This window comes from Rhizobium mayense (assembly GCF_030272705.1).
Classification (GTDB): Bacteria; Pseudomonadota; Alphaproteobacteria; order Rhizobiales; family Rhizobiaceae; genus Rhizobium; species Rhizobium mayense.
This window is the reverse complement of sequence record NZ_JARFYM010000033.1, coordinates 57672-113914: the sequence shown is the minus strand read 5'-3', so window position 1 is coordinate 113914 and position 56243 is coordinate 57672. Positions and strand designations below refer to the sequence as shown.

Genomic DNA, 56243 nt, shown 5'->3' with positions numbered 1-56243 from the left:
TGAAATGTTCTGGCCCATGATGGCCCATGCAGTGCTTGTCTATATTCTCTACGCGCTGTTATGCTTGCGCCGCCGCAGCGCGGTGAAGGCCGGCTTGGTCAAGCAATCGCAGTTTCGCGAGAATTATGTCGCCGATGAGCCGGCGGAAAGCCTGGTGGTGCGCAACAGCCTCGCCAATCAGTTCGAACTCCCGCTTCTTTTTCATGCTTGCTCGATCGCGTTGTTCGTCGCCCAAGCGGATAATCTGCCTGCCGTGATCCTGGCCTGGATATTCGTTGTGTCCCGCTACGCCCATGCCTTCGTGCACGTCACCAGCAACGACCTGCGCTACCGCAGCCCGCTATTCGCCATCGGCTATATTGCCCTTGCCGGCATGTGGGTCTGGCTTGCTGTCTGGATGGCATTTTCCTGATCGCACTTGCGTTTCTGCGGGAAACAACCTGCGGTAACGTATTTGTGTTCTTCCTTTACCGCCCCACTACGGTCCGTTGACCTATCTTGTCATCGGGTGGCTTTGCTTGGGATGCAGGCTGCTGGGGAAGAAGAGGAGGAAACCAGAATGGACGTGGATAAGCCCATCGTGACGCAGGCGATGATCAATGCCTACGACGAATATACGCATCTGACGCTCGATCGGCGCAGCTTCATGGAAAAGCTGACGAAACTCGCGGGCTCGGCGGGGGCCGCCGCCGCGATTGCGCCTTTGCTTGCGGCCAACAAGGCGAGCGCCGAGATCGTTGCCGCCAATGATAGTCGTCTCGAGACGAAGGACGTTACCTATCCCGGCAGCGGCGGTGAGATGAAAGGCTATCTCGCTCAGCCCAAGGGAGCCGGCGGCAAGCTTGGCGGCGTGATCATCATTCATGAAAATCGTGGCCTCAACCCGCATATCCGCGATGTCGCACGCCGTATCGCGCTGGAAGGTTTCATCGCCTTGGCACCGGATTTCTTGTCGCCGCTCGGCGGCACGCCGGAGGATGAGGACCAGGCACGCGATAAGTTCAACAAGCTCGATGCGGCGCTGACAGTTGCCAATGCCGAAGCGAGCCTGGCCTTTCTCTCCAAGCTCGACGGCTCCAACGGCAAGGTCGGCGCAGTCGGCTTCTGCTGGGGAGGCGGCGTCATCAACCGCTTCGCCACAAAGTCGCCGGAGCTGAAGGCCGGCGTCGCCTATTACGGCATGCAGCCCGCCGCTGCCGATGTACCCAACATCAAAGCCGCCCTGATGCTGCATTATGCTGGCCTCGACGACCGCACCAATGCCGGCATCGACGCTTATCGAAAAGAGCTGCAGGCCGGCGGCAAGACCTTCGAAATTTTCGTCTATGATGGTGCCAACCACGCCTTCAACAATGACACTTCGGCCGCCCGCTACGACAAGAAGGCCGCCGATCTCGCCTGGGGCCGGACCGTCGGTTTCCTGAAAAAGTACCTGGCCTAGCGGCTGACGGCGAATGATTGGACGCGACAACGGCGGAAAACTATCCTTCCGCCGTTGTCGCTTATAGCGACCATATATCAATCCGTAACACTTAAAATTGAACTTTTCCCATTTACGCGCATTGAACATGCGTGTGGCATAAACCGGCACACGCCCCGGCGTCGTTCCGAGTGATAATGAAATGGGAAAAGGATGAGCCCGGACACACCCGACCGCATCAAATTCCGCAAGCAGCCCAAACAAGAGCGCAGCATCCACCGCGTCGATGTCATCCTCTCGGCCGCCGCACAGTTGATCGCTGAAAAGGGCGTCAGCGCGATGACAATGACGGAGCTTGCCATTGCAGCCGGCGTGCCTATAGGGTCCGTTTACCAATATTTCCCTGAGAAGGCCGCGATCGTCACGGCGTTGTTCGATCGCCACGCCGTCGTCGTCCAGCAAAAGACGAGGGAAGTCTTCGCCGTCGTGAAGTCCCTCGACCACGCCATCGATCTCGTCTGCGGCATGATCGACTGGTACTATCGCGAGTTCCGCGGCGATCCGACCTATATGGGCGTGTGGCTGGGGACTGAGATGGATCAGGATCTCCTGAGGCTGAACATCGAGCACAGCAACCGCGTCGCCGAAATCTTCCTGGAGGGCATCGAGGCTTATACCCCGGCCGGCAGTCAAATCGACCTGCAAGCCCGCAGCCAGCTCTTCAGCCACCTCATCGGCGCCTCCGTCCGCCTCGCGATCATGAGCGAAAAGAGCCTCGCCGTCCGCATGCTCAACGAATGGAAACAGGTGATACGCGCGACGCTGTTTGCCGAACCAGGCGCGGGTCAGGTAATAGGCAGTAGGCAATCTATTCTCTAGCGCCTACCGCCTCAGCTTCACCAGCCCGGCAGGATATGTCCGGCGCGCAGGCGCGGATAGTAGCGGGTAAAGGTCTTCACATCGCCCTCGAGATCGTCGTCGACCGCCGCCGGTGTGATGTTGTCCAGGCAAGCGGAGATATGGGCGGTGATGGCGTTCATCAGCGATACCGAAAGGCCTGGCCGCTTCATGATGCCGATCTGCACCGGCGGCAGCGGCGGGAAGCCGTCCGCCTGGCTTAGTACTTTCATGCCGGTACGAAGCGCCGATTCCGGCATGACCGATACCGCCATGCCGGCAAGCACCGCAGCGGCAACCACCGTGCAGGACCAGCTGGTGAACAGGATCTGATAGTCGCGGCCGCCGGCATCGAGCGCCGAACATGCAAGCTGCCGCCACTGACAGTCGCGTCGCCCGACGGCGAGCGGGATCGGCGCATCGTCGCGCAGCGGGTGATTCGCCGAGCCGACCCAACAAAGGGGCTCCGTGCGCACGACATCAGACATTCTCTCGCGCGGATTATGGGTGACCAGCGCGATATCGAGCTCACCGCGATGCATGCGTTCGGCCAGATCGACCGAGGGCTCGCAAACGATGTAGAGCTCGACATTCGGATGCGTCTTGGCGAAGCGGCCGATGATCTCGGGCATATAGCGGTCGGCATAATCGTCCGGCGTGCCGATGCGCAGCGTGCCCTCGAGCCGGTTGTCGTCGAAGGCGGCAATCGCCTCGTTGTTCAGGCGGATGATGCGGCGCGCATAGTTGAGCAGCTTCTCGCCCTCAGCCGTCAGCCGGTTGCCGCGGCCGTCCTTGATGAAAAGCTGCTTGCCGACGCGTTCTTCCAGCCGGCGCATCTGCATGGAGACCGCCGATTGCGTCTTGAATACCCGATCGGCCGCTTTGGTGAAGCTGCCTGAATCCACGATGGCGATGAAGGTCTGCAACTGATCGATATCGAGCGGCGCGGCCATGATCTCACCTATAAAGGAGTTTGATAATTATCATTAGAAACATTCGTTGGACTGATCAATAGGGCTTTGGCATCTTCCTACTGCAAATCAGCATACCAACTAACAGACCTCCTACCGAATTCCTCCCAACCACGCTCCTTCTCCGGTTCTCCGGGAAGGGGCTTGGCCAGCGTGTGCCTGAACGAAAGGACCATTGAAATGCGCACGACAGATCGGACACTGCATCTCGGCCACGCAAGGCCGTCGCTGCCTTTGACGGCACGCCTGACGCTTGCTTTCGATAAGATGGCATCCGTCTGGCGCGTAATCCGCAACCGCCGCGAGATCAATTATCTGAGTGAGCTGAACGACTACCAACTGATGGACATCGGTTTGACGCGCCTTGACGTCGAATCGGCGCTCAACACCTCGACCTTCTTCGAGGATCCGTCCAGCCATCTAACCAACTCCGCGCGTCGTCGCACGCGCTTCCTCGGCCTCAACAACTTCCGTCGTTGAAGCCAATTAAACGTTTCCCCGCAGGGTGATAGCCAATAAGCCCTGCCTCTTACCCGGTGTTCGGCTCAGTACCGACACCGGGTTTTTTCTTTTGGGAGAGCGGAAAGACGACCGGGGAAATTGCCATGTCTTTCGAATGCCTTATGTTACGAGCGAGCTAAATCTGGAGGCTGTGATAATGGCGACAGTGGTCCTCTTCCATTCCGTCTACGGGCTGCGCCCCCTTGAACTGGACGCCGTCGAGCGCCTGCAGGCGGCCGGGCACAAGGCGTCCGCGCCCGATCTATATGACGGCTGGGTCGCCAGCTCGATCGACGAAGGTTTCGAATTGAAGGATGAGACCGGCTGGCCGACCATTTGCGAACGGGCGGAATGGGCGATGGCGGGCCTGCCGCCATCAACGGTTCTGGGCGGATTTTCCATGGGCGCGGCGGTTGCGGCGAGTCTTTGGCCGAAGCGGCCCCAGACCGCCGGCGTGCTCTTCCTTCACAGCATCGCCCAAATCTCGGAAAATGCGCGCAAGGGCTTGCCGGTGCAGGTCCATCTTGCCGATCCGGATCCTTTCGAGCCTGCGGAAGATGTTGCCCGCTGGCGCTCTTTAGCCGAACGATCACAGATCGCGGCCGATCTCTTCACCTATCCGGGCGCTGGCCATCTCTATACCGATCCCAGCCTGCCCGATTACGATGCCAAGGCGGCCGATCTCACATGGAGCCGCGTCATCGGCTTTCTCGATAGACTCTAAGCCAGCCTTGAACCGAAGGCGGTCGTCACCTAGATTACCCGCCATCAGTCATTCCAACAGGATGTGTGCCACCATGGATTCCAACCCGATCACAACGCCAATTTGCTTTGTCACCGGGGAATACCATATCCATGCCTGCATCCATCATCCTGTCCAATCTCTCGTGGTCCACGCCTGACGGCCGATCGCTTTTCTCGAATCTTGATCTGAGTTTTGGCGCCGAGCGCACCGGCTTCGTCGGCCGCAACGGTGTTGGCAAGACCACGCTTCTCAAACTCATTGCCGGTGAGCTGCAGCCTCAGTCCGGGGTAGTATCTTTCGGAGGCAGTCTCGGCATTCTGCGCCAGGGCGTTCGAGTAGAGCCCGACGAGACTGTCGCCGATCTGTTCCAGGCGAGCGAAGCGCTGGCCATTCTCCGCCGCGCCGAAGCGGGTGAGGCAACAGCCGAAGAGCTCGCTTCAGCGGACTGGACGCTGGAAACGCGCATCGCGTCCGCTCTCGATCGTGCAGGGCTCGATGCCGCACCTGACACGCTTCTCGCCGCCCTATCGGGCGGGCAGCGCACGCGCGCCGGCTTCGCGGCGCTGACCTTCACCGAACCTGATTTCCTCGTACTGGACGAACCGACGAACAATCTGGATCGCGAGGGCCGCGAAGCCGTGATCGAGCTGCTTGCGAGTTGGCGGGCCGGTGCGATTGTCGTCAGCCACGACCGGGAATTACTCGACACGGTGGATGCCATCGTCGAACTGACCTCGCTCGGCGCCACGCGCTATGGCGGCAACTGGAGCCAGTATCGTGAGCGCAAGGCTCTCGAGCTTGCGGCTGCCGAACACGATCTTGCCGATGCCGAGAAGCGTGTGGCCGAGGTTGCGCGCAGCGCACAGGCAACGGTGGAACGGCAAGCGCGACGGGATGGTGAGGGCAAGAGGAAAGCCGCCAAGGGCGGCGCACCGCGGATCATGCTGGGCGGGCTGAAGGAGCGGAGTGAGATGACGGGCGGCGAGAATGCTCGCCTTGCCGAACGCCGGCGCGCGCAGGCGCTTGAAGACGCCGCTGCTGCCCGCGAGCGCATCGAAATCCTCCAGCCCCTGTCGGTCAAGCTTCCGTCGACCGGACTGCCGGCGAACAAGGTCGTTCTGAAGATCGACGGCGCGACGGCAGGCTATCAGCCCGGCCAGCCGATCATCAGCGATCTCTCTTTTGAGATCGTAGGGCCAGAGCGCATTGCCATCGCCGGGCCGAACGGTTCGGGCAAGACGACGTTGCTGGCGCTGATCTCCGGAGCGCTGCAACCGTGGGCCGGGACCATCCGCATCATGACTGCGGTCTCGATGCTCGACCAACAGGTAAGTCTTCTTGATCCATCGCTCTCGATCCGCGACAATTTTCGGCGGATGAACCCGCAAACGGATGAAAATGCCTGCCGCGCAGCGCTTGCCCGGTTCATGTTCAGGGCCGACGCGGCGCTTCAAATCGTGTCCACGCTAAGCGGCGGGCAGTTGCTGCGCGCTGGTCTCGCTTGCGTCCTGGGTGGATCGACACCACCGCCGCTGCTGATCCTGGACGAGCCGACAAATCATCTCGACATCGATTCGATTGCCGCGGTCGAGGCGGGCTTGCGCGCATATGACGGCGCGCTCTTGGTCGTTAGTCACGACGAGGTGTTTCTGGAGGGCATCAGGATATCCCGCCGGATGGAATTGTCTCCGCGGCAGGCTATCGGAGCCACGGAATAAGGAAGACAAGCTGTTTGTAGCAACCGATTTCCGGCTTCGGCTTTCGGCTGCAACCACCGCCTCCCAGCGGAATGCCGCCACACTTGTTACTCCCACCTGTTCGATTCCCGATGCCAGACTATTTCGTGACCAATAGCGAGCAATGAGCAGCCATTGGAACCGCGCTTCGGCGACGAGACGCGAAAATTCGTCCAAAATAGGAGGTTTCAAAGTCATGACTATATCAGCTCAGAACGGACGGAAGGAAGGACAGCCTACCATGCACACACCACCGGTCGTGTCGCCGCAGGCGTGGGAGGCGGCCCGCAAGGGTTTACTCGTGAAGGAAAAGGCTCAGTCCCGCGCCCGTGACGCCTTGGCCGCCGAGCGCCGGCGGATGCCGTGGATGGCCGTCGAGAAGGCCTACGCGTTCGAAGGCCCCGCCGGCAAGGTAAGTCTGCTCGACCTCTTCGAAAGCCGGCGTCAGCTCATCGTCTACCGCGCCTTCTTCGAGCCTGGAGTATTCGGCTGGCCCGACCATGCCTGCCGGGGATGCTCCATGGTGGCCGACCAAGTCGCTCACGTCTCTCACCTGAATGCCCGTGACACAACGCTCGTTTTCGTCTCCCGTGCGCCGCAGGCGGACATTGCCCGACTGAAGGCTAAGATGGGTTGGGAAGGGATACCGTGGTTCACTATCACGGATAGCTTCGACGCCGATTTCGGCGTGGACGAGTGGCACGGCACGAACGTGTTCTACCGCGACGGTGATCGTGTGTTCCGCACCTACTTCATCAACAACCGCGGCGACGAGCAGATGGGGGGTACCTGGAACTACCTCGACATCACGCCGCTGGGCCGGCAGGAGGTCTGGGAGGAATCGCCCGAGGGCTATCCTCAGACCGCGACCTACAAGTGGTGGAATTGGCACGACAGTTACGTCGCAGACGCCGCGCCCGATAAGAAGTGGGTAGAGGTGTCGGACGCCGGGGAGGCGGCGTTCCGAAACCAGGACGCGGGCACGAGGCCCTGAGCCAGGCCAGATCCAACGGATTCGTTGGCCGGAGACGGCCGGCCTGAGTTGCCCGGTTCCCATATCTGGGAATTGCGCAACAACCCAGATGTCCGAGTCGATGGAAAGGGGCCGCCCCCTAGGACACCGGCTCGGAAGTACGCCGATCCAGTAAAGCCGCGTAAAACGCCGCAAACAACGCAAGCGAAGCCGATACGAGCATCATCCCGAACAACGCATAAGCTGTACTGGAGCGGGCAAGAAACAGGCCGGCGATAGCGCCTATGAGCGCTCCCCCAGCGAGTCTCATTGCTGCAGACAGCCCCGCGGCGGTGCCAGCGAGAATGGGGCGCACGGACAGCACGCCGGTATTGGCGGCAGGCATGGTCAACCCGTTGCCTATGCCGATGAACATGCAAGGTCCAAAGAACGCAAGAACGTGAGCGGCGCCCGACATAGAGAGCGCCAGGCCGGCCAACAGCCCCGCGCATGTGAAAAGGCGCGCGATGATCAGTATGGTGCCTAGTGTATTTCGCGAGGCAAAGCGACCGGCCAGATAGCTGCCCAGGATGAAGCCGGCGGGAACCATTCCCATGTAGAAACCCAGTGTCGCACTTGATCCGCCGAGCGATCGGCCAAATACCAAAGGTGCGCCTCCCAGGAAGATATAAAGCGTTCCCATGGAGCAGGCCATGCACAGTGTATAGGCCCAGAATCGCACCGAACTCAGGAGTTGCGCATAGGAGGTGAGGTAGTTCCTATCCGATCTTGATGCGGCGGTAGAGGTTTCCCTTAGTTCGCGCATGGACAAGGCGAGGGCAGCCGCACCGAGAATAGCCAAGACAACGAACATCGCCCGCCATCCGAACAGCTCGTCCAGCAAGCCGCCAAACAGAGGGCCGACCATGGGGGCAATCGCCCATCCCATGGAGACGTAGCCAATTCTGCTTGCCGCTCCGCGTTCGCCCGATGTTTCCTTGACGACGACGAGAGCCACGGAAAAGCAGGCACCGATCGACGCCTGCATCGCTCGAAAAGCGAGGAAAACGCCGATATTGGGAGCAAATGCGCAGCCAACCGACGCGAGGATGAAAATGGAGACAGCGATCAATGCGACCGGCCTGCGCCCATAGCGGTCCGATAGTGTACCAGCGACGATCTCTATCAGGGCTGTAACGATCGTATAGCCGGCAACCGAAAGGTTGACGAGCGCGTAATCGGCGTGGAACGCAGCGGCGATCTTCGGCAGCGACGGCAGGATCATGTTCACCGGCAGCACGGAGAGCGCCGACAGCAAGATAAGGGTTGTCAGTCGGGGCGGAGCACTCGTCGGGGCAGCAACCGCTTTTTCGGTCATTTGCGTGCACGACGTCTGAATGGGATTATCGCTCGTCATGGTCTCGTCCGTTTTGTCAGTGGGATTTGGTGGAAGTCCGACGAGGCGCGGCCCGAAATCCGGGCATAAAAAAAGGCCCCGTCAGGAGCCTGCTTACCGCGCATGGGTGCTTTCGCCGGATAGTTATACCACCCTGCCCATGCGCCCTATCACCACTACGAGAATCGTTGCGATATTCATGCAGCTATAGCTAGACAGGATTTTGCACGCCGTCAATGCGGCGCGATCCCAACTGCACAAGCAGGAACCGTTCGACCTGACGATGCGTCTTTATGGCTTTCTCCTTGTTTGAGCCTACCGTAGCGATCTGAACGCAGCGCGCAGCTCCGCGCTGAAAAGTTCAGGCTGTTCCCACGCCGCGAAGTGGCCGCCTTTGTCGGCTTCATGGAAGTAGATCAGGTTGTGATAGGCGCGGCGGGCCCAGGTCTCCGGAGCCCGATAATATTCGTCGGGAAACACCGTGATGGCGACCGGCAGCTTGATTTCGTCGGTTTTCTGGGCGGCGGAAAATATGACGGCTCGTCCGCCATTCTCCCAGTAGAGCCGCGCTGCCGAGGTCGCGCTATTCGTCAGCCAGTACAGCGAAATGTCGTCGAGCACGTCGTCCTTGCTGAGCAATCGCTCAGGCTCGCCGTCGTTATAGTCATAGATGAAGGCTGCAAGTCCTGCCGGGGAGTCCGTCAGGGCGTAGCCGATCGTCTGCGGGCGCGTGCCCATGATCGCGGCGTAGGCTCTTTTCTTTTTGAACAGATCGTCGAGCGCGTCGAACGCTGCGCGCTCCTTATTGGAAAGGCCCGCTGGCGGCGGCCCACCGCTGGTGAGCAGAGCGGCCACGTCAGGCGGGACTGCCGCCGGCAGATTGATGTGGATGCCGAGCAATCCCTCCGGCGCCTGCAGCGCCATCGCTTCGCTGACGGGCGATCCCCAATCGCCGCCCTGGGCGACATAGCGCGTATAGCCAAGACGCTTCATCAGTTCCGCCCAGGCGCGGGCAATGTGGTCCGGCCCCCAGCCGGTTCCCTTTGGTTTGCCGGAGAACCCAAAGCCGGGCATCGACGGGATGACGACATCGAACGCGTCGTCGGGACTGCCGCCGTGCGCGGTTGGATCGGTGAGCGGCTCGACAACCTTCATCTGCTCGATGATCGAGCCCGGCCATCCATGCGTGATGATGACCGGCAGCGCATTCGGATGCTTCGAACGAGCATGGATGAAATGGATGTCGACGCCGTCGATCGTAGTCACGAACTGCGGCAATGCGTTGAGCTTCGCTTCGACCCTGCGCCAGTCGTAGTCACTGCCCCAGTATTTGACGATCGCCTGCATATTGGCCAACTGACCGCCCTGCGACCGATCCGGCACGGTTTCCTTTTCGGGCCAACGGGTTTCACGAATTCGGCGCCGCAGGTCGGCTATTGCTTTTTCCGGTACATGGATCCGGAACGGCCTGATCGATTTGTCCTCGGTTGCCTGCACAGTCGCCGTCGCGGACATCTGCGCGCCGCCGGGCGCTGCCGTTTCCGCGTGTGCGGCGGCCATGGCCGATAGAGAGAGCGACAGTATCAGGGCATATTTGCTGATCATGGCAATTCTCCTTGTGGCGCACGAGGAGCGGACCATGCCGGAATGATGCGTCCGCTCCCGAGGATTCAACGCAGCGGTATGAATAAGGCCCTTAGCTCTTGGACAAAGAGTTCCGTCTGTTCCCAGGCGGCAGAGTGCCCGCCTTGGTCGAGCCGGTTGTATTGGATGCGCTTTGGAAACACTTTCTCTGCCCAGCTCCGTGGAGCTGCATAAATCTCGTCTGGAAAGACGCTCACAGCAACAGGAATAGCGACGTGCTTCGGGTGGCGGATGGGCCGCGCACATTCTGCAGTGCCGGTATTCCGTTAGCGGCACTTGTCAGCAGGCAGCGGGAAATTCTTGCCAAAGGCGAGATGAGGGCGACTCCACACCCCGAGAACAGTAAACGCCAGGCTTCACTTCTGCGTCGGCGCGGGCTTGTTTTCCGTCTGCATGTAGCTGTCGAAAATCGCTTCCATGTTCTTCTGATAGGTCTTTTGCACTTCCAGGCCGCTGTCGAACATGGCGTTGAACATCTCGGTATAGGCCGCCATGTCGACGCCAGGGATGGCGGGCTTGGCCTTCGGCTCTTCCTTCGGCGGCTCCGCGGGCATCGGGAAGCTGCGCATCATGTCCTGAAACGCTTTGGCGAAGGGATTGTCGAGGAAAGGGTTAGCAGACGAGGCCGGCTTTTCGTGCTCGACCGGTCGGGCGCCGAACATCAGCTCCATCGCTTGGGTGAAAGGATTGTCGAAGATGCTCGCCTGTGGTGTTGGCTGCTGCTTCGGTGCAAAACCGATGGTCTGCAGCCAGTTCTGCATCATTTCACCCATCGCGGTGTTGAGGAACGGATTGGTCATCTGAGGCATCTGGCCGCTGGTTTCCTTGAACAGGCCGCCCATGAGCGTGTTGGCCATAACGGGCAGCATGCGCTTGTAAATCTCCTGGCCGATGCCAGTCATCTGCGCTGCTTGCGCAGCGATGGCGCGCGATACTTCCTTGGAGCCGAACAGCCGTGCCAACACGTTATTCCCGTCGGCAATGCCCTCCGGAGTGAAGGCCTTGCTCATATCCTCGAAATATTTGGCATAGCTGCCGGAGGTGATGTCCTGCATCACGCTCATAAAATTATAGGGGTTCGTCGCGCTGCGTTTGAACCCCGATGAAAAGGCGGGCATCAGCGCCGCCATCGCCTTGGTCGCCTGTTCCTGCGCGAGGTTGAACTGCTTCGCCATGGCCTCGGTGGCGGCGCCGTTCTGTGCCTGCATCATCATGTCGAAGAGTGGCAGCATCGAAGTCCCTTTCCCCGCAATCATGCCGCCCGGAATCAGAAGGCGTGCAATTCAAACAGTATAGCGGGAAAAAAGACGGCGCATACCGCTTTCTGCCTGTCCGCAACCGCGGCAAACGGGGCCGAATCGGCTGTCAGTATTGATATTCCTCGAAGACCGGCTCGACCGACTGGTTCCAGCGGCCGTGATAGAGCATCAGCAGATCGTCGGCGAGCGTGCCCTTCTTGGCGAGCACTTCGTCGAGCGGCGCCAGGAAGACGCTTTCGTCCAGGCCGTCGCCGTTCAGCCGGGCGCGGTTCTTCAAGCCGTTGCGGGAAATGCCGATGACCTCGCGCGCCACATCGAACAGGCCATGGCCCTTGATGCTCGCTTTCAGGCCCTGCACCGGCACGACATCGCGCAGAGCATTGACCTCTTCGAAAGTCCACTCCTTGGTCAGCTCGTCTGCGGATGTCAGCGCCTCGTCGTCATAGAGCAGGCCGACCCAGAAGGCCGGCAACGCGCAGATACGCCGCCAGGGGCCGCCGTCGGCGCCGCGCATTTCCAGGAAGCGCTTCAGGCGTACGTCGGGGAAGAGGGTGGAGAGATGGTTCGTCCAGTCGCCCATCGTCGGCTCCCAGGCGGCGATCTCGCCCTTAAGCGCGCCGTTCATGAACTGGCGGAAGGTGACGTGAGTGCAGTCATGATAATGGCCGTCGCGAACGACGAAATACATGGGAACGTCCAGCGCCCATTCGACATAATCACGGAAGCCGAAGTCGTCGCGGAAGGTGAAGTCAAGCAGACCGCTGCGGCGGTTGTCGGTATCGCGCCAGATGTCGCCGCGCCAGGAGGAAAGGCCGTTCGGCTTGCCTTCGGTAAATGGTGAGGAAGCAAACAGCGCGGTCGCCAGCGATTGCAGCTTCATCGATACACGCATCTTGCGGCGCATGTCCTCTTCCGAAGCGAAGTCGAGGTTCACCTGGATCGTGCACGTGCGATACATCATGTCGAGACCCTTGGTGCCGACCTTCGGCATGTAGCGGGTCATGATGTCGTAACGGGACTTCGGCATGCGCGGCGTTTCGGCCAAGGTCCATTTCGGGCTGCCGCCAATGCCGAGGAAGCGTATGCCCATGGGCTCGGCGATTTCGCGTAATGTCGCCAGGTGCTGGTTCGATTCCTTGCAGGTCTGGTGAAGGTTTTCGAGCGGTGCGCCCGACAGTTCGAATTGGCCGCCGGGCTCGATCGAGATCGCACCCATGCCGGTCGGCTCGCCCAGCCCAATGATGTTGTCGCCATCCATGATGGGATCCCAGCTGCTCTTTTTCTGCAGGCCCTTCAAAAGCGCGGAAATGCTGGCGTCCCCGAAATAAGGCACAGGGCTGTTGTCGGCGCGGAAAAACACGAATTTTTCGTGTTCCGTGCCGATGCGGAATTGCTCCTTCGCCTTGCTCCCGGCGGCCAGATAGGCCGTCATGTCCGAGACCGAAGAGAGCGGAGTCTGGTCGGTGGTGTCGCGCGCCATGGTATTACCTTGATCTCGGAAGGGAGCCAGCGCAAGCCGCAGGCCAATGGGAAGGGTGATTGACGCGGATTGAGGTACGGTGCAAGTGAATTTCTTTCAAGACCCGTTCAAAAAAATAGCATTTTGTGTCTGGAAGCTGCGGTGCGATAGAAGCTGATACCCGCGCGCTTGCACAAGCGTTCAAGACACCCGACCAACGTTCGAAATAGCCTTGCCTTCGATTGACAACGGGAGGGCATATCGATGTTCGAGCTAACCGCACTCTATCCGATCCTGACCCTGCTTCTGGCTTCTCTTGTCATTATGGGCAGCCCGGGTCCGTCCACGATCAGCGCCACGGCGGTTGGGGCCGTCTATGGTTTCCGCCGGTCGATCGGTTATGTCTGCGGTCTCATCGCCGGCACGATGGTCGTGCTGCTGGCCGTGGCGGCCGGCGTCGTCGCGATTTTGCTGTCGGTGCCCCATGGCGCTTCGGCGCTTACGGTCATCTCGGCCGTCTACATCCTCTACCTCGCCCTCAGAATTGCCACTGCTCCGCCGCTCGCATACGGCAGCGATCAAGCCGCCACGCCTGCCTTCGCTGGCGGTTTTCTGCTGGCGGTCGCCAATCCCAAGGCATATCTGGCGATTGCCGCCGTCTTCGCCGGGGTCAACCTTTTCAAGGACCGGGGCACGCTTGACGCGGTGAGCAAGATAGCACTGCTCAGCATGATGATTGTGATCATCCACCTGTGCTGGCTTCTGATCGGAGCCTCGCTATCTCGTTTCCTTCAGAACCCGACCATTTCGCGTGTCGTAAATATTTCGTTGGCAGGCGCGCTGATCATCACGACCGCGTTCGCGCTGGCGCGTTGAAAAGCCGTTGTCGGGCGGAGTAAACTAGTTCCAGTCCCCGATCGCCGCCTGGATGACCGCCATGGCCGCCACGGCTGCCGTGTCGGCGCGCAGGATGCGGGGGCCCAAGGGAATGGCGGTGACGAAATCAAGGCTGCGCAGTAGCGTGCGCTCTTCCTCCGAAAAACCACCCTCCGGGCCGACCAGCAGCGCCAGATGTTTCTCCTTGACGTCTGCCAGAAGCGGCAACGGGTTCTGCCCGGCATCGCCTTCGTCGCAGTAGAGGATGCGGCGTTCCTTCGGCCAGCGCGCCAGGAGATCGGCAAGCTTTACCGGCTCGGCCACATCGGGAACGCCGAGTATGCCGCATTGCTCGGCTGCCTCGATGACATTGGCCTTGAGCTTGTCGAGATTGGTGATCTTCCCCTGTACGTGCTGCGTCATCACTGGCTGCAGCAGACCGGCGCCCATCTCCACCGCCTTCTGCACGAGATAATCGAGCCGCCCGACTTTCAGCGGTGCAAAGAGATAGTGCAGGTCGGAAGGGGCGGGTTGCGGCCGCGTCTCCTCGATTGGCGTCAGCAGGATATGCTTGCGCGAGGGAAAGGAGACGCGGGCCTTCCATTCGCCGTCACGGCCATTGAAGATCAACAGCTCGGCGTCGTCCTCCATGCGCAGCACATTGGCGAGATAGTTGAATTGATCGCGATCAGCTTCGATGCCAGCATTTGCCCTGATATCCGAAACCACGAACAGCCGCTGCATGCGGAAATTGGCGCGCATGGGTAATCCCTTAAATGAAGAGCGCGACCATAGCCCAATATACCGCGGCTGCAAGCATGGCCGATACCGGAACGGTGATGGACCAGGCAGCGATGATGGTCATGAAATGCGAACGGCGCACGAGACGTCGGCGATGGATTTCGTCCGGATTATGCTCGCGGGCTTCTTCCACCTCGCCCCAGGCGATTCCCGAGGCGTCGGCCTTCCGCCGCATATAGGCCAAGCGGCGCTTCGAGTGGGTGGTGGACCATTCACGAAAGAAGCCGACGCCGAAGACCGCGCCGATGGCGATATGGGTGGAGCTGACGGGCAGGCCGAACCAGGAGGCGACGATGACGGTGAGAGCCGCCGACAGCGCCACGCAATAGGCCCGCATCGGGTTAAGCTTGGTGATCTGCTCGCCGACGAGGCGGATCAGGCGCGGACCGTAAAGGAGCACGCCGACAGAGATGCCGCAGCCGCCGATCAGCACGACCCAATAGGGTGCGGCGGATCCGGCCGCGCCTGCGATGACGTCGAGACTGCCGCCGGGGCCGAGGCTGCGCACGATCGCGGCCAGCGGGCCGACAGCGTTGGAGACATCGTTGGCACCATGCGCAAAGGACATCAGCGCCGCCGAACAGATCAGGGGCAGGCGGAAAAGCTTGCGCAGCGAGCTATTCTTGTTTTCGTAGCCGACGGATTGCGCTGCAACCAGCGGTCTCGCACCGCACCACGTTGCCAAGCCGACACCGATGCCGATCGCCATGGTCGAAAAGCCTGCGACCGTGTCGTGAGGCGCGAGTTGCACGACGAGATAAGCGGTGAAGGCGCCGGCCATCAGGCCGATCAGGATGGGAATCCAATATCTGGCGGCCGCGATCTTGTCGTCGCGATAGACGATGAAAGTCTCGATAAAAAACAGAATACCGGCGGCGATCGCACCGCCAAGGAGCGGCGTAACTACCCAGCCGGCGGAGATGACCGCCATCACGCTCCAATTGACCATCTGAGGCCCGACGGCGGCAGCGCCAGCGCCGACGACGGCGCCGACGATGGCATGCGTGGTCGAAACCGGCGCCTTCAGCCAAGTAGCGAAATTGATCCAGAGTGCCGCGGCCAAAAGTGCGGCCATCATCAGCCAGGCGATCTTGCCGCTGGTGAAGATGCGGTCGGTATCGATGATGTGCGAGGAGATGGTCTTGATGACCGGTCCGCCCGCGATCGTGGCGCCCAGGATTTCGAAGATCGCCGCCATGACCAGAGCCTGCGTCATGGTAATGGCCCGCGCCCCCACGGCGGCGCCGACATTGTTGGCAACGTCCTTCGCGCCGATATTCATGGCCATATAGCCGGCAAGCGCCACGGCAGCGATGACTAGCGTTGCACCTGGCTGGTTCAGCACATGGATCCCGGCAAAACTCATGGCAAGGCCAAGGAAGATCAGGCCAATGCTGGGAGCGATCAACCGTTTCGTGACATGGTACGCCGCATCCTCGACATAGGTGACCTTGTCGAGATCCTTGTCCAGTGTGCGTTTTGTCGGTGTCCCCGGTCGGTCGTCGAACATGCCATTCTCTGAGTCGAAATGTATGGGCTTACGCCGCCTGGCAGCCCACGCAATGTTTGGCAATTATACCGGCGTAATTTGTTGGGACTATGTTGCGGCTTACTCGGCCACTGCTACAGCGGGTTTTCCGTAATCCGCTGCTCGAAGGCGAGGATGAGGTCGCGCAGTTCCGGTTCGCGGACGCGCTTCACCGCTTCGGCGCAGGAGAACCACTCGATCGAACGCTCGCCCTTTTCCTTGAAATTCTTGGCGAGATCGCTGACATCAAGCGCATAGACCTGAACCCGGCAGGGCACCTGGATGCCGTCCTTCAGAACCTTGGGATAGTTGAATGCGCCCAGCGGCTCGGTTTCCACCGTACCGCGCACGCCGGCCTCCTCAAAGGCTTCGCGTGCCGCCACTTCATGCGACAGCTTACCCGGCATCGGCCAGCCCTTGGGAATGACCCAACGACCAGTGTCGCGACTGGTCAGCAGCAGCACTTCCAACTCGCCCGTCTTCTTCTTCACCCGGTAACAGAGCGCAGCATATTGCTGTCGCGGCGGGCGCCGAAACATGAGCTGCACATCATTTGCGATACGGGCGAGAATGGCCAATTGTGGAGGCACCTTTAGGAGTTAGAGTTTAGAATCAGTCACATATTAGCATTACATGGAAAAATTGTGCATTCCATATGGCTTTATATGGTATTTCCCCACACTTTTGTTGAGGCCTAAATAGATAAAAATAGGATGAGTCGGCCTCCGATATTCGCCAGCGACTGTGCTGAAAGCGACATTGAATGCTATCCCCATGCCGCAGATGGTGTAATCGCTGCTTAGCTCTTCCTATCATACCGGCAAATAAGCTAAATCTCCGTTATGTCCGAACGCTCTCCGCCGCAACGTCTTCCGCCGATGAACGCGTTGCGCGCTTTCGATGCCGTTGCTCGTTGTGGTAGCATATTGAAAGCAGCCGACGAACTCGGTGTGGTGCGTGGTGCTATACGCCAGCAACTCGCTGTGTTGGAAACCTTTTTCGGTATTGCTTTGTTCCAGCGCGACGGCCGCCGCCTGGTTCTGACGGAGAAGGGAAGGGCCTTTGCCGATTCCGTCGGTATCGCCTTCGGCATCTTGGCGCGAGCTTCGGCTGAGGTTGTAGCCGGTGCGCGCCGGACGCTCCGCCTCGGCGTGCCCTCGGCTTTTGCCGTCTGGTGGCTGATGCCGCGCGTCGGCGAACTGCAGGCTGCACTTCCGGAGGTCGATGTCGACATCATTCCGATGGCAACAGTTGAACCGCTGGCGCGACATCCCGATCTCGACGCCGTGATCATGGGCGGCGAATATCGGCCGGCGTCTGACATCACCGCCATTCGCTTCATGGAAGATGAATTCGGCCCGGTGGCGACGCCCGGCCTTGCCGCCCGCCTCGACCTTTCCGCCGGCGTCGACGCGCTTGCGGGGGCCGTCGCCCTGACAAGCCGTTCCACGCCCCGCCTCTGGGATGATTGGTTTGCCGAGAGTGGCCATGCGCCCATCCGTTTCGCCCGCAATCGCGAATTCGAAGATCTGCTCTTGGCGATCGGCGCCGCCCGCTCCGGCATCGGCATTGCCATCGCACCTCGCACGGCCATCGGCGAAGACATCGATCGCGGCGCGCTCGTGGCGCCCTATGGCTTCATCCGAAGGCCTGCCGGATACAGCCTCAGCATCCGCGGCGGCGATGCCAAAGACGCGGCTTTTGTCAGGCTGACGGAGTGGCTGGTCGGAGCGGGCGCTGGGCCTCTCCCACTAGGGGCGAGATAAGCCTCGTGCATACGTCACTTTTTCTGCTCTATCGCTCATTCCAATGTCCATAGACAGCCCGCCATTTCCCGTGGGAGATCGAGGCAACGACAAACCTCTGCCAGGAGCTCATCAATGCACCAGCCTTCCTCTCCTTCCCGCATCGATTGGGTTGCCCGGAGCTGCCGGCTGCTTGCGGCCACGGCAGCGGAATTCAGCCAGACCCGACCCTTCGCCGGCTTGACGATCGGAACCGGCATTCATCTCGAGCCCAAAACCGTGGCCTTGCTGATGACACTGCGGGCCGGCGGAGCGCACCTCGTCTGCACCGGCAATCTCAACAGCACCCAGCCGGAAACCGTCGACTATCTGCAGGCCCAGGGCATCACCGTTTTCGCCACTCAGACCACGGATGCCGCCGAGCACGGTACCAGCCTCGACGCCATCCTGGCGGAAAAGCCGGATCTGCTGCTCGACAACGGCGGAGATCTCTTCGCCCGCGCCGCCGAGCGACCCTATGCGAACCTGTTGGGCGGCACCGAGGAGACGACGTCCGGCCGCACCCGGCTACTGCCGATGCGCGACAAACTGGCCATGCCAATCCTCGTCATCAACGACAGTCCGATCAAGCAATTCGCCGAAAACAAGCATGCCGTCGGCCAGAGCCTGTTCGAGAGCTATCTGCGATTCACCAACCGCTCGACCAACGGCAAACGCGTCACCATCTTCGGCTACGGCGCCTGCGGCAAGGGCACGGCCGCCTGTTTCCGCAACGCCTTTTCCACCGTCAGCGTCGTCGATATCAATCCGGTGACAACGCTTGAAGCGCATCTGGATGGCTTCGTCACACCCCTGCGCGCCGAGGCGATCCGCTCCGCCGATATCCTGATTACCGTCACCGGCTATCCCGCTATCATCACCGCGGCTGACCTGCCGCTGATCAAGGATGGCGCGATCCTGATGAATGGCGGTCACTTCCCACACGAGATCGATGTCGAGGGCTTCCACAGTAGTCCGGATGTCGTTGGCGTCGATCGCTACGAGGCCGAGCATATCGAGACCATCCGCATGCAGGACGGGCGCTCTTTCCACATTCTCGGCGCTGGCCACATGGCCAATCTCGCCGGCCCGCGCCCCCTCGGTAATACCGTCGAATCCATGGATCTCGGCTTCGCGCTGCAAGCCCGCTGCCTGGAGCGCGTGGCAAAGGGTGGTCTCGGCAAAGAAGCCTGCGTCATTCCCGTGCCGGCGGATATCGACGCCATAGTAGCGTCGGCCTATCTCGACCTGGCGCGATAAGCGCAGAGGCTATCCCGCCCTCGGCGGGCGGGAAAGCGAAATCAGCATTTAGCCGATAGGCTAAGTGCTAGATTTCGCAAGGGCGGGGGTAGGCAGGGACGCACAGGATCTCGCCGTCAAATGAGCAAGTCGCGGACCCCCGCTCTCGCAATTTCAATCGCTTAGAAATTGCGCCAGACTCGCGAATATGTGGAGCTCTCTATGTCGCAATTCCTAAACCAGTGAAATTGCTTTCTCGCCCGCCTAGGGCGAGATGGAACCGAATTCGCCGCGCCGCCGGTATCAACCATTAACATCTACAACTATTTTCCCCTGAGCCTGGCGATTCTCGATCAGGGCATGCGCCTTATCGACATCGGCGAGCGTGAAACGATGGGGATCAAGCCTCGGTACGAGCTTACCGGCCTCGACCAGTTTCGTTGCTTCACGCATGATCTCGCCGTGATGCTGCCGGCCTTCTCCGGTCAGCAGCGGCAGCAGCGTGAAGACGCCGGAGTAGCTGGCGGCCTTGAAGGACAGCGGCGCCAATGCATGCGTTCCCCAACCGAGGGCGCTGACCACATGGCCGAAACGGCGCACGGCTTGAAAGGCGGCGTCGAGGTTTGCGCCGCCGATGGTGTCGTAGACGAGATCGAAGCCTTGGCCATTGGTATGGGCTGCCAAGTAGTCCTCGACGGTCTGAGCGCGATAGTCGATCGGCGTCGCCCCAATGCTGCGGATGTAATCGGCCTTCGCGCCGCCATCGACGGCATAGGCATCCGCGCCGAAGGCTTTGGCGATCTGCACGGCGACATGGCCGACGCCGCCTGCACCGCCAAGCACCAGCACTTTCTGACCCGCCTGCAGACGAGCGCGGTCGACCAATCCTTCCCAGGCGGTGATGGTTGCTAGCGGCAGTGCCGCCGCTTCGCGCATGGAGAGGTTGTTCGGCTTTAGCGCCAGCAAACGAGCATCGACCGCCGCATATTCCGCTAGCGACCCCTGATTGCCACCGACGCCGCCGGTCATGCCGTAGACTTCGTCGCCCGGATGAAAATCGGAAACATCATCGCCGATTTCCTCGACTGTGCCGGCAAGATCGATACCGAGAACGGCGGGGAAGGGGTGCCGCGCATGGGCGGCCGCACCCGCACGGATTTTCGTATCGAGCGGATTGACCCCGCTGGCAGCGATACGAACGAGCACCTGGCCGGGGCCGGGTTTTGGCCTGGGAATTTCTGCCAGCCGAAACGGCGCATTCGGGCTGTCGATATAAAGGGCTTTCATGGTGGAAGGAGAGGGCATTGTTGCCTCCTTGAGTTTCGCTGCTACGAAGATGGGATCTTCAAGAAAGAATGGAAACCTACGAATTTGTACGATATCCATGCATTTTCGTTTGGCGTTCGGAGAGCGGCATGAACTGGAGCGATGTCGAAATCTTTCTCGCCATTGTCCGCGAAGGAACGCTGGGAGGTGCTGCGCGCAGGCTTGGGCTGACACAGCCGACCATGGGCCGTCGCCTGAAAGCCTTCGAAGCGACACTCGGGCAGATGTTGTTTCAGCGCACGCCCGATGGCTTCGTGCTGACGGACGAGGGGACAGCCATCTTAGTCCATGCCGAGCGCATGGAGGAAGAGGCTTTGGCGCTGCGGCGCGCACTCGTGGGGCAGGAGCGGCAGTTGGAGGGAGCGCTTCGGCTCTCGTCTTCGGACTGGTTCGGCGCGCATATGCTTTCGCCGGTGCTTGCCGAGTTCTCATTGCAGCATCCGAAGGTGCTGGTCGAGCTGGTCACCGATTCGCGTCTGCTCAATCTCTCCCGCCGCGAGGCCGATCTCGTCTTCCGCATCGCGCCCTTTACCGAGCCGGATGTCATCTCGCGCAAGCTCATTCACATCGAATACGGTCTTTACGCCGCGGACGGTTCCGAGCATCCGAACCTGGGCGACGGTGCCGGCGCGAGGCTGGTAACCATGGACGAGGCCTTCGGCGGTATGCCCGATGTCGCCTGGCTGAAGCGCGCGCTTCCAAAGGCCGACGTGGCGATGCGCAGCAATAACAGGGAAGTGCAGGCAACGCTTTGCGCCCGCGGTGCCGGTCTCGCCGTCCTGCCTCGCCCTCTCGGCGACACGGTCGCCGGCATCGAGCGGGTGGATATTGGCGAAGCCCCACCCGGTCGCGATACCTGGGTCGGCTATCACCGCGATCTCAAACGGTTGGCACGGCTGCGGGCACTGCTGGATCTTGTCATCGAACGCTTGGTAAACTGACTAAGCATTTGCGAGCGCGTACGGCAGCAGCCTGTCATAGAGTGCGGCCATTTCGTCGCCAAAACAGCAGAAGATGATCTCATCGAAATCGCCGCCGATGCTCCCGGCGACACCGGTACGTGTCGCGATCGTCGCGGCGGGTTCGGCGGGGAAACGGTAGACGCCAGTGGAAATGGCCGGAAAGGCGATGGTCTTGAGACTATGATCCATGGCAAGGCCGAGGCTGCTTCGATAGCAGCTTGCGAGCAAATCGTCTTCGCCCCGCCCGCCGCCATTCCAGACGGGGCCGACCGTATGGATCACATGCTTTGCCGGCAGGCGATATCCCCTGGTGATCTTGGCCTGTCCGGTCTTGCAGCCGTTCAATGTCCGACATTCTGCCAACAGTTCCGGTCCGGCAGCACGATGGATCGCGCCATCCACACCGCCGCCACCCAAGAGGCTGCTGTTTGCCGCATTGACGATGGCATCGACGGCGAGCGCGGTGATATCGCCGAGGATGATGGTGAAGCGCGTATTCGAGGTTGCGGAAAGATCGGAGCGGATGGTTTCAAAAGCAGGCATGATGACACTCTCCAATCCTTAAGGTGATTAGTGGTCGTCTATCGCTCCCAATAGGGGACCGGCCCATAAAGTTCCGCCAGGAAATCGATAAAGACGCGCACCTTTGCCGGCAGGAACTGACGGCTGGGATAGACCGCCGAGAGCGTGACGCTGTGGGAGCCTTCATAGGCCGGCAACACCTGCACCAGCCGGCCGTCCTTGAGTTCGGGGCCGATATCCCAGGTGGAGCGTAGCGCAATACCGAGGCCGGCAATGACGGCTTCGCGAACCACCTCGCTGGAATTGGTGATCAGCCTGCCTTCCGGCCGAAAGATCAGCGCGCCCTTTGGTCCATCCAGACGCCAGGGATCGTTATTGTGCGGCGGCAGACAGGTGTGGCGGCGCAAATCATCGATGTCCTCCGGCATGCCATGGGCGGCAATATAGGCGGGCGAGGCGCAGAGCACGCGGCGCACCAGCGCCAGGCGCCGGGCCACAAGGCTGGAATCGGTAAGCTCGGCAATGCGGATTGCGAGATCGTAGCCGCCGCCGACGATATCGACGAACTCGTCGGTCAGCACCAGATTGATTGCCAGGTCCGGATGCGCGTGCATGAAAGCCTTCAGATGTGGGGCGATATGCAGCCGGCCGAACGAAGTGGGGGCTGAAATCTTCAACGTACCCTGCATCTGTGCCGAACGACCGGCGATATAGGCCTCTGCTTCCTCCAGTCCGGCGAGGATGGCGAGCACCCGGTCATAGAAGCCCTGACCTGCCTCTGTCAGCGAAATCTGCCGTGTCGTGCGTTGTAAAAGCCTTGTGCCGAGCCGATCCTCCAACCGTTTGATTCGCTTGGAAATAACTGCCGGCGAAAAGCCAAGAGCGCGGCCGGCAAGCGACATGCTGCCGGTCGTGACGACGCTGGCGAAAATCTCGAGATCCCCTAGATTGGTCATGACGCTTAATTTATTCCTCTTTTGGCATAAATGCTTATCATTTACGCCAATTACGGGAAAGTGGTAAGCGTGATATGGCGTTAAAAAGAGGGCGAGCCCATATTTGGGTGCAGGAGGAAAACACTATGGCCGAGGCCATTTCATTTCTGGCACCGCGCGCCGATGTCCTTGCCCGCCGCCGCGAGATCGTCGCGGACCTTGCTGATCTCCTGCCTCCGGAATGTCTGGTCCATGAGCCGCGCGAGCTCATGCCCTTCGAAACGGACGCTTTCATTTCCTATCGCCGCATGCCGCTCGCCGTCGCCCTGCCGCGTTCAACGGCCGAAGTAGCTGCCGTGATGAAATATTGTCATCGCTACGGTATTCCTATCGTGCCGCGTGGCGCCGGCACATCGCTCTCCGGCGGCGCTATTCCGCAGGAAGATGCCGTCGTGCTGGGCCTTTCCAAGATGAATCGCATTCTCGACATCGATCTCGCCAACCGTACGGCGACGGTGCAGGCCGGCGTCACCAATCTGCATATTTCCGAAAGCGTCTCCGCGGATGGTTTCTTCTATGCACCCGACCCGAGCTCCCAGCTCGCCTGCACCATCGGCGGCAATGTCGGGATGAATTCCGGCGGTGCGCACTGCCTGAAATACGGCGTCACCACCAACAATCTGCTCGGCGTCAAACTGGTGCTGACCGACGGCACGGTGATCGACCTTGGCGGCAAGGCGCTGGATGCGGCGGGTTACGACTTGCTTGGGCTTGTCTGCGGCTCGGAGGGCCAGCTCGGCATCGTCACCGAAGCAACGGTGCGGTTGATCGCCAAGCCGGAAGGCGCGCGGCCAGTCCTGTTTGGCTTCGACACCTCGGAGCAGGCAGGCGCTTGTGTCGCGGATGTCATCGCCGCCGGCATCATCCCGGTCGCCATCGAGTTCATGGACAAGCCGGCGATCGAAATCTGCGAGGCTTTCGCCCACGCCGGCTATCCCCTGGATGTCGGGGCGCTGCTGATCATCGAGGTCGAGGGTTCGGAAGCGGAGATGGACGACATGCTGAAAAGCATTGTCGAGATCGCCCGCACCCACAGCGTGAAGACTGTACGCGAGTGCCAGTCGGCGACCGAGGCGGCGCTGATCTGGAAAGGGCGCAAATCCGCATTCGGGGCCACCGGTCGCATCGCCGACTATATCTGCATGGACGGCACGGTGCCGCTCAGCCAGCTCTCTTACGTCCTGAAAAAGACCTCTGAAATCGTCGACGGTTATGGCCTGCGCGTCGCCAATGTCTTTCATGCCGGCGATGGCAACATGCACCCGCTGATCTTGTTCAACGCCAATGATCCCGAAGATGCCGCCAAGGCGGAAGCGGCAGGCAACGACATTCTCCGGCTCTGCGTCGATGCCGGCGGCTGCTTGACGGGTGAGCATGGCGTCGGCATCGAGAAGCGCGACCTGATGCGGCACCAGTATTCGGAGGTCGATCTTGCTCAGATGATGTCGGTGCGCGCTGCCTTCGATCCGGCCTGGATCCTGAACCCCTCCAAAGTCTTCCCGCTGGATGGTCGTAACGCAGGATGAGAGAATTTCTACCGAAGACGGAAAATGAGGCGGCAGCCATCATCCGCGACCATGCGGCGCGTGGGGCGGCGCTAGCCGTTGTCGGCGGCAATACCCGTGCCGGTTTCGGCAATGCCGTCGCCGCGGAGGCGGCGTTATGTTCGCGTGAGCTTACCGGCATCGTCGCCTATAATCCGGGTGAGATGGTGATGTCAGCACGAGCCGGAACGCCGGTTGCCGACATCGAGGCGGCGCTGGTGCAAAGCGGCCAGATGATGGCCTTCGAACCGATGGATCATCGACCGTTGATGGACACCGGGGGTGAGCCGACCATTGGCGGCGTCTTTGCCGCAAATGTCTCCGGGTCGCGGCGTTTCGTAAGCGGAGCCGCACGCGACAGCCTGCTCGGCGTCCGCTTCGTCAATGGCAAGGGCGAGATCGTCAAGGCCGGCGGGCGGGTGATGAAGAACGTCACGGGCCTCGATTTGGTCAAGCTGATGGCTGGTTCGCACGGCACGCTCGGATTTCTGACCGAGGTTACCTTCCGCGTGCCGCCGCGACCGAAGACGGAGGAGACGATCATCGTTTCTGGCCTCAACGATGCCGAGGCGGCAAATGCCATGGCGGCCGTCATGGCGCTGCCGCTCGATGTGTCCGGCGCGGCGCATCTGCCGCTGACCGTCGCCTGGACGTTCCTGGATGGCAAACTGCCGCAAGGAGAGGCGACAGTCCTGCGCATCGAAGGTCTGGCCGGGTCTGTCTCGGTAAGGGCAGAGAAGCTGGCCTCCGCCATGCGCCGCCTTGGCCCGGTGACGCGGCTGGCCGAGGCTGAAAGTCACCGCCTGTGGCGCGAGATCCGCGATGTCAAGCCTTACGCAGACGGGACGATGCGCCCTGTCTGGCGCGTTTCCGTCGCGCCAAGTCTTGGACACCAGCTCGTTGCGGCACTGCGCCTCGAAGCCGGCGTCGATGCCTATTACGATTGGCAGGGTGGCCTCGTTTGGATGCGCATGGAAGCAGAGCCCGAAGGCGATCTTGTCCGTCGCTTTATCCACGCTCCGGGCGGCGGCCATGCCACGCTGCTGCGCGCAACACCGGCCGCCCGGGGGTCAACGCCGTCTTTTCAGCCGCAACCGGAAGCGATCTCGCTGCTGTCGGCGCGCGTGAAGGAAAAATTCGATCCGGCGAGAATTTTCAATCCTGGGAAGATGGGGTGATGCGGATGGAATTTTTTGCTCAGGACCCGCTCACCCTAGCCCTCTCCCCGTGGGGAAGAGGGGACGCCCTCGTTTGTGGTGACCTTGCGATCCGATCGAAGTCGAGGGATATCGGGGGGTGCGTCTATCCCCTTCTCCCCGTCGGGACGGGGAGAAAGTGGTCGACAGGCCGGATGAGGGGCCGGGTCTTGCCCGGACGGAGACATACCTAAATGCAAACCAACTTCACCCCCGCCCAACTTGCCGATCCGCATGTCGCCGAATCCGAAGCGATCCTGCGCAAATGCGTGCATTGCGGTTTTTGCACCGCCACCTGTCCGACCTATGTGACGCTCGGCAACGAGCTCGACAGCCCGCGCGGCCGCATCTATCTCATCAAAGACATGCTGGAAAACGGCAGGCCCGCCGATACCGAGGTGGTGACACATATCGATCGCTGCCTCTCCTGCCTTGCCTGCGTGACTACCTGTCCATCGGGCGTCGACTATATGCATCTGGTCGATCACGCCCGCATCCATATCGAGGAGACATACAAGCGGCCGCTGATGGACCGGTTAACGCGCAACCTGCTGGCCGTGGTACTTCCCTATCCCGGCCGCTTCCGCTTCGCGCTCAACCTTGCGCGCCTTGGGCGACCGTTCGCGGGCTTGATGAAGCGCATTCCGGCGTTGAACCCCTTCGTTGCCATGCTCAATCTCGCGCCGCGCGTCATTCCCGCGCCATCGCCTTTCGCGAAGCCCGGACGGTATCAGCCGCAGGCGGAGCGACGGGCGCGCGTGGCGATCCTGACCGGTTGCGCCCAGCCGGTGCTCGACCCCGGCATCAACGAGGCAACCATCCGGCTCCTCACCCGTCTCGGCGTCGAAGTAGTGGTGCCGGAGGGCGAAGTCTGTTGCGGTTCGCTGGTGCATCATATGGGGCGAGAGGAACAAGCGCTGGCCAGCGCGCGCGCCAATATCGACGTGTGGATGCGCGAGATCGGAGCAGGCGGGCTCGACGCGATCATCATTACGGCGTCCGGTTGCGGCACGACGATCAAGGACTACGGCCACATTCTGCGGCTCGACCCGGCCTATGCGGACAAGGCGGCAAGGATCTCGGCGCTCGCCAAGGACATTACCGAATATCTAGCTGGCCTCGATCTGCCCTCGCATATGCCGCGCGGCATCACCGTGGCCTATCATTCCGCCTGCTCGATGCAGCACGGCCAGCGAATCACCATGGCGCCGAAACAGCTGCTGAAGGCAGCGGGGTTCACCGTACGCGATCCGGCCGAGGGGCATCTCTGCTGCGGCTCGGCGGGCACCTACAACATCATGCAGTCGGAAATCTCCGGTCAGCTGAAGGCGCGCAAAGTTAAGAACCTTGAGGCGACGAAAGCCGATATTATCGCGACCGGCAACATCGGCTGCATCACGCAGATCGCGACGGGAACCGATATGCCGATCCTGCACACGATCGAATTGTTGGATTGGGCTCATGGCGGGGACATGCCAGCCAAGCTGAAGGGGCTCAAGCAGGTGGCAGGCTAGGAGGCCCTCGGAAACGGCAGCACTCATCGGCAGGATGCCGGCGCCCGTTCGAACTCATAGAAACGGGAAGGGCGCCGGCACCCATGAGCCAGAGGCCGAGGTTGGCCTTGCCGTCGGCATTGGAGGGGTTAGTGCCCCCCGGTCGGCCCCAGCCATTCAATCTCGAACTTTTCGGCGCTGGTGAGCGTCAGGCTTATCCGCTCCTGGCCTTCACAGATGAATAGGCCGTCCACGACATTGCGCACGCTGTCATAGAACGAGCCTTCGACAAGACTGCTGATGCCCGCCATCTCGCGGTTTCGGCCGGAAACATCGGCAACGGACACACATTCCCGTCGGCCGTCGGCAAACACGTCGACAAGCCGCGGCACCTCTCCGTCGGCGTCAACCTCATAATAGATTATGACGGGATCCCCACTTTCCGGATGGATCCAGTCGCATCGGTAATAGGAAAAGCTCATGCAGCTACTGCTAACACGAAAACCCCCAAATCGGAACCGATTTAGGGGTTTCGGTTAGAATAATGGCTGCGTCTCTTAGAAGTTGAACGACACGCCGAAATTGATGGCATTGGTGAAGACATTGGTCTTCAGGTTAGCGCCGCTATCGATCGGGACGTCCACGAAGTTGTAGTTGCCCTTATATTCGACGAAAGTCGCCCAGTGCTTGCTGAACTGATAGCTGATACCGGCCTGCGCCTGCAGCGACGCGCCGCCGAACTCGTAGTCAAAGGTGCGGCCGGAAGCACGGGTTACTTCCACGTGCGGCACGTTGATACCGGCGCCGAGGCCGACATAGGGCGTCCACTTGCGGCTCGGATCCTGGAAGCGATAGAGCGCATTGAGCGTCAGCATGTTAAGGCCGTCGGTGAACTCGAAGTGCGACCAGCCGGGCGTGTTGCCGAGATCGCCATAGACCTTGGCATGGGTGTAATCGAGTGAGACACCCCAGTTCGACTCGTTGAACTGGTCCAGCCACCAGATGCCGCGAAAGCCGAAATAGGGCGGCATCTTGAAGGATTTGCCAGACCAATTCGGATCGAAATCGGCGCCATCCGACGTCTTGACGTTGTTTCCGGTGGCGCCCTGGAAGCCGCCGTAAGCCGAAAACTGCATTTCTGCCGAGGCCGAGCTAGCGCCAAAGACAAAAGCGGAAATTGCAAGCGCGGCGAGCGCCGGCTGCTTGATGCGAAATGCACGATGCATGTAAAATCCCCGAATGGCAAAGTGTCGCTATCTAAGCGTGCTTCTATGACAGTTCTATTGCGTTATACCCCACTTCGGTAAGGCTTAGGTAGGGAAGCTGACACGAAACTGAATAAAAAGGGCGGTTTCCCCAGCGCAAAACACGATAAATTTGGGAATGTTACAACTGTGCCACAGTTGATGTTGCCGGGCAGGTGCGCCGAGGCCGCATATTTTGTGCGCGGCGACTCGGTCCACGCGAAGAAAGAGGACATCCTGTTCCGGAATCGACTCCGCGCTCACCGACCGCGAACCTGTCCGGGGTCGCGTCAATCATCCGGTTATATTCGCGGCAGAATTGCAAGCGGTTGTCGTAGCTGATATCGAATTCGCAGGCTCATCGTCGTTCGAAACGGCCCCACCGGGCCGTTTCGCCGGCTCGCTAGTTAGCTGCCGAACATCGTCCGCAACAGGTCGATGCCGCGATCGTCAAAGCTGACCTCGCCCTGCTTGTTGCCGGGCCCGACGACGATGACCTTGGTGCCGACCGGCGCGCGATCATAGAGATCGATGACATCTTTGTTCATCATGCGGATACAGCCGGACGACATGTTCAGGCCGATGCTCCAGGGCTGGTTGGTGCCGTGGATGCGAAACGCCGTGTCGTTGCCATTGCGATAGAGGTACATGGCGCGGGCGCCGAGCGGGTTGTCTTCGCCGCCTTCCTGATAGGCGGGCAGCTTGTGGCCTTTCTTGGCCTCGCGGACGCGCATCTCCGGCGGCGGCGTCCAACCGGGCCATTCCGCCTTGCGGCCGACCTTGACGACACCCGACCAGCCGAAGCCCTCGCGGCCAACACCGATGCCGTAGCGCCGTGCACGGTCGTCGCCTTCGACGAGGTAAAGATATTTGTTGTTGGTATCGATGATGATCGTGCCTGGCGCCTCGTTGGTCACCAGCCGCACAACCCGCCGCTGGAACTGTGGCTTGACCTGTCCCTGTGGCTCGGTCGCCACGCGGATCACGTCGGTCCGTGTCGCTTGCTCGACATGAGGTGCTGAGGCGCTGAAGGCTGCGGCACTCGATGCCGCCATGAGGCACGACATAGCAATGCCCGCCGCCGCCACGACCGGTAGTATTGATTTCATCTGTCATTCCCCTCTCGATTTACCGAGCAGGAAACTAACGAAACTTGCGAGAGGATCAAGATGAAATCGCGGCTGAGAAGGATCGAGCCGATGGAGCAGCAGCCGGCTCTGGCGTCGGAAGCCGCGTTATTGTCGAGTTATGTCAATGCTTACAATAGGATTGCTGCGCCCGATCGTGTCGTGCGCAGCAATCTTGGTAGCAATCACATTACTATTACGCGTGTCCCGACTTTTACACGATTGTAGAGATCGATGACGTCTTCATTGCGCAGACGGATGCAGCCGGAGGATACGGCATTGCCGATCGTCCAGGGCGCGTTCGTGCCGTGGATGCGGTAGAGGGTCGAGCCGAGATACATGGCGCGGGCGCCGAGCGGATTGGCTTCGCCGCCTTCCATATGGGCCGGCAGGTAGTGCCCCTTGGCGGCTTCGCGCGCCAGCATTTCCGATGGCGGCGTCCAATCGGGCCATTCCTGCTTGCGGGTGACGGTATGGGCGCCGGCCCATTCGAAGCCGGGTTTGCCCACGCCGACGCCGTAACGCCGCGCCTTGCCGCCGTCCATCACCAGGTAGAGGAAGCGATTGTTGGTATCGATGACGACGGTGCCGGGCTTTTCCTTGGTCTGGTAGTCGACGATCTGCGGCAGGAATTGCGGGTCGAGTTGGCCGCGGATTGCTGGATATTGCGGCCGGACAACAGCGACCGGCTGCACGATGGGACGTGCAAACAGGCCGCGCGGCTGGATTACCCGCTGGACCGGCGGATTGACCGCCTGGCTATCTGTCGGATTGTTCATCGGGTTTGGGTTGACGGCCTGGCGCACGACAGGGCGAGTGGCATAGACCGCCGGCTGCACATTGGCGCCGCCGAGCTGCATCACCCAGGGAGCAGTCAGGTCGGGGCTGACGATGACAGGTGGGCGCGACTGGTAACGGTCGTCGGCGGCGGCGTTGGACGCCAGCAGGCTCAAAACGCCCGCAGCGAATAAAAAGCATTGTTTCATCATCGGACAAACTCTCTACAAATGGGCCGAGGATGGGCGTAATTGCGCCCGCTCGCGAATATGGTGCCACTTGCGCGCCAGCGAATGGTAAACATCTATTCATCAAAATGCCGCGAAGCCGATAAACCTTTGTCAGGGTTACTACTTGGTTTGGAAAGACGGTTTGCAAGTGGTAAACCTTAGTCGGGATGACTTGCCTTCGAATCGTCCTCTCGATCTTAACTATTTGATTGACCTGATCTTATTCGATAACTGCCTGCCAGTTTTCGGGATCACGCTCTGAAATTGAGGACGAACTGCAAAAATGGCCGGAACGGGCATAATCACCGGTGAAGATGGCAAGGACCGCTGCTTCTGGCACGGCAATCTGCCGGAATATCAGCGTTATCACGATGAGGAATGGGGCCGGCCGGTCATCGACGACATCAGGCTTTTCGAAAAAATCTGCCTGGAAGGTTTTCAATCCGGCCTGTCCTGGCTGACGATCCTGCGCAAGCGCGAGAATTTCCGCGCCGCCTTTGCCGGTTTCGATTTCGAGAAGGTGGCCGAGTTCGACGAGGCCGATATCGAACGCTGCTTGGGTGACGCCGGCATCATCCGCCATCGCGGCAAGATCGTCTCCACCATCAACAACGCCCGCCACGCCATCGAGTTGCGCCAGGAATTCGGCTCGCTGGCGCGCTATTTCTGGGGCCATGAGCCGGCAGCCGCCGAGCGTCCGGTCTTTGTCGATTATCCGACCATCGCCGCCAATCCGACGACGCCGGCTTCCGTGCGAATCTCGAAGGATCTGAAGAAGCGCGGCTGGACTTTCGTCGGCCCCACCACAGTCTATGCCTTCATGCAGGCCATGGGCCTCGTCAACGATCACATCGAAGGCTGCTATTGCCGGAAAGAGGTGGAGGCGATGCGCGAAGCATTGGTACGGCCATGAAACGCCTGATGCTTGCTTTTTCTCTGCTGGCATTCGCCCTGGCGGGCGGTCAGGCGGCCCATGCGCAGGATACCCAGACCGATGACAGCACCCAGGGCGCCCAGCAGACGGCGCTACCGGAACTCGACCGCGGCGAGACCGTAGAAAAGCTCGGTTTCCCGGCGGTGGTGGAAAAATTGTCAGGCTGGACAAAGTTCGGCAAGGGCAAGGTCTACACGCTGCCGCTCAAGAAGGGCCAGCGCGTCCGGGTCACCTTCAATTCGAAGAGCAAATACGCCTATATGGCGATCTTCAATCTCTCCTCGAACGACGACGAGTCCTTCTTCGGCACTGACGAGGACGGCATGACCGCCGATGTCACCGTCAATGAGGACACGACCTGGCTGATCAAGCCCTATTACTCCCGCGTCACCCGCCGCCGTGGCCGCGGCGCACCTTACGAAATCCTCATCGATCCCAACCCACCGGCCACACAGCAGCCTGCAGGCCAAGATCAGAACCAGCCGGCGAATCAAGCGCCCTCGTTGTTTCCACCGAAGGCAAAACAGGGGCAGTGAGGGACTATTAGCCCAGCCCCTCGATCACGCCCCGCAATTCCCCGAGATGTCCGATCTTCCGAAAGCGTGGCGCCTCCGTCGGTTCGTCGACATGTTCCAAGGCCCAGGTGAGTTCGTGCGGCACGAACACGCCGAAACTTCCGGCGGCGAGAGCCGGCACGATGTCTGACTTTAGCGAGTTGCCGACCATCATCGCCCGCTCAGGCCCGCCGCCGACTTTCGAGAAGATGCGGCGGTAGGTGGAAGCATTCTTGTCGGAGACGATTTCGACGGCATCGAAGAAATCGCCGAGGCCGGATTGCGCGAGCTTGCGCTCCTGATCGAAAAGATCGCCCTTGGTGATCAGTACCAGCAGATAATTGCGCGCCAAAGCCTCCAGCGTCTCCCGGACGTGGGGAAGCGTTTCGACGGGATGGGCGAGCAGATCGCGGCCGATGTCGAGAATTTGCGCGATCACCGTCGTCGGCACCTCGCCCTGCGTGATCTCGATCGCCGTCTCGATCATCGAAAGTGTAAAGCCTTTGATGCCGAAGCCGTAGTGGCGCAAATTGCGCCTCTCTGCTTCCAGCAGTCCTCGGGAAATGGTCTCGCTCTCGGCATGGTCTGCCAGCAGTTCGGTGAACTGCTGTTCGGTCAGGCGATAGAATTGTTCATTCTGCCAGAGCGTGTCGTCGGCGTCGAAGCCGATCGTGGTCAAAAGGCGTTGCGTCATGGAAATCCTTGACCCTGCGAATTGCATGGACGCGAGAGTCTACCGCGTGTCGAAGCGGTGGCAAGAGCAACGCGCCGGTAACTGCATCGTGATCGGCGCCGGGTATCGCGTTGAAATCGGATTCCAGTGCATTATGTCGATGTTGTCTCGATGAGAGCGGCACCAAGACCGCTCCTCGATGACCTTCTCCGGACCTCCCAAGGCAGCGCGGATAAGCGGCTGTCATGCCGAGGCCAATAGCCAAGAGATAAGAATTCACCGGCCGGAAGCCGCCTTCCGGCGGATCACAAGGGATCTCTTCACATGCGTTACAACCAACTCGGCAATACCGGCATGTTCGTCTCTGAACTTTGCCTGGGGACGATGACCTTCGGCGAAGCCAATCCCAACAACACCTGGGGCGCCATCGCCGATGTCGACCAGGCGATGGCTGACAAGATCGTCGAAAGCTCGCTCGCCGCCGGCGTCAACTTCATCGACACCGCTGACGTCTATTCCATCGGGAATTCGGAAAAGCTGCTCGGCCAGGCGCTGAAGAATGTCGGTGTGCCGCGCAAGGACGTCGTCATCGCCACCAAGGTCTACGGCGTCACGGGCGACAAACCCAACGACCGCGGCGCGTCGCGCGGCCATATCATGGATTCGGTTCAAGCCAGCCTCGAGCGGTTGCAGACCGATCACATCGACCTGTATCAGATCCACGCCACCGATTCGGTGACGCCGATCGATGAAACCCTGCGTGCGCTCGACGATCTCGTTTCCCGCGGGTTGGTCCGCTATGTCGGCGTTTCCAACTGGCAGGCCTGGCGCATCGCCAAGGCGCTCGGCATTTCCGAACGCCGCGGCTTTGCCCGCTTCGAAACGGTGCAGGCCTATTATTCCATCGCCGGCCGTGATCTGGAGCGCGAAATCGTGCCGTTGATGGCGGAAGAGAAGCTCGGCCTGATGGTCTGGTCGCCGCTCGCCGGCGGTCTTCTTTCCGGCAAGTTCGGCCCTGGTGCGCCCGTCAACGGCGAAGGACGCCGCGCCAGCTTCGACTTCCCGCCCGTCGACAAGGACCGCGCCTGGGCCTGCGTCGCTGCCATGCGCGAAGTGGCCGAGAAACACGGCGCGAGTGTCGCGACCGTGGCGCTCGCCTGGATCCTGGCAAAGCCATTCGTCACCAGCATCATCATTGGCGCCAAGCGTCTCGATCAGCTCGATCAGAATCTGGCCGCCGTCAAACTGAAGCTGGATGCAGACGATCTCGCCAAACTCGACGAGGTTAGCGCGCTCGCAGCCGAATATCCCGGCTGGATGATCCCGCGCCAGGGTGCCGCACGCCGGCCGGAGCCGTTCGAACCGAAAGTCTGATATCCTGCGAAGGTTGGGCCGCCACCCCTCGCGGCGGCCCGGCGGCAATCACAGCTCGATGACGATCTTGCCGAAGGGGCCGCGATCGAGATGATCGAAAGCTGCCGGCACTTCGCCGAAAGCATAGCGGTGGTCGATGACGGGCTTCAGGCCGATGCTGTCGACCGCACGCACGAAATCTTCGAGCGCGCGGCGATGGCCGACGCCGATGCCTTGCACGACCGGCGATTTCAACAGTAGAGGCGCTGCCGGACTGGAGATGTCGAAGCCTTCGAGCACGCCGATGACGGAAATCCGGCCATGAGGCGTCACCGCCTTCAGAGATTGACCGAAGTTCGGTCCGCCGGCGATTTCAATGATATGGTCGATGCCGCGATCGTTGGTGATGCGATAGACTTCTTCCACCCAGTCGCTTTTATTGCGGTCAATGCCGTGATGGGCGCCGAGCGCCTTTGCCCGTGCGAGCTTCTCGGGCCCCGATGAGGTCACGAATACCTCGGCTCCTTGTGCGGCGGCGATCTGTAGGCCGAACAGCGCCACGCCGCCCGTTCCCTGCACCAACACGCTGTCACCGGGCTTGATCTTGCCGCGCTCCACCAGCGCGAACCATGCCGTCAGGCCGGCGCAGGGCAGCGTGCTTGCCTCGGCGTCACCAAGGCTCTTGGGTGCCGAGACGAGCCAATCCTGCGGCACAGCGATATATTCGGAGAGCACACGGGATAAAAGCCCCCAAATGTCTTGTAGGGAGGATTGCGAGCATCGCCGAGCGGCTTGTCGTCGATCCAGCCGGGATGGAAGGTAGAGATGACCCGATCGCCGACGGAAAATCTGGTGACTCCGTCCCCCAGCGCTTCGACCACGCCCGCCATGTCGGAGGCCGGCACGAGGGGAAACTGGATCGGCAGACCCATGCCGGTCTCGCGAACGAGCTTGTCGCGATAGTTCAGCGAAACGGCCTTGACCCGAACTAGGACTTCGCCGCGTGCAGGCGTCGGAACCGCCGTTTCCGTGAGGTTCAAGGGGGCGCCGACGGCTATCGTCTCGAGCGTCCAGCGCTTCATGGTCTTCGTCATCATGGTCTCCTGAGAGGAATTGAAAGCAATGGAGTCACTATATCGTTGCTTCCATGTCGCCAGTGGCGATATTATTTCCGCTAACTGGTTCCTATGAGGAAGCAATCATCATGAATGACATGCTCAACGGCATTCCGGAATTCGTCGAGGCGGTCGAGGCCGGCGGCTTTTCGGCTGCGGCGGCGCGCATGAATCTGTCGCGCTCGGCGATCGGCAAGACGATCGCGAGGCTGGAGAGGCGTCTGAACACTCGCCTGTTTCACCGCACCACCCGCATGCAAAGTCTGACGGATGAAGGCCAGGCCTTTTACGAGCGCTGCCGCCGGGCGCTGGACGAGATCCAATCCGGCGAAGCCATGCTGGAATCGGGCAAGCGAGAGGTCACCGGACGCCTGCGCATCTCCATGCCCGTGCTTTTCGGCCGCCGCTGTGCCGCACCGCTGCTGCTGGAATTGGCTCGCATGCACCCCAAGCTCGAACTGGATCTTTCATTTAGCGATCGTGTCATAGATCTCTTCGACGAGGGATTCGATCTTGCCATTCGCAACGGCGTGCTGCGCGATGAAGCAGGCCTTGCCGCCCGCAAAATCGCCTTCCATCGCATGACGCTCTGCGCGTCGCCGGATTATCTTGCCGCGAGAGGTGCGCCGCGAACCATTGGCGACCTCGACGCCCACGACCTGATTGTCTATGCGAGATCAGGCGAGACGAAGAAGTGGGTCTTCCTGCAGGAGAACGGCACGGCCGTCGAATATTTTCCGGAAACGCGTCTGCGCTTCGATGATCTGGAAGTCCTTGCCGACGCGGCGGCATCGGGAATGGGGATCGCATGGCTGCCCTGCTGGCTGGTACGCGATTACGTGTCTGCCGGCACGCTCATGCTGGCGCTGAAGGATGTGTCCAGCCGCGCTGTCAATGTCTATGCGGTTTGGCCGCAGATGCCGCAGCTCTCGCTGAAGATGCGCGCTGTCATCGACCTGCTGGCCGAGCGCCTGCCGCAGATGATGGAGTAATGGGGCGACCCGTCGCATCGCCATTATATGCGGCGGGAACCATCGGCAAATACCTGGCTCCAAGTCAGGATCTGCACCGATTTGCGCAAACCCGCCGACCAGAAAGGGTCTTCTTTCACCAGCCGGTCAACCTCGTCTGCGTTCTTCGCTTCGACAAGCCATAGGCCGCCGGCGAAGGCGTCGTCCTGCCGACTGAGCGGCCCGGCCGCCCGGATGGCAGCGGCATTCGCTTCCAGAAAAGCGAAGTGTCGCTCCAGATATTCCTTGCGTATGACGGCGGCGTTTTGCCGATCGTCCTCAAACAGAACCGCGAAAAGTTTCATTATTGCCTCCTTGTTGCACTCATCCAGTCTATGGCTGCATAAGTGCGGCTACATGCGGTAAGTTTGCCGGCAGGAGCTGCAAAATTGCACGATATCGATTGGAACGATCTGCGCTGCGTCCTTGCTCTGGCTCGAGGGCACTCCTTCGCTGCAGCAGGGAGGGCGCTTGGCACGGACGCGACGACGGTTGGCCGGCGCCTGCGCATCTTGGAGCAGCGCCTCGGCACTGAGCTGTTCCTACGCGACGCCGACGGCATGATGTTGCCCACGCCAATTGGCGAGATCACCGTGGCGAGGGCCGAGGCGATTGAGACAGAAGTCGCCGCACTATCCGGCGCTCTGGATGCGGCCGATCCGATGGCGCTCGGCAAGGTGCGCCTCACGGCGGCCCCATCCCTTATCAATCGGCTGCTGATTCCGGCCATGCCCCGTCTTCTGGCCGAGCATTCCGGCCTGCAGGTCGAACTCATCGGCGACGCCCGCAATTTCAACCTGACCAGGCGCGAGGCTGACATGGCGCTGCGTCTCGCGAGGCCGGCCGATATGGCGAACGGCAGGGTCGTCGCGAGGCGGATTGCCACGCTGGACTACGCCGTTTACGTCGCCATCGCCCAGGCAAAGCAGGCCGAGGGATTGCCTTGGATCGTTTACGAAGATGCAATGCTGCATCTGCCGCACGCCCGCTGGATATCAGCGCAGGCGGAAAAATCCGGCCGTTTCAGCTCGCTCGTCGTCAACGATGCTGAATCTCTGCTTCAGGCTGCCGCCGCCGGGTTGGGGCGCTCGCTCCTGCCGAAAATCTTGGCCGAAAAGGCCGATGGCCTCTGTCGCGTCGACAGCGGCGACAGAAATCCGCCAGTGCGTGAGATATGGCTCCTCGTGCACGCCGAGCTTCGCCACCTCGTTCGTATTCGAGCCGTTTCCGACTGGCTGGATGCGGTATTCCGCCGTCAGCATCTTGAGCAATGAGAGAGGCGGCACGGAGCCGCCTCCCATTGTCTGATAAACTACTTGCCGTGCTTCTTCAGCCAGGCGTTCATTTCCTTGATCTCAGCCTCCTGCGCGGTAATGACGGCTTTCGCCAATTTGCGCAGTTCGGGATCCTTGCCGTATTTGAGCTCGATCTTCGCCATGTCGATCGCGCCCTGATGGTGCGGGATCATACTACGGGCAAAATCCGCATCGGCATCGCCACTGTAGTTGATCGTCATATCCTTGTGCATCTTGCCCATGGCATCGTTGTAAGCCTTGCTGGATGCGCCCTGGTCGCCCATCGGCTTGCCCATATCCATGCCGGACATATCCTGGGCGAGGGCGGGGATGGCGAGGGTGAGCGCAAAAGCGCCGGCGAGGATAGTGGATTTTGAAATAGGCATGTAAATTCCTTCCGTTTCGGAACGGTATCTGAGTTTCTGGCGAAGCATCGCTTCGCAAGTTGGAAGAAGTCAGACGCGTGTCAGGCGAAACGGGGAGGGGGCGCTGTCGGCGCGGGACGGGAATCCGCAAGCCGCTGACCATGCGCCGGCGCCGGATAGGAGAATGCCAGCGCCTTGCCGTCGTCCGCTGCAAGCAATGGCGCGACCGCGAGGCAGGCGGCGCAGGAGGGCACATGCGCCATGCCGTCGGCGCAGGGATTGTCCGATCGCTTGTCGAGGGCCGAACTGTTGGCATGCATGGCCATCGAACCATGATCCATGGCCATGCCGGGCATCGCCTCATGCATGCCCGAGGTGGAGGCAACCGGCATCGCGATCTCTGAAGTGCAGATAGGGCAATTCGCCAGCGCCGGCATGGCACCGTAGAAAAGCCAGGCAATCAGCATTGTCAGGATCGCGAAGAAGCGCATGAGCAAAAAACTAAATTCATGGTCGCAAAAGGCAAGCGGAATTTGCACTCAGCGACTGCTGGCAGCATATCGAGGCGCCAATTTGACCTCGCTCAGGATTTCGACGGGCGGAGATCTTACGCAATCGACCGCATCGAAAGTCACGGTAAATCTTGCCGGCGTTACCGCTGCCCATTTCAGTGCGTCCTCTACCGATGACCTCGGAACGTTCATGGCGATCGTGCAATGAGGTTGCCAATGATCGGGGCGGTAATGCTCATGACATTGGATGGGATCGATTTCCTGATGAATGGCCTGATGGGACCGCCGCAAAAGACTGTCATCGACTGGACGCGCCCAAAGCACCAGCACATCGTTCCGGAAGTGACGGATGCCCGAGAACTCCACGGAAATCGCCGGAATGTCATGAAAAGCCTTGCGAACTGCTTTGCAGAGACGGTCGGGCGAGATGTTTTCGTAGATGGCAAAGGTCAGATGCGGAGGGTAATTCAAACCCTGCATCGATGGCACGGTTTCGAAGGCGCTGGCTTGCCGCCAGAGATCGCGGACGGGCATCGCCGTGTTGTTGGTGCATTTCAGGCTGATTGCGTAGGGCATGGCTTGCACGTCCCGTTCTGCTGCGTCTGTCGGTCACTGTCAGTTTTGTCAAACGACAATATACACAATCCTTGCCGCATCCCGCGCTATCCGCTAGTTAACCGCCACTGTTCCCGTACCGGATTATCCTGCAAATGAGCGAAAAACAGAAGAAACCGCAGAAGCTCAAGGCCCGCTTGCCGCGTGGCTTTGTCGATCGTTCGGCGAGCGATATTCGCGCCGTCAACGAAATGACCGCCAAGATCCGGGCCGTGTACGAGCATTATGGTTTCGATCCCGTCGAGACGCCGCTGTTCGAATATACCGATGCGCTCGGCAAATTCCTGCCCGATAGCGATCGCCCGAACGAGGGCGTGTTTTCGCTGCAGGATGATGACGAGCAGTGGATGTCGTTGCGCTACGACCTGACGGCGCCGCTTGCCCGTCATGTCGCCGAGAATTTCAACGAGATCCAGCTTCCCTACCGCACTTACCGCGCGGGTTACGTCTTCCGTAACGAGAAGCCAGGCCCCGGCCGCTTCCGCCAGTTCATGCAGTTCGACGCCGATACGGTCGGTGCGCCGGGCGTGCAGGCCGATGCGGAAATGTGCATGATGATGGCCGATACGCTGGAAGCGCTCGGAATCAAGCGCGGTGACTATGTGATCCGCGTCAACAACCGCAAGGTCCTCGACGGTGTTCTGGAAGCGATCGGCCTCGGCGGCGAGGACAAGGCTGCCCAGCGGTTGAACGTGCTGCGCGCCATCGACAAGCTGGATAAGTTTGGCCCGGAAGGGGTGTCGCTGCTGCTGGGGCCGGGTCGCAAGGACGAGTCCGGCGACTTCACCAAGGGTGCAGGCCTCAACGCGGATCAGATCGAGAAGGTGCTCTTCTTCGTCGGCATCAAGGATTATGCCGAAAGTGCTGTCCGGCTGGCAGAGCTTGTCGCCGGCACATCCAACGGCAGCGAAGGCGTCGAGGAGCTGAACCTGATCGGCTCGCTGGTCACCAGCGCCGGTTATCATTCCGACCGCATCAAGATCGATCCGTCCGTCGTGCGCGGCCTAGAATATTACACAGGCCCGGTTTACGAAGCCGAGCTGCTGTTCGACGTCACCAACGAGAAGGGCGAAAAGGTCGTTTTCGGCTCTGTCGGCGGCGGCGGCCGCTATGACGGGCTCGTCTCGCGCTTCATGGGCCAGCCGGTCCCGGCCACCGGTTTCTCCATCGGCGTGTCGCGCCTGATGACAGCCTTGAAGAACCTCGGCAAGCTCGGCCAGGATGAGGTGATCGCGCCCGTGCTCGTCACCGTCATGGATGGCGACGTCGAGGCCATGGGCCGCTATCAGCGCTTTACCCAGCAATTGCGCGCCGCCGGCATTCGCGCCGAGATGTTCCAGGGCAATTGGAAGAAGTTCGGCAACCAGCTGAAATATGCCGACCGCCGCGGCTGCCCGATCGCCATCATCCAGGGTGGCGATGAGCGCGCCCAGGGTGTCGTTCAGCTGAAGGATCTGATCGAGGGCAAGCGCCTGTCGGGTGAAATCGAGGACAACGCCAGCTGGCGCGAAGCCCGCGTCGCCCAGGAGACTGTGCCCGAAGCCGATCTGGTGGCCAAGGTCAAGGCAATACTGGATGCGCAGGCGGAAGACCGGAAGAGGGCGGGCTGATGCCCCTGATCAACCTCCCAGCTTTCGCTGACGATCTTCTTACCGAATTTGCCGCCCGCGGGACAGAACGGGTCGATACGCCCATTATCCAGCCGGCCGAGCCCTTTCTCGATATGGCCGGCGAGGATCTACGTCGCCGCATCTTCATGACCGAAAGCGAAACCGGCGCCAGCCTTTGCCTGCGTCCGGAATTCACGATCCCGGTTTGTCTGCGCCATATCGAAACCGCCACCGGCACGCCGAAGCGCTATTCCTATCTCGGGGAAATCTTTCGTCAGCGTCGTGAAGGCGGCAATGAATTCTATCAGGCGGGGATAGAGGACCTCGGCGATCGCGATATCGCCAGAGCTGATTCCCGCGCCATTGGCGACGCCATCGGCATCCTGAACCGGCTGCTCCCCGGCAAGCCGTTGTCGGTCACCCTCGGCGATCAGGCGGTGTTCGAGGCGGTCGTCCAGGCACTCGGTCTGCCGTCCGGCTGGCAGAAGCGTCTGATCCACGCCTTCGGCAACCTGACGCAGCTCGAAACCCTGCTGGCGCGGCTCGCAAGCCCGCAGCCGGTCGTCGGCCTCGATCGCTATGTGGTCGATTTTCTAGCGCGCGGCGATGAACAGGGGTTGGTGGATCACATCGACAACACCATGCAGGCAACCGGCTATTCCACCAATGCCAGCCGCTCGCCACTGGAGATTGCGCGTCGTCTGCGGGAAAAATTGGTGTTGTCGACAACCCATCTCGACAATGCCGCCTTCAGCGTATTGGAAGAATTCCTGTCGCTCAGTCTGCCGCTCACGGGCGCCTCTTCTGCGCTTGCCGGTTTTGCCAACGCGGCTGGGCTGAAGCTTGGCGCGGCGCTTGAGCGCTTTGACGCCCGTGTCGCAGCGCTCGCTGGTGCCGGCATCGATTCGGCGCAGATCGAGTATCGCGCAGCTTTCGGCCGCCCGCTCGACTACTATACCGGCCTCACCTTCGAAGTGATGGTGCAAGGTTCGACTGAGGTACTGGTCGGCGGCGGCCGTTTCGACCAGCTGCTGACGCTGCTCGGCGCAAAAGACCATATCCCGGCTGTCGGCTTCGCGCTGTGGCTCGATCGCATCGAAACCGCGAGGGCAGCCTGATGACCATCACGATTGCGCTTCCTTCCAAGGGCCGGATGAAGGACGATTGCACCGATGTCTTCACGCGCGCCGGCATGCCCATCATTGCTGTCGGCAATGACCGCTCCTATCGCGGCCGTGTCGAAGGCTGGGACAATGTTGAAATTGCTTTTCTGTCGGCGTCGGAAATCTCGCGCGAGATCGGCAATGGCAGCGTCGATTTCGGTGTTACCGGTGAGGATCTCGTGCGCGAGGGCATGGCGGAGGCCGATCGCCGCGTCGACTTCTGCGCCCGCCTCGGCTTCGGCCACGCCGATGTCGTGGTTGCCGTGCCGGATATCTGGCTTGATGTCGATACTATGGCCGATCTCGGGGACGTAGCTGCCGACTTCCGGGCACGGCGCGGCCGCAGGCTGGCGATCGCCACCAAATATTGGCGGCTGACCCAGCAGTTCTTCTCCAGCCAGCACGGCATTCAGCTCTATCGCATCGTCGAAAGCCTCGGTGCAACGGAGGGTGCGCCTGCCGCCGGCTCGGCGGACATTATCGTCGACATCACCTCGACAGGTTCGACGCTGAAGGCAAACCATCTGAAGGTTCTGTCGGACGGGGTTATCCTGCGCTCCGAGGCTTGCCTCGTCCGCGCGCGCAAGGAAAGCCACGAGGGCGATCCTTTGGTTCAGCGCATCATTGCCGCCGTGCGCGCCGCGCTCTGAAACTTCTTGATCTGTTTGACGACGCAAAAAACCCGCCGTGGGACACGGCGGGCATTCTTCTGCTCGGGAGGTTTTGGGCAATTAGGCGGCTGCGTAGGCGCCGCGGCGTACGTCGACCGAATAAACGCCCGGGCCGTTGGTGGCGAGCATGACGTAAGCGCCGGCGAGCGTGACGTTCTTCAGGAAGTTGACGAAGTTCAGGCCGTTGATCCAGCCATTGGCGGCGGCCGGGAAATCCGGAACGTTGACGGTCGGCAGATGGAAGACGACGCCCGTGAAAATGCAGAACAGTGCGAGCAGCCAGCCGACGATGCGGATCTGGAAGCCAACGAGGACGCAGACGCCGGTGACGAATTCGAACGTGCCTGCGAGGTAGGTGAGAAGCGTGGCAGCCGGCATGCCGGCGCCTGCGATCATGCCTGCGGTACCCGACGGATCGGTGAGCTTGCCGAAGCCGGCGAAGATGAACATGAAAGCGAGCAGGATGCGCGCCACGAGAATGATGATGTTATTGGTATTGGACATGACGGTCTCCAGTGAAGGTGTGGTGCCGTGAGTGGCATTTGCTGCCAGCCGTTATTCGCGATTTTGAGGAGATTGGAAAGATAAACAACAGCGTACAATTAGTTCACAATTGTTGAACAATATCTCGTAAGCCGCGCTCTTTTCATGCGCTCTATATCGGCTATGTTGGCGCGAATTTATTCGCCAAATCATGATCTTCAGAAGGAAGCCCGATGGCCGAACTGTCCACTTTCCCGATTACCAAGCGCTGGCCCGCCAGCAACCCGGATATCATCCAGCTCTATTCGCTGCCGACGCCGAATGGCGTCAAAATTTCGATCGCGCTCGAAGAACTCGGTCTTCCCTATGAAGCGCATCTGGTTTCCTTCGGGACGAACGACCAGAAGTCGCCGGAATTCGTCACGCTGAACCCGAACGGCCGCATCCCCGCGATCATCGATCCCAATGGCCCCGAGGGCAAACCGATCGGCCTGTTCGAATCCGGCGCCATCCTCGTCTATCTCGCCGAAAAAGCCGGCAAGCTGATGCCGAAGGACGCTGCCGGGCGCTACGAAACATTGCAGTGGGTGTTCTTCCAGATGGCCGGTATTGGTCCGATGTTCGGACAGTTCGGCCACTTCTTCAAATTCGCCGCCGACAAGGTTGCCAACAACTCCTATCCGGTGGAGCGCTATCGCGATGAGTCCAAGCGCCTGCTGAGCGTCCTGGAAAGCCGGCTGAAGGGCCGCCAGTGGATCATGGGCGACGAATACACCATCGCCGACATCGCCACCTTCCCGTGGGTCCGCGGCGTCGACGTCTTCTATGGCGGCCGGGAAGTTCTCGATTTCGCAAGCTTCCCCTCGGTCATGGATTGGCTCGAACGTGCCATTGCCCGCCCGGCGAGCCAGCGCGGGCTGAATATTCCGAAGCGGGATTGATATCGAGCGTTCCTGCGTGCGATGCAAGGCCGGTCCGAAAGGATCGGCCTTTTGCGTTCACGGCGCTATTGCCGACTCGCCAATTGGCTGCCCGGCTCGAGTTTGAAACGCGGAAACAGGAACATGCCGATCATGCTGCCGGCGTGTTTTCCTTCCATGCCGATCGATTCGCCGACGCAGAAGATCGGTTGGCGATGCCCGCCGACGCCGAACGCAGTGGTGGAGTAGCAGAAAGAGGAAGACGCGGTTGCCGCCTGCTCGAATAGGTCGAGGATGCGGGCGCGGTCATGGGCATCGTAGCAATGCATCAGGCTCAACAGCCCGCATTCGGACGAGGTCAACCCGTGCAGCATGGTGCTCCATTGACCAAGCTTGATGACGCCGCTCGATAAATCGCCGGTCCACGCTTCGGAGACGCAGAACTGCGCCAGAAGATCAGGATCATGTCCGCCGAACTCCAATGATCCTGGAGCGAAAGGTGCGGCAAGATTGGCTTTGGCGATCTTGAACAAAATATCCCCCAGCTTGAGGCGCGAGTTCCCTGCGCGCGCTTCAATCGAATTCCATGCATTATTGGACGGAGCACCGCTCCGCATATTGCACTGCAACGGAACGGCGAAGCCAAGTGTTCGCCACCCTCACCACACCGGGCGTGCTTCCGGATCGTCAATTCAACGTATCAAGTCACTTCAAGTAATGATTCTATGCAAGCTATCTATCAAAAAGGTTATGAAAATATTTGGCCGCAGGTAATGCGCGATGAAAACAAGTAAAATTTGTGTAGTCTGCAACAATCCCTCGAAAATCATTGCGCTGCGATTTATAGGAGCTTTTCTGAAAACGGCAATGGGGCAATTTGCTTAAAATTGCACCGTTGCAAAATCTTTTAAACCTTGCACTGCAGCGATACAGCGCAAAACGAAAAGGGCGGCCCAAGGGCCGCCCTTCGTCAATTCCGGATGTCGGATTGAACAGTCGTAATAAGGCAGACGCCTTATCACATCATGTCCATACCACCCATGCCGCCCATGCCGCCCGGCATGCCAGCCGGAGCGTCCTTCTTCGGCAGCTCGGCGATCATGGCTTCGGTCGTGATCAGCAGCGAAGCAACCGAAGCTGCGTCCTGCAGGGCGGTGCGAACAACCTTGACCGGGTCGACGATGCCCATGGAGATCATGTCGCCATAGACGCCCGTCTGAGCATTGTAGCCCCAGTTGTCTTCGTTCTTGTCGAGGATCTTGCCGACAACGATGGAGGCTTCATCACCAGCGTTTTCAGCGATCTGGCGGCAAGGAGCCTGCAGAGCGCGACGGATAATGTTGATGCCGGCTTCCTGGTCGTCGTTTTCACCCTTTGCGGTGATCTTGACGGAGGAACGCAGCAGAGCCGTGCCGCCGCCCGGTACGATGCCTTCCTGAACGGCAGCGCGCGTCGCGTTGAGAGCGTCGTCGATGCGGTCCTTCTTTTCCTTGACTTCGACTTCGGTCGAGCCGCCAACGCGGATGACGGCAACGCCGCCAGCGAGCTTGGCAAGGCGTTCCTGCAGCTTTTCGCGGTCATAATCGGAAGAGGTTTCTTCGATCTGAGCCTTGATCTGAGCTACGCGGCCTTCGATGTCGGACTTGGCGCCAGCGCCATCGACGATCGTGGTATTTTCCTTGGAGATCGAAACCTTCTTGGAACGGCCGAGCATGTCGAGGGTAACGGACTCGAGCTTGATGCCGAGGTCTTCGGAGATGACAGTGCCGCCCGTCAGGATGGCGATGTCTTCCAGCATGGCCTTGCGGCGATCGCCGAAGCCCGGAGCCTTGACGGCAGCAATCTTCAGACCACCGCGCAGCTTGTTGACGACGAGCGTTGCGAGAGCTTCGCCTTCGACGTCTTCAGCGATGATGAGGAGCGGCTTGCCAGTCTGAACGACGGCTTCGAGAACCGGCAGCATGGCCTGCAGGTTGGAGAGCTTCTTCTCGGGTAGCCACGGTCGAACTGCATGCCTTCGACGACTTCGAGTTCGGTTTCGGCGGTCTTGGCTTCTTCAACCGTGATGACGCCTTCGTTGCCGACCTTCTGCATGGCTTCAGCAATATCGAGACCGATCTGCTTTTCGCCGTTTGCGGAAATCGTGCCGACCTGGGCAACTTCTTCCGAAGTGTTGATCTTCTTGGCCTTGGCCTGGAGATCCTTGACGACTTCGGCAACAGCGAGGTCGATGCCGCGCTTCAGGTCCATCGGGTTCATGCCGGCAGCAACTGCCTTGGCGCCTTCGCGAACGATGGCCTGGGCGAGAACGGTTGCAGTCGTGGTGCCGTCGCCAGCGATGTCGTTGGTCTTCGAAGCAACTTCGCGGACCATCTGTGCGCCCATGTTTTCGAACTTGTCTTCGAGTTCGATTTCCTTGGCGACGGTAACGCCGTCCTTGGTGATGCGCGGAGCGCCGAAGGACTTGTCGATGACGACGTTACGACCCTTCGGGCCGAGCGTCACCTTCACTGCGTCGGCGAGGATGTCGACGCCACGAAGCATCTTTTCGCGAGCGCCGCGGCCGAATTTTACTTCTTTAGCTGCCATGTTTGAAACTCCTGAATTCGCGTTGTCCGGGTTTATGGCCCGTCAGCTTTATCGGAAAAGGGGAAACCGGCTGGATTAGCCGATGATGCCCATGATGTCGGCTTCCTTCATGATCAGAAGGTCTTCGCCGTTGAGCTTGACTTCGGTGCCGGACCACTTGCCGAACAGAACGCGATCGCCAACCTTGACGTCGAGTGCTACGACCTTGCCGGATTCATCGCGGGCGCCAGAGCCGACGGCGACGATTTCGCCTTCCTGCGGCTTTTCCTTGGCGGTGTCGGGAATGATGATGCCACCCTTGGTCTTTTCTTCCGACTCGACGCGACGAACGACGACACGGTCATGAAGGGGGCGGAAATTGGTGCTTGCCATTGTCTAATCCCTCGATCAAATGACATTCACGGATCAACGGGGATCCGTATGGGGCTTGTTAGCACTCTGCATTGGCGAGTGCTAGCGGACGGTGATTTAGGATTGGGCGTCAAACGAGTCAAGAACGACATCGTGAAATTTTTACGGCATGTCGGGCTTGTTTCGAGGATGATTAACAGCGCCGATCGTGCCGCTACGGTGAGTAACTCCTATAGTGCCGCTGAAACCAGCATTAATTTTGCCTCCGATTTTGCCGTTCGCCCTGTTCAGCCTCGGCCTTTTGCCTGTGCCTTGTGCGGCGCAAAAACCTTTGGCCACGCTCTTGTAATTTGCCGGCCGGTTTGCGATGTCACCCGCTGATTTCTTTGAATGCGAGGATGGCATGGGCAAGCGTATCGAAAGCTTTCGCGAGATCGGCGGACATTATGATGTCGCGCTCTGCGATGTCTGGGGCGTCCTGCACAACGGCGTCTCCGCCTATAAGGAAGCGTCGATCGCGCTCGAAGCCGCACGCGGCCAAGGACTGACCGTCGTCCTCATCACCAATTCTCCCCGCATCGCACCGAAAGTGGTCGAGCAATTGCGCCAGATCGGCGTTCCCGACAGCGCTTATGACCGCATCGTCACCTCTGGCGACGTCACCCGCCGTCTGATAGCCGAAGGCCCGAAGAAGGTGTTTCTGCTCGGTCCCGAACGCGACATCGCCATCATTGAGGGGTTGGATGTCGAGCGTGTTGAGGCCGAAGAGGCCGAGAGCATCGTCTGTACCGGCTTCTTCGATGACGAGACCGAAACGCCCGATGATTACACCGACATGCTGACAGCCTGGTCGGCCCGCAAGGTGCCGCTGATTTGCGCCAATCCCGATCTCGTCGTCGAGCGTGGCCACCGCATGATCCCCTGCGCCGGCGCCATGGCCGCTTATTACGATCGGCTCGGTGGCGAGACGCGGATTGCCGGCAAGCCGCATCAGCCGATCTACGACGCCTCGATCGCCGCCGCCCGCGACGTGCGCGGCGAATTCCCTCTGTCGCGCGTTGTCGCCATCGGGGACGGCATGCCGACCGATGTGCGTGGCGCGCTCGATTACGGTCTCGATCTTCTTTATATCAGCCATGGTATCCATGCCCGCGAATATGTCGTAGAGGGTCACACCGATGAGGCAGCGCTTGGCGCCTTTCTGGCACGCGAACAGGCGTCGCCGAAGTGGTGGATGCCGCGCCTTGTCTGACGAGAGTGGTAGCCGATGACCGTTTTCCATCGCAATGAGACCCGCGAGCCGCTGCCGGACAATCTGAAAGGCGGCGTCATCGCCATCGGTAATTTCGACGGCGTGCATCGCGGCCATCAATCCGTGCTCGATCGCGCGCTGGAGATTGCCAGGGAGCGCGGTATACCGGCGCTCGTACTGACCTTCGAGCCGCATCCGCGGACCGTCTTCAGGCCTGATCACCCGGTTTTCCGACTGACGCCGGCGCCGTTGAAGGCGCGTATCCTGGAAGTGATCGGCTTCAACGCCGTTATCGAATATCCCTTCGATCGGGCCTTTTCGCAGCGTTCCGCCGATGAATTCGTCCACTCCATACTGATCGACTGGCTGCATGCTTCCGAAGTCGTCACCGGCTTCGATTTCCATTTCGGCCATGACCGCCAGGGCGGTCCGGCTTTCCTGATGAATGCCGGCAGCAAGAATGGTTTCGGCGTAACCTTGATCGATGCCTATCGCGACGAGAATGCCGAAGTGGTCTCGTCGAGCCGCATCCGGGAACTGCTGGTGCAAGGCGAGGTGGCGGAGGCCGCCGGTCTGCTCGGCTATCGCTACACCGTCGAGGCGGAAGTGATCGGTGGTGAAAAACTCGGCCGCTCGCTCGGTTTCCCGACCGCCAACATGCAGCTGCCGCCGGAAACCGAGCTGAGGGCCGGTATCTACGCTGTGCGGTTCCGTACCGTCGATGGCGTCATTCGCGATGCCGTCGCCAGCTATGGCCGGCGCCCGACAGTGACAGACAACGGCGCGCCGCTGCTCGAAACCTTCGTTTTCGACTTCAGCGGCGACCTCTACGGTCAGATCTGCTCCGTCTCCTTTTTCGGCTACCTCCGGCCCGAATTGAAGTTCGACGGTCTCGACCCGTTGGTGGCGCAGATCAGAAAGGATGAGGAGGAGGCGAGGGCGCTGCTCACAGGCGTACGGCCACTAGGGGATATCGACCTGTTCATCGCCTTTTCTTGATGCTGCTCAAGGAGTTGTGCGGAGAGGACGTGCCGCACTGCAGCATCTTTTTTGCCTTGAGCCGACTACCAGATGAGCTAGTTCTTATAGGTGATGAGGTGCGGATTCGCCGCGCCCAATCTCCGAAAGGCGCACGAAATGGATAAAGGCTTTGGAACGGCGGCCTGCTGGCTGCTCGTCATTCCCTATATCGGCTTGCTCTGGGTCCCCTTCTACAACCATCATGACCCGGTCCTTCTGGGCTTTCCCTTCTTTTATTGGTATCAGCTCGCCTGGGTGCCGATCACCGCTTTCCTGACCTGGATCGCCTATCGGAGCATGCGCCATGACGACTGAGACCGACCCTGCCGCGCTTGCCGTCTTCATCTTCTTTTTCGTGCTCGTCACCGTCATGGGTTTTGTCGCCGCGCGCTGGCGCAGGCCGAAGACCCTTGCCCGTATCGACGAATGGGGCCTGGGCGGACGTAGCTTCGGCACCTGGATTACCTGGTTCCTCGTTGGTGGCGACTTCTACACCGCCTATACGGTGATTGCCGTTCCTGCCCTGGTCTACACGGTCGGCGCATATGGCTTCTTTGCTCTGCCCTATACGATCATCGTCTATCCCTTCGTCTTTATGGTCATGCCGCTTCTCTGGAAGCGCGCAAAGGACAATGGTTACGTGACGGCGGGCGATGTCGTGCACGGCCAATACGGTTCGCGGGCTCTCGAATTGGCCGTAGCGATCACCGGCGTCATCGCGACCATGCCGTACATCGCGCTGCAGCTTGTCGGCATGACGGCAGTCTTCAAGGCACTGGGACTGCAAGGCGAGATCCCTCTCGCCGCCTCCTTCATCATCCTGGCGCTCTATACCTATTCGGCGGGCCTTCGCGCGCCGGCGTTGATCGCCTTCGTCAAGGACGTCATGATCTATATCGTGGTGATTGCCGCTGTCGCGCTCATCCCCGCAAAGCTCGGCGGTTACGCCAATGTGTTCGCCTCGGCCGATGCTGCATTCCAGGCGAAGGGGTCCGGCGGTCTGTTGCTGGCCGGCAACCAATACGTCGCCTATGCGACGCTGGCGTTGGGCTCGGCACTCGCCGCCTTCATGTATCCGCATACTTTGACTGGTATCTTCGCGTCGAACAGCGGCAGGACCATTCGCAAGAATGCTGCATTGCTGCCGGCCTATACGCTACTGCTCGGCCTGCTGGCGCTGCTCGGCTATATGGGCCATGCGGCCGGCCTGAAACTCGATAGCCCCAATGATGTCGTGCCGGCCCTGTTCAAGACACTGTTCTCGGGCTGGTTCGCCGGTTTCGCCTTCGCGGCGATTGCGATCGGCGCGCTGGTACCTGCGGCGGTGATGAGCATCGGCGCGGCCAATCTCTTCACCCGCAATTTCTGGAGAGCCTATATCAACCCTGAGGTCAGCGAAGCGGGCGAGGCCAAAGTGGCCAAGGTGACGTCGCTCATCGTCAAGATCGGCGCGCTGCTCGTCATCCTGTTCCTGCCGACGCAGTTCGCGCTCGATCTTCAATTGCTGGGCGGCATCTGGATCATGCAGACGCTGCCAGCATTGGTCTTCGGCCTCTATTCCAACTGGTTCCGTGGGCCTGCCCTGCTCGTCGGTTGGTTCGTTGGCTTCTTTGGCGGTACCTACCTCGTCTGGATCAATGGGCTAAAGCCGCTGCAGGCAATCAGCCTTGGTGGAGCGCCGTTTACGGTCTACATCGGCTTGCTGGCGCTGATCGCCAATATCGTCGCCGCCGTGATCGTGAACGCCGTCACGCCGGCACGAGCGACGGCGCAGGCCTGACTAGACCGCCTTCGATCGGCCGCTGGCGGAAACGTCCGCGGCTTTTCTATGCCTTGCAGCGGCTGATCCCTCTTCCTTTCCATGCAAAAAGCGCCTATGAACCGCCAACTATGACCCAATTTCGGCTGAGCCCATCGATACGAATTATTGGCCCGGCCTTCCGCGCGCTTTAAGCTGCCGGAAGGTCCGGGTTTTTGGCGCCTGTTCCCGAGGCGCTTTCCGCCGCCGAAAAATCCCTATATGGCTGCGCCTTTCCGGCGCAAAACGCCCGAGACGCCGAGGCAATTGTCAGAACAATGACCGATACCGCTGAAAAGATCGACTATTCGAAGACCCTTTACCTGCCCGAGACCGACTTTCCGATGCGCGCTGGCCTGCCGCAGAAGGAGCCGGAGCTGGTCAGGCGCTGGCAGGAGATGGACCTCTATAAGAAACTCCGCGCTTCCGCCGCCGGCCGCGAAAAATTCGTGCTGCATGACGGCCCGCCCTATGCCAACGGCAACATCCACATCGGCCACGCGCTGAACAAGATCCTGAAGGACGTCATCACCCGCTCGTTCCAGATGCGCGGCTATGACAGCAATTATGTTCCGGGTTGGGACTGCCACGGTTTGCCGATCGAATGGAAGATCGAAGAAAAATACCGCGAGAAGGGCAAGAACAAGGACGAGGTGCCGGTCAACGAATTCCGCCAGGAATGCCGTGACTTTGCTGCCGGCTGGATCAAGATCCAGTCCGAGGAGTTCAAGCGCCTCGGCATCGCGGGCGATTTCGACAATCCCTATCTGACGATGAACTTCCACGCGGAGTCCCGCATCGCCGGCGAACTCCTGAAGATCGCCCGCAGCGGCCAGCTCTATCGCGGCTCCAAGCCGATCATGTGGTCGGTTGTCGAGCGCACGGCGCTGGCGGAAGCCGAAGTCGAATATGCCGATGTCGAGAGCGACACGATCTGGGTGAAGTTCCCCGTCGCCGAAGGTCCGGCCGCGCTCGCCGGTGCCTTCGTCGTCATCTGGACCACGACGCCCTGGACGATCCCCGGCAACCGGGCGATCTCCTATTCGTCGCGGGTTTCCTACGGCCTTTTCGAAGTGACGGAAGCCGCCAATGATTTCGGCCCGCGTCCGGGCGAAAAGCTGATCTTTGCCGATAAGCTTGCGGAGGAGTCCTTTGCCAAGGCGAAGCTGCAGTACAAGCGCCTGCGCGACGTGACCGCCGACGATCTGACAGCACTCACCTGCGCGCATCCGCTGGCGTCGCTCGGCTACGACTTCAAGGTCCCGTTGCTGGACGGCGATCACGTGACCGACGATGCCGGTACCGGTTTCGTGCACACCGCGCCCAGCCACGGCCGCGAGGACTTTGACGCCTGGACGACCCATGCCCGCCAGCTTGAAGCGCGTGGGATCTCTACCCGCATCCCGTTCCCGGTCGATGACGCCGGCTTCTACACCGCCGATGCCCCCGGCTTCGAGGGCGGCCGTGTCATGGACGACAATGGCAAGAAGGGCAATGCCAACGAGATCGTCACCAAGGCCCTGATCGAGACGAACACGCTCTTCGCCCGTGGACGGCTGAAGCATTCCTATCCGCATTCCTGGCGCTCGAAGAAGCCGGTGATCTTCCGCAACACGCCGCAATGGTTCGTCTACATGGACAAGGACTTCGCGGATGGCACGACGCTGCGCTCGCGCGCCTTGAAGGCGATCGACGATACGCGTTTTGTGCCCGCAGCCGGTCAGAACCGCTTGCGCGCCATGATTGAACAGCGCCCGGACTGGGTTCTGTCGCGCCAGCGCGCCTGGGGCGTGCCGATCTGCATCTTCGTCGATGAAGAGGGCCAGATCCTGCAGGACGATGGCGTCAACGCCCGCATTCTCGAAGCCTTCGAGAAGGAAGGTGCCGATGCCTGGTTCGCCGAAGGCGCGCGTGAGCGCTTCCTTGGCGAAAAGGCCAATGAGCCGTGGACGCAGATCATGGACATCCTCGATGTCTGGTTCGATTCGGGCTCGACCCACACCTTCACGCTGGAAGACCGTCCGGACCTGAAGTGGCCGGCGGACGTCTATCTCGAAGGCTCGGACCAGCACCGCGGCTGGTTCCACTCGTCGCTGCTCGAAAGTGCGGCGACGCGCGGTCGTGCGCCATATAATGCCGTCATCACCCATGGCTTCACCATGGATGAGAAGGGCGAGAAGATGTCGAAGTCCAAGGGCAACGTCGTTGCACCTCAGGACGTCATGAAGGATGCCGGCGCCGATATCCTGCGCCTCTGGGTCATGACCACGGACTATTGGGAAGACCAGCGCCTTGGCAAGGCCATCATCCAGACCAATGTCGATGCCTATCGCAAGCTGCGCAACACGATCCGCTGGATGCTCGGCACCCTGGCGCATGACAAGGGCGAAGTGATCGCCCATGCCGACATGCCGGAGCTGGAGCAGCTGATGCTGCATCGCCTCGCCGAACTCGACGAGCTCGTTCGCGAAAGCTACGATGCCTTCGATTTCAAGCGCATTGCCCGCGCCCTCATCGATTTCGCCAATGTCGAGCTTTCGGCCTTCTATTTCGATGTCCGCAAGGACGCGCTCTATTGCGATGCGCCGTCGAGCCTGCGCCGCCGCTCGTCGCTCGCCGTCATCCGCACGATCTTCGATTGTATGGTGACCTGGCTGGCGCCGATGCTGCCGTTCACGACGGAAGAAGCCTGGCTGTCGCGCAACCCTTCGGCGGTCTCCGTCCATCTCGAACAGTTTCCCGCCGTGCCCGCGGAATGGAAGAACGAGACCCTGGCCGAGAAATGGAAGAGGATCCGCGCCGTGCGTAGCGTCGTCACCGGCGCGCTCGAAATCGAGCGCAAGGACAAGCGTATCGGCTCCTCGCTGGAAGCCGCGCCGGTGGTCTATATCGCCGATCCGGAGCTGCTGAAGGTGTTGGAAGGCCAGGATTTCTCGGAAATCTGCATCACCTCCGACATCACCATTCGTGGTGGCGAAGGCCCAGCCGATGCCTTCCGTCAGGACGACGCCGCCAAGGTGAGTGTCGTGCCGAAGCCGGCAGAAGGCCGCAAGTGCGCGCGCTCCTGGCGCATCACCACCGACGTCGGCTCCGATCCGGAATATCCCGACGTATCGGCGCGCGATGCGGCAGCCTTGCACGAGTTGATGGCTGTCAACTGAAGAAAATTACCGGATGAATTGCCTTTGCGGCATTCATCCGGTAAAAGCTGCCTGAAAATGGCCCGATTTTTGCGGCAGTTGGCATGGATTGGGGTTCTGCGATAGTTGTACCGGCATGGCTGGGAAGGGTATTCATGAGAGCGATGCATAGGTTTCGTGTCGGCGTCAGCTTGACGGCACTCGTGGTTGGCTGCGGTCTGATGGCCGGCTGCATGAGCAGCCCGCGCTACGGTACGGACAAGACCGCCGGCGAACAGCTCTTCGACGATCTCAGCGACATCGCTTCCGTTTCGGCCGCGACGCCGAAGGACAAGGGTGTAAAGTATCCGAACCGGCCCGGCCTGGTTCTTCCCGCTGATCAGAACAGGCAGGACCTGACCTCGCCGCAACAATCGCTGGCAAGCAAGGATAATCCGGCCTGGGTGGAATCACCGGAAGAAGCGCGTAAGCGCCTGGCCGACGAAGCCGATCAGAACAAGAACGATGTCAATTATCGCTCGCCGCTCGCCCAGGCGGATAGTGGCCGCAATCGCGTGACCGAGGCGCAGCAGACGGCCGCCTATCGCGCCGCACGCCAGGATCAGGCCGGCACCTATATCGATCAGCGCCGTTACCTGATCGATCCGCCGCAGCAATACCGCCAAGTCTCCGACCAGGCTGCGCTGAACGATCTCGGCACGCCCGAAAGCAAGAAGGAAAAGCAGCGGAAGAAGGACGCCGAGGCTGCGCAGCAGTCCAGCAACAGCAGCTGGTGGAAGCCTTTCCAATAAGCCTTTTCTAGCGGAAGCGGCGGTCAAATCCGCCGCTTTTTAGTCTTCCATGCGCTTTTGCAGGAAGAATTCCCTGAGAATGTCAGCCGCATCCTGTTCGGCCATGCCCGAATAGACCTCCGGCGCGTGATGGCAGGTCGGCTGGCGATAGAAGCGCACGCCATTATCCACGCCGCCGCCTTTTGGATCTTCAGCGCCGTAGTAGAGGCGGCGGATGCGGGCAAACGAGATGGCGGCGGCGCACATGGTGCATGGCTCCAGCGTCACATAGAGATCGGCGCCCGCCAGCCGCTCTTGGCCGAGCGCCTCGCATGCCATGCGGATTACAGTGATTTCGGCATGCGCGGTGACATCGTTGAGTTCACGGGTGCAGTTGCCGGCCTTGGCGATGACGGTGTTGTCGAGCACGAGGACGGCTCCGATAGGTACTTCACCACGCGCTTTGGCGGTCTGCGCTTCGGCGAGCGCCAGCTCCATGAAGTGATTTGTCTGCACCATTTAAGATTTTCCACTTAACCGCGGGGGCGTGACCTGATAGGAACACGCCTTAAAAATTCAGGCAAACAACAAATGACAATGAATGACAAGCCCAAGCGGCCTGGGTCCAAACCCTTTACCCGCGACGTCAAGACGAAGCCGGCGAAGACACGCGACGACGCCAAGCCGATGAAGGCTGCGTCCGCCAAGGCGACGGCAGAGACAGAAGGCGGAGATGGAAAGGCCGAGCGCATTTCCAAGGTGATGGCGCGCGCGGGCGTAGCGTCGCGCCGCGACATCGAACGCATGATCATGGACGGCCGCGTAAAGCTGAACGGCGTGCTGCTGGATACGCCAGTCGTCAATGTGACTTTGACCGACAAGATCGAAGTGGACGGCGTGCCGATCCGCGGTATCGAGCGCACGCGTCTGTGGCTTTATCACAAGCCGGCGGGCTTGGTGACCACCAATGCCGATCCGGAAGGACGTCCGACCGTCTTCGACAATCTGCCGGAAGAGCTGCCGCGAGTGATGTCGATCGGCCGTCTCGACATCAACACCGAAGGCCTGCTTCTGCTCACCAATGACGGCGGCCTTGCCCGTGTTCTGGAACTGCCGACCACCGGCTGGCTGCGCCGCTATCGCGTCCGCGCCCATGGCGAGATCGATCAAGAGGCCTTGGACAAGCTGAAGGAAGGCATTGCCGTCGATGGTGTGCTCTATGGCTCCATCGAGGCGACGCTCGACCGCACGCAAGGGTCCAACGTTTGGATTACCATGGGTCTGCGTGAAGGCAAGAACCGCGAAATCAAGAATGTGCTCGGCGCCCTCGGCCTCGAGGTCAACCGCCTGATCCGTATATCCTACGGCCCGTTCCAGCTCGGCGAGCTGCCGGAGGGCCGGGTGCTGGAAGTGCGCGGCCGCACGC

The 56243-nt window shown here is 60.6% G+C and carries 54 protein-coding genes and 3 pseudogenes (2 of these 57 cut by a window edge); 30 read left to right on the top strand and 27 right to left on the bottom strand.

Features of this window, described 5'->3' with window-relative positions; translation table 11 throughout:
- From PY649_RS28340 to PY649_RS28330, 3 genes are all read left to right on the top strand, one after another.
- A protein-coding gene (locus tag PY649_RS28340; protein WP_285872224.1) for an MAPEG family protein crosses the window boundary here: on the top strand, positions 1-412 show its 3' portion. It extends 11 nt beyond the left edge of the window; the window shows 412 of its 423 coding nt (coding positions 12-423); the start codon falls outside the window, past its left edge; the stop codon is at positions 410-412.
- Between the two features lie 147 nt (positions 413-559).
- The gene (locus PY649_RS28335) at positions 560-1441 is read left to right on the top strand and encodes a dienelactone hydrolase family protein (RefSeq protein WP_285872223.1); all 882 of its coding nucleotides are present in this window, start codon (positions 560-562) and stop codon (positions 1439-1441) included.
- Between the two features lie 192 nt (positions 1442-1633).
- The gene (locus PY649_RS28330; protein WP_285872222.1) at positions 1634-2299 is read left to right on the top strand and encodes a TetR/AcrR family transcriptional regulator; all 666 of its coding nucleotides are present in this window, start codon (positions 1634-1636) and stop codon (positions 2297-2299) included.
- A 17-nt stretch (positions 2300-2316) separates the two neighbouring features.
- Here the strand turns inward: PY649_RS28330 and PY649_RS28325 are convergent, their stop codons facing one another.
- Complete coding sequence (locus PY649_RS28325) at positions 2317-3270, bottom strand: LysR substrate-binding domain-containing protein (RefSeq protein WP_104822090.1); 954 nt, start codon at positions 3268-3270, stop codon at positions 2317-2319.
- A gap of 198 nt (positions 3271-3468) precedes the next feature.
- Between PY649_RS28325 and PY649_RS28320 the strand changes: the two genes are divergently transcribed.
- The 4 genes from PY649_RS28320 to PY649_RS28305 all read left to right on the top strand — a co-directional run bounded on the left by PY649_RS28320 (position 3469) and on the right by PY649_RS28305 (position 7264).
- Positions 3469-3768, top strand: coding sequence for a DUF1127 domain-containing protein (locus PY649_RS28320; protein ID WP_285872221.1), 300 nt, complete (start codon positions 3469-3471; stop codon positions 3766-3768).
- A 178-nt stretch (positions 3769-3946) separates the two neighbouring features.
- Complete coding sequence (locus PY649_RS28315) at positions 3947-4513, top strand: dienelactone hydrolase family protein (RefSeq protein ID WP_285872220.1); 567 nt, start codon at positions 3947-3949, stop codon at positions 4511-4513.
- Between the two features lie 131 nt (positions 4514-4644).
- Positions 4645-6252, top strand: a complete 1608-nt coding sequence (locus tag PY649_RS28310) for an ABC-F family ATP-binding cassette domain-containing protein (protein WP_285872219.1) — start codon at positions 4645-4647, stop codon at positions 6250-6252.
- A gap of 214 nt (positions 6253-6466) precedes the next feature.
- Positions 6467-7264: a DUF899 domain-containing protein gene (locus PY649_RS28305; protein WP_285872218.1), complete on the top strand. Its 798-nt coding sequence runs from the start codon at positions 6467-6469 to the stop codon at positions 7262-7264.
- 118 nt (positions 7265-7382) lie between these two features.
- Here PY649_RS28305 and PY649_RS28300 read toward each other — a convergent pair whose 3' ends face one another.
- From PY649_RS28300 to PY649_RS28280, 5 genes and pseudogenes are all read right to left on the bottom strand, one after another.
- Positions 7383-8639 carry a multidrug effflux MFS transporter gene (locus PY649_RS28300; protein WP_285872217.1) on the bottom strand — a complete coding sequence of 419 codons (1257 nt, stop codon included), beginning with the start codon at positions 8637-8639 and terminating at the stop codon, positions 7383-7385.
- Positions 8640-8933: 294 nt separating this feature from the next.
- Positions 8934-10178 carry an epoxide hydrolase family protein gene (locus PY649_RS28295; RefSeq protein ID WP_432761421.1) on the bottom strand — a complete coding sequence of 415 codons (1245 nt, stop codon included), beginning with the start codon at positions 10176-10178 and terminating at the stop codon, positions 8934-8936.
- Positions 10179-10288: 110 nt separating this feature from the next.
- A pseudogene (locus PY649_RS28290) lies at positions 10289-10486 on the bottom strand (epoxide hydrolase); the annotation flags it as partial.
- Between the two features lie 132 nt (positions 10487-10618).
- Positions 10619-11494, bottom strand: coding sequence for a DUF937 domain-containing protein (locus PY649_RS28285; RefSeq protein WP_285872215.1), 876 nt, complete (start codon positions 11492-11494; stop codon positions 10619-10621).
- A 133-nt stretch (positions 11495-11627) separates the two neighbouring features.
- Positions 11628-13001, bottom strand: coding sequence for a glutamate--cysteine ligase (locus tag PY649_RS28280; RefSeq protein WP_285872214.1), 1374 nt, complete (start codon positions 12999-13001; stop codon positions 11628-11630).
- A 243-nt stretch (positions 13002-13244) separates the two neighbouring features.
- On the opposite strand from PY649_RS28280, the gene PY649_RS28275 reads away from it, so the two are divergent.
- Complete coding sequence (locus PY649_RS28275; RefSeq protein ID WP_285872213.1) at positions 13245-13856, top strand: LysE family translocator; 612 nt, start codon at positions 13245-13247, stop codon at positions 13854-13856.
- 24 nt (positions 13857-13880) lie between these two features.
- Here the strand turns inward: PY649_RS28275 and PY649_RS28270 are convergent, their stop codons facing one another.
- The 3 genes from PY649_RS28270 to PY649_RS28260 all read right to left on the bottom strand — a co-directional run bounded on the left by PY649_RS28270 (position 13881) and on the right by PY649_RS28260 (position 16763).
- Complete coding sequence (locus PY649_RS28270) at positions 13881-14618, bottom strand: 16S rRNA (uracil(1498)-N(3))-methyltransferase (RefSeq protein ID WP_285872212.1); 738 nt, start codon at positions 14616-14618, stop codon at positions 13881-13883.
- A 10-nt stretch (positions 14619-14628) separates the two neighbouring features.
- Positions 14629-16167 carry an inorganic phosphate transporter gene (locus PY649_RS28265; RefSeq protein WP_285872211.1) on the bottom strand — a complete coding sequence of 513 codons (1539 nt, stop codon included), beginning with the start codon at positions 16165-16167 and terminating at the stop codon, positions 14629-14631.
- 113 nt (positions 16168-16280) lie between these two features.
- Positions 16281-16763, bottom strand: coding sequence for an NUDIX hydrolase (locus PY649_RS28260; RefSeq protein ID WP_285872210.1), 483 nt, complete (start codon positions 16761-16763; stop codon positions 16281-16283).
- A 264-nt stretch (positions 16764-17027) separates the two neighbouring features.
- On the opposite strand from PY649_RS28260, the gene PY649_RS28255 reads away from it, so the two are divergent.
- Together PY649_RS28255 and PY649_RS28250 are read left to right on the top strand one after the other, a co-directional pair.
- Entirely contained in the window at positions 17028-17951 is a 924-nt protein-coding gene (locus PY649_RS28255; protein WP_285872209.1) for a LysR substrate-binding domain-containing protein, read from the top strand.
- Positions 17952-18065: 114 nt separating this feature from the next.
- Complete coding sequence (locus tag PY649_RS28250) at positions 18066-19229, top strand: adenosylhomocysteinase (RefSeq protein ID WP_285872208.1); 1164 nt, start codon at positions 18066-18068, stop codon at positions 19227-19229.
- Between the two features lie 282 nt (positions 19230-19511).
- Here PY649_RS28250 and PY649_RS28245 read toward each other — a convergent pair whose 3' ends face one another.
- A complete protein-coding gene (locus PY649_RS28245) occupies positions 19512-20513 on the bottom strand; it encodes a zinc-dependent alcohol dehydrogenase family protein (protein WP_285872207.1) in 1002 nt (333 codons plus the stop codon).
- A 110-nt stretch (positions 20514-20623) separates the two neighbouring features.
- Here PY649_RS28245 and PY649_RS28240 point away from each other — a divergent pair, with 110 nt between their 5' ends.
- Positions 20624-21475: a LysR family transcriptional regulator gene (locus PY649_RS28240; protein ID WP_285872205.1), complete on the top strand. Its 852-nt coding sequence runs from the start codon at positions 20624-20626 to the stop codon at positions 21473-21475.
- Here PY649_RS28240 and PY649_RS28235 read toward each other — a convergent pair whose 3' ends face one another.
- Both PY649_RS28235 and PY649_RS28230 read right to left on the bottom strand, forming a co-directional pair.
- Positions 21476-22039 carry an O-acetyl-ADP-ribose deacetylase gene (locus PY649_RS28235; protein WP_285872204.1) on the bottom strand — a complete coding sequence of 188 codons (564 nt, stop codon included), beginning with the start codon at positions 22037-22039 and terminating at the stop codon, positions 21476-21478.
- Positions 22040-22077: 38 nt separating this feature from the next.
- Positions 22078-22974: a LysR family transcriptional regulator gene (locus PY649_RS28230; RefSeq protein ID WP_285872203.1), complete on the bottom strand. Its 897-nt coding sequence runs from the start codon at positions 22972-22974 to the stop codon at positions 22078-22080.
- Positions 22975-23099: 125 nt separating this feature from the next.
- Between PY649_RS28230 and PY649_RS28225 the strand changes: the two genes are divergently transcribed.
- From PY649_RS28225 to glcF, 3 genes are all read left to right on the top strand, one after another.
- Positions 23100-24539: an FAD-binding oxidoreductase gene (locus tag PY649_RS28225; protein ID WP_285872202.1), complete on the top strand. Its 1440-nt coding sequence runs from the start codon at positions 23100-23102 to the stop codon at positions 24537-24539.
- Positions 24536-25735: an FAD-binding protein gene (locus PY649_RS28220; protein ID WP_285872201.1), complete on the top strand. Its 1200-nt coding sequence runs from the start codon at positions 24536-24538 to the stop codon at positions 25733-25735. The genes PY649_RS28225 and PY649_RS28220 overlap by 4 nt, the downstream gene beginning before the upstream one ends.
- A gap of 212 nt (positions 25736-25947) precedes the next feature.
- The gene (gene glcF, locus PY649_RS28215; protein WP_285872200.1) at positions 25948-27267 is read left to right on the top strand and encodes a glycolate oxidase subunit GlcF; all 1320 of its coding nucleotides are present in this window, start codon (positions 25948-25950) and stop codon (positions 27265-27267) included.
- 128 nt (positions 27268-27395) lie between these two features.
- Here glcF and PY649_RS28210 read toward each other — a convergent pair whose 3' ends face one another.
- The 4 genes from PY649_RS28210 to PY649_RS28195 form a co-directional block, all read right to left on the bottom strand.
- Positions 27396-27728 (bottom strand): DUF6881 domain-containing protein, encoded by a 333-nt coding sequence (locus PY649_RS28210; protein ID WP_285872198.1) that lies wholly within the window; start codon positions 27726-27728, stop codon positions 27396-27398.
- A gap of 75 nt (positions 27729-27803) precedes the next feature.
- The gene (locus PY649_RS28205; RefSeq protein WP_285872196.1) at positions 27804-28472 is read right to left on the bottom strand and encodes an outer membrane protein; all 669 of its coding nucleotides are present in this window, start codon (positions 28470-28472) and stop codon (positions 27804-27806) included.
- A 425-nt stretch (positions 28473-28897) separates the two neighbouring features.
- Complete coding sequence (locus PY649_RS28200) at positions 28898-29599, bottom strand: L,D-transpeptidase (RefSeq protein ID WP_285872195.1); 702 nt, start codon at positions 29597-29599, stop codon at positions 28898-28900.
- A 203-nt stretch (positions 29600-29802) separates the two neighbouring features.
- Positions 29803-30606 carry a L,D-transpeptidase gene (locus tag PY649_RS28195; RefSeq protein WP_285872194.1) on the bottom strand — a complete coding sequence of 268 codons (804 nt, stop codon included), beginning with the start codon at positions 30604-30606 and terminating at the stop codon, positions 29803-29805.
- Positions 30607-30907: 301 nt separating this feature from the next.
- Between PY649_RS28195 and PY649_RS28190 the strand changes: the two genes are divergently transcribed.
- Positions 30908-31537 (top strand): DNA-3-methyladenine glycosylase I, encoded by a 630-nt coding sequence (locus PY649_RS28190; protein WP_285872193.1) that lies wholly within the window; start codon positions 30908-30910, stop codon positions 31535-31537.
- Entirely contained in the window at positions 31534-32094 is a 561-nt protein-coding gene (locus PY649_RS28185; protein ID WP_285872192.1) for a hypothetical protein, read from the top strand. The genes PY649_RS28190 and PY649_RS28185 overlap by 4 nt, the downstream gene beginning before the upstream one ends.
- Before the next feature lie 7 nt (positions 32095-32101).
- On the opposite strand, the gene PY649_RS28180 is transcribed toward PY649_RS28185, so the two are convergent.
- Positions 32102-32806 (bottom strand): HAD family hydrolase, encoded by a 705-nt coding sequence (locus PY649_RS28180; RefSeq protein WP_285872191.1) that lies wholly within the window; start codon positions 32804-32806, stop codon positions 32102-32104.
- Between the two features lie 303 nt (positions 32807-33109).
- Between PY649_RS28180 and PY649_RS28175 the strand changes: the two genes are divergently transcribed.
- A complete protein-coding gene (locus PY649_RS28175) occupies positions 33110-34159 on the top strand; it encodes an aldo/keto reductase (protein ID WP_285872190.1) in 1050 nt (349 codons plus the stop codon).
- Positions 34160-34207: 48 nt separating this feature from the next.
- Here the strand turns inward: PY649_RS28175 and PY649_RS28170 are convergent.
- Positions 34208-35232: pseudogene (locus PY649_RS28170) on the bottom strand (zinc-dependent alcohol dehydrogenase family protein).
- A gap of 110 nt (positions 35233-35342) precedes the next feature.
- Between PY649_RS28170 and PY649_RS28165 the strand changes: the two are divergent.
- Complete coding sequence (locus PY649_RS28165; protein WP_285872189.1) at positions 35343-36245, top strand: LysR family transcriptional regulator; 903 nt, start codon at positions 35343-35345, stop codon at positions 36243-36245.
- Between the two features lie 23 nt (positions 36246-36268).
- Here the strand turns inward: PY649_RS28165 and PY649_RS28160 are convergent, their stop codons facing one another.
- Positions 36269-36568 carry a YciI family protein gene (locus PY649_RS28160; protein ID WP_285872188.1) on the bottom strand — a complete coding sequence of 100 codons (300 nt, stop codon included), beginning with the start codon at positions 36566-36568 and terminating at the stop codon, positions 36269-36271.
- 84 nt (positions 36569-36652) lie between these two features.
- Here PY649_RS28160 and PY649_RS28155 point away from each other — a divergent pair, with 84 nt between their 5' ends.
- On the top strand, positions 36653-37537 hold the full coding sequence (locus PY649_RS28155; RefSeq protein WP_285872187.1) for a LysR family transcriptional regulator: 885 nt from the start codon (positions 36653-36655) through the stop codon (positions 37535-37537).
- A 38-nt stretch (positions 37538-37575) separates the two neighbouring features.
- Here PY649_RS28155 and copM read toward each other — a convergent pair whose 3' ends face one another.
- The 3 genes from copM to PY649_RS28140 form a co-directional block, all read right to left on the bottom strand.
- A complete protein-coding gene (gene copM, locus PY649_RS28150) occupies positions 37576-37944 on the bottom strand; it encodes a CopM family metallochaperone (RefSeq protein ID WP_285872186.1) in 369 nt (122 codons plus the stop codon).
- Between the two features lie 80 nt (positions 37945-38024).
- On the bottom strand, positions 38025-38414 hold the full coding sequence (locus PY649_RS28145) for a hypothetical protein (protein WP_285872185.1): 390 nt from the start codon (positions 38412-38414) through the stop codon (positions 38025-38027).
- Positions 38415-38462: 48 nt separating this feature from the next.
- A complete protein-coding gene (locus tag PY649_RS28140; protein WP_285872184.1) occupies positions 38463-39011 on the bottom strand; it encodes a 2'-5' RNA ligase family protein in 549 nt (182 codons plus the stop codon).
- 134 nt (positions 39012-39145) lie between these two features.
- Between PY649_RS28140 and hisS the strand changes: the two genes are divergently transcribed.
- Genes hisS through hisG form a run of 3 tightly spaced genes read left to right on the top strand, consistent with a single transcriptional unit; the run spans position 39146 to position 42473 of the window.
- Entirely contained in the window at positions 39146-40660 is a 1515-nt protein-coding gene (gene hisS, locus PY649_RS28135; protein WP_285872183.1) for a histidine--tRNA ligase, read from the top strand.
- Positions 40660-41778: an ATP phosphoribosyltransferase regulatory subunit gene (locus tag PY649_RS28130; protein WP_285872182.1), complete on the top strand. Its 1119-nt coding sequence runs from the start codon at positions 40660-40662 to the stop codon at positions 41776-41778. Before hisS ends, PY649_RS28130 begins: the two co-directional genes overlap by 1 nt.
- Positions 41778-42473: an ATP phosphoribosyltransferase gene (hisG, locus tag PY649_RS28125; protein ID WP_285872181.1), complete on the top strand. Its 696-nt coding sequence runs from the start codon at positions 41778-41780 to the stop codon at positions 42471-42473. The genes PY649_RS28130 and hisG overlap by 1 nt, the downstream gene beginning before the upstream one ends.
- Before the next feature lie 81 nt (positions 42474-42554).
- Here the strand turns inward: hisG and PY649_RS28120 are convergent, their stop codons facing one another.
- On the bottom strand, positions 42555-42998 hold the full coding sequence (locus tag PY649_RS28120; protein WP_285872180.1) for a DoxX family protein: 444 nt from the start codon (positions 42996-42998) through the stop codon (positions 42555-42557).
- 212 nt (positions 42999-43210) lie between these two features.
- Between PY649_RS28120 and PY649_RS28115 the strand changes: the two genes are divergently transcribed.
- Positions 43211-43918 (top strand): glutathione binding-like protein, encoded by a 708-nt coding sequence (locus PY649_RS28115; RefSeq protein WP_285872179.1) that lies wholly within the window; start codon positions 43211-43213, stop codon positions 43916-43918.
- 65 nt (positions 43919-43983) lie between these two features.
- On the opposite strand, the gene PY649_RS28110 is transcribed toward PY649_RS28115, so the two are convergent.
- The 3 genes and pseudogenes from PY649_RS28110 to groES form a co-directional block, all read right to left on the bottom strand.
- On the bottom strand, positions 43984-44430 hold the full coding sequence (locus PY649_RS28110) for a hypothetical protein (protein WP_285872178.1): 447 nt from the start codon (positions 44428-44430) through the stop codon (positions 43984-43986).
- A gap of 485 nt (positions 44431-44915) precedes the next feature.
- Positions 44916-46486, bottom strand: a pseudogene (gene groL, locus PY649_RS28105) (chaperonin GroEL).
- A 75-nt stretch (positions 46487-46561) separates the two neighbouring features.
- Positions 46562-46858, bottom strand: coding sequence for a co-chaperone GroES (gene groES, locus PY649_RS28100; RefSeq protein ID WP_004109735.1), 297 nt, complete (start codon positions 46856-46858; stop codon positions 46562-46564).
- Positions 46859-47240: 382 nt separating this feature from the next.
- Here groES and PY649_RS28095 point away from each other — a divergent pair, with 382 nt between their 5' ends.
- The 6 genes from PY649_RS28095 (at position 47241) to PY649_RS28070 (ending at position 54838) form a co-directional block, all read left to right on the top strand.
- Positions 47241-48089 carry a TIGR01459 family HAD-type hydrolase gene (locus tag PY649_RS28095; protein WP_285872177.1) on the top strand — a complete coding sequence of 283 codons (849 nt, stop codon included), beginning with the start codon at positions 47241-47243 and terminating at the stop codon, positions 48087-48089.
- Between the two features lie 15 nt (positions 48090-48104).
- Positions 48105-49088, top strand: coding sequence for a bifunctional riboflavin kinase/FAD synthetase (locus PY649_RS28090; protein WP_285872176.1), 984 nt, complete (start codon positions 48105-48107; stop codon positions 49086-49088).
- A 138-nt stretch (positions 49089-49226) separates the two neighbouring features.
- Entirely contained in the window at positions 49227-49424 is a 198-nt protein-coding gene (locus PY649_RS28085) for a DUF3311 domain-containing protein (RefSeq protein WP_285872175.1), read from the top strand.
- Positions 49414-50889, top strand: coding sequence for a monocarboxylate uptake permease MctP (gene mctP, locus PY649_RS28080; RefSeq protein WP_285872174.1), 1476 nt, complete (start codon positions 49414-49416; stop codon positions 50887-50889). The genes PY649_RS28085 and mctP overlap by 11 nt, the downstream gene beginning before the upstream one ends.
- Before the next feature lie 296 nt (positions 50890-51185).
- Positions 51186-54068: an isoleucine--tRNA ligase gene (gene ileS, locus PY649_RS28075; protein ID WP_285872173.1), complete on the top strand. Its 2883-nt coding sequence runs from the start codon at positions 51186-51188 to the stop codon at positions 54066-54068.
- 134 nt (positions 54069-54202) lie between these two features.
- A complete protein-coding gene (locus tag PY649_RS28070) occupies positions 54203-54838 on the top strand; it encodes a hypothetical protein (RefSeq protein ID WP_285872172.1) in 636 nt (211 codons plus the stop codon).
- 39 nt (positions 54839-54877) lie between these two features.
- On the opposite strand, the gene PY649_RS28065 is transcribed toward PY649_RS28070, so the two are convergent.
- Positions 54878-55336, bottom strand: a complete 459-nt coding sequence (locus tag PY649_RS28065) for a nucleoside deaminase (protein WP_285872171.1) — start codon at positions 55334-55336, stop codon at positions 54878-54880.
- A 72-nt stretch (positions 55337-55408) separates the two neighbouring features.
- Here PY649_RS28065 and PY649_RS28060 point away from each other — a divergent pair, with 72 nt between their 5' ends.
- Positions 55409-56243: the start of a pseudouridine synthase gene (locus PY649_RS28060; protein ID WP_285872170.1), read on the top strand. The gene runs 1190 nt beyond the window's last position; the window shows 835 of its 2025 coding nt (coding positions 1-835); the start codon lies at positions 55409-55411; the stop codon falls past the right edge of the window.

Coding starts and splice junctions, on each gene's coding strand:
- PY649_RS28335 (WP_285872223.1), top strand. CDS start 560: ATGGACGTGGATAAGCCCATCGTGACGCAGGCGATGATCAATGCCTAC.
- PY649_RS28330 (WP_285872222.1), top strand. CDS start 1,634: ATGAGCCCGGACACACCCGACCGCATCAAATTCCGCAAGCAGCCCAAA.
- PY649_RS28325 (WP_104822090.1), bottom strand. CDS start 3,270: ATGGCCGCGCCGCTCGATATCGATCAGTTGCAGACCTTCATCGCCATC.
- PY649_RS28320 (WP_285872221.1), top strand. CDS start 3,469: ATGCGCACGACAGATCGGACACTGCATCTCGGCCACGCAAGGCCGTCG.
- PY649_RS28315 (WP_285872220.1), top strand. CDS start 3,947: ATGGCGACAGTGGTCCTCTTCCATTCCGTCTACGGGCTGCGCCCCCTT.
- PY649_RS28310 (WP_285872219.1), top strand. CDS start 4,645: ATGCCTGCATCCATCATCCTGTCCAATCTCTCGTGGTCCACGCCTGAC.
- PY649_RS28305 (WP_285872218.1), top strand. CDS start 6,467: ATGACTATATCAGCTCAGAACGGACGGAAGGAAGGACAGCCTACCATG.
- PY649_RS28300 (WP_285872217.1), bottom strand. CDS start 8,639: ATGACGAGCGATAATCCCATTCAGACGTCGTGCACGCAAATGACCGAA.
- PY649_RS28295 (WP_432761421.1), bottom strand. CDS start 10,178: ATGGCCGCCGCACACGCGGAAACGGCAGCGCCCGGCGGCGCGCAGATG.
- PY649_RS28285 (WP_285872215.1), bottom strand. CDS start 11,494: ATGCTGCCACTCTTCGACATGATGATGCAGGCACAGAACGGCGCCGCC.
- PY649_RS28280 (WP_285872214.1), bottom strand. CDS start 13,001: ATGGCGCGCGACACCACCGACCAGACTCCGCTCTCTTCGGTCTCGGAC.
- PY649_RS28275 (WP_285872213.1), top strand. CDS start 13,245: ATGTTCGAGCTAACCGCACTCTATCCGATCCTGACCCTGCTTCTGGCT.
- PY649_RS28270 (WP_285872212.1), bottom strand. CDS start 14,618: ATGCGCGCCAATTTCCGCATGCAGCGGCTGTTCGTGGTTTCGGATATC.
- PY649_RS28265 (WP_285872211.1), bottom strand. CDS start 16,167: ATGTTCGACGACCGACCGGGGACACCGACAAAACGCACACTGGACAAG.
- PY649_RS28255 (WP_285872209.1), top strand. CDS start 17,028: ATGTCCGAACGCTCTCCGCCGCAACGTCTTCCGCCGATGAACGCGTTG.
- PY649_RS28250 (WP_285872208.1), top strand. CDS start 18,066: ATGCACCAGCCTTCCTCTCCTTCCCGCATCGATTGGGTTGCCCGGAGC.
- PY649_RS28245 (WP_285872207.1), bottom strand. CDS start 20,513: ATGCCCTCTCCTTCCACCATGAAAGCCCTTTATATCGACAGCCCGAAT.
- PY649_RS28240 (WP_285872205.1), top strand. CDS start 20,624: ATGAACTGGAGCGATGTCGAAATCTTTCTCGCCATTGTCCGCGAAGGA.
- PY649_RS28235 (WP_285872204.1), bottom strand. CDS start 22,039: ATGCCTGCTTTTGAAACCATCCGCTCCGATCTTTCCGCAACCTCGAAT.
- PY649_RS28230 (WP_285872203.1), bottom strand. CDS start 22,974: ATGACCAATCTAGGGGATCTCGAGATTTTCGCCAGCGTCGTCACGACC.
- PY649_RS28225 (WP_285872202.1), top strand. CDS start 23,100: ATGGCCGAGGCCATTTCATTTCTGGCACCGCGCGCCGATGTCCTTGCC.
- PY649_RS28220 (WP_285872201.1), top strand. CDS start 24,536: ATGAGAGAATTTCTACCGAAGACGGAAAATGAGGCGGCAGCCATCATC.
- glcF (WP_285872200.1), top strand. CDS start 25,948: ATGCAAACCAACTTCACCCCCGCCCAACTTGCCGATCCGCATGTCGCC.
- PY649_RS28210 (WP_285872198.1), bottom strand. CDS start 27,728: ATGAGCTTTTCCTATTACCGATGCGACTGGATCCATCCGGAAAGTGGG.
- PY649_RS28205 (WP_285872196.1), bottom strand. CDS start 28,472: ATGCATCGTGCATTTCGCATCAAGCAGCCGGCGCTCGCCGCGCTTGCA.
- PY649_RS28200 (WP_285872195.1), bottom strand. CDS start 29,599: ATGAAATCAATACTACCGGTCGTGGCGGCGGCGGGCATTGCTATGTCG.
- PY649_RS28195 (WP_285872194.1), bottom strand. CDS start 30,606: ATGATGAAACAATGCTTTTTATTCGCTGCGGGCGTTTTGAGCCTGCTG.
- PY649_RS28190 (WP_285872193.1), top strand. CDS start 30,908: ATGGCCGGAACGGGCATAATCACCGGTGAAGATGGCAAGGACCGCTGC.
- PY649_RS28185 (WP_285872192.1), top strand. CDS start 31,534: ATGAAACGCCTGATGCTTGCTTTTTCTCTGCTGGCATTCGCCCTGGCG.
- PY649_RS28180 (WP_285872191.1), bottom strand. CDS start 32,806: ATGACGCAACGCCTTTTGACCACGATCGGCTTCGACGCCGACGACACG.
- PY649_RS28175 (WP_285872190.1), top strand. CDS start 33,110: ATGCGTTACAACCAACTCGGCAATACCGGCATGTTCGTCTCTGAACTT.
- PY649_RS28165 (WP_285872189.1), top strand. CDS start 35,343: ATGAATGACATGCTCAACGGCATTCCGGAATTCGTCGAGGCGGTCGAG.
- PY649_RS28160 (WP_285872188.1), bottom strand. CDS start 36,568: ATGAAACTTTTCGCGGTTCTGTTTGAGGACGATCGGCAAAACGCCGCC.
- copM (WP_285872186.1), bottom strand. CDS start 37,944: ATGCCTATTTCAAAATCCACTATCCTCGCCGGCGCTTTTGCGCTCACC.
- PY649_RS28145 (WP_285872185.1), bottom strand. CDS start 38,414: ATGCGCTTCTTCGCGATCCTGACAATGCTGATTGCCTGGCTTTTCTAC.
- PY649_RS28140 (WP_285872184.1), bottom strand. CDS start 39,011: ATGCCCTACGCAATCAGCCTGAAATGCACCAACAACACGGCGATGCCC.
- hisS (WP_285872183.1), top strand. CDS start 39,146: ATGAGCGAAAAACAGAAGAAACCGCAGAAGCTCAAGGCCCGCTTGCCG.
- PY649_RS28130 (WP_285872182.1), top strand. CDS start 40,660: ATGCCCCTGATCAACCTCCCAGCTTTCGCTGACGATCTTCTTACCGAA.
- hisG (WP_285872181.1), top strand. CDS start 41,778: ATGACCATCACGATTGCGCTTCCTTCCAAGGGCCGGATGAAGGACGAT.
- PY649_RS28120 (WP_285872180.1), bottom strand. CDS start 42,998: ATGTCCAATACCAATAACATCATCATTCTCGTGGCGCGCATCCTGCTC.
- PY649_RS28115 (WP_285872179.1), top strand. CDS start 43,211: ATGGCCGAACTGTCCACTTTCCCGATTACCAAGCGCTGGCCCGCCAGC.
- groES (WP_004109735.1), bottom strand. CDS start 46,858: ATGGCAAGCACCAATTTCCGCCCCCTTCATGACCGTGTCGTCGTTCGT.
- PY649_RS28095 (WP_285872177.1), top strand. CDS start 47,241: ATGGGCAAGCGTATCGAAAGCTTTCGCGAGATCGGCGGACATTATGAT.
- PY649_RS28090 (WP_285872176.1), top strand. CDS start 48,105: ATGACCGTTTTCCATCGCAATGAGACCCGCGAGCCGCTGCCGGACAAT.
- PY649_RS28085 (WP_285872175.1), top strand. CDS start 49,227: ATGGATAAAGGCTTTGGAACGGCGGCCTGCTGGCTGCTCGTCATTCCC.
- mctP (WP_285872174.1), top strand. CDS start 49,414: ATGACGACTGAGACCGACCCTGCCGCGCTTGCCGTCTTCATCTTCTTT.
- ileS (WP_285872173.1), top strand. CDS start 51,186: ATGACCGATACCGCTGAAAAGATCGACTATTCGAAGACCCTTTACCTG.
- PY649_RS28070 (WP_285872172.1), top strand. CDS start 54,203: ATGAGAGCGATGCATAGGTTTCGTGTCGGCGTCAGCTTGACGGCACTC.
- PY649_RS28065 (WP_285872171.1), bottom strand. CDS start 55,336: ATGGTGCAGACAAATCACTTCATGGAGCTGGCGCTCGCCGAAGCGCAG.